Consider the following 56,538-nt stretch of genomic DNA (forward strand, 5'->3'; position numbering starts at 1 on the left):
ACGCCAGCGGCATCCGGGCCTGGAACCAGCCGATCAGCAGCAGCGACAACACCGCGGCCGGCACCAGGCTGCGACGCAGGTTGTCGACCAGCTTGCCGCGCGACAGCATCGACAGCGGATTGCGCTCCCACTGCCTTCCGGCGCGCTGTACCCAGGGCAACAGCCACGGCAGCAGTTGCCAGTCACCGCGGATCCAGCGCTGGCGGCGTTTGACGTCCACGGCGTAGCGCGAGGGGTACTGCTCGTACAGCTGCACATCACTGACCACCCCGGCCCGGGCGTAGCACCCTTCCAGCAGGTCGTGGCTGAGCACGCGGTTGGGAAGGATGCGTGCATCCAGCGCCTGCTCGAAGGCATCCACATCGTAGATGCCCTTGCCCACGTAGGAACCCTCGTTGAAAAGGTCCTGGTAGACGTCGGACACGGCGCGCGTGTACGGGTCGATGCCCGGTTCGCTGCCGAACAGGCGGGCGTACCAGGAACTGGCCTCGCCGCTCATATTGATGCCGACGCGCGGCTGGAGGATGCCGTAGCCCCGGATCACCACGCCGCGCACCAGATCAAACACCGGGTGGTTCAGCGGGTGCGCCAGCGTACCCACCAGCTTGCGGGCCGCGTCGCGCGGCAGGTCGGTGTCGCTGTCCAGGGTGATCACGTAGCGCACGCCTTCCAGCTCGGCGAGGTCGCCGGTGATCTCCATGAAGGCGGCGCGGGTGCCGCCGCGCAGAACCCGGTTCAATGCCGAGAGCTTGCCGCGTTTGCGCTCGTAGCCCATCCACACCCCTTCGCGCGCGTTCCACACGCGCGGGCGATGCATCAGGAAGAACAGGTCGTGGCCGTTGGCGTAGCGCTCGTTGAGCGCGGCGATCTGTTCGCGCGCCGCGTCCAGCAACGCCTGGTCGCCCGGCATCACCTGCTCCGGCGCATCCAGGAAATCCGTGAGCAGCACAAAACGCAGCTGCGGATCGCGATTGGCCAGGAACCGCACCTCCAGTGCTTCGACCAGGTCGGTCACCGCGGCAATGCTGGACAGCATCGTCGGAACGGTCACGACCGTGCGCGCGGAGGCCGGGATGCCGGTGGAGTAATCCATGCGCGGCAAGGTCCGGGGGGTGGCCAGCAAGGTGGCGCCCCAATTCACGCAGGCCACTCCCAGCTCGCTGAAGGCAACCACGCCGAGCAGCCCGATCAGCAGCACCATCTCGTCGCTGATTGCAAAGCGCGCGGCCTCGCCCACCAGACCCTGGGTGAAGAACACCACGATCAGCGCGATCGGCAGCATGTACGCCAGCAGCGGCACCCGCCGCGCGCCCTTGCGGACCGAGGCCTCCAGGGTCGGTCGTGCGCCCAGCGCGTGTTCGAGCGTGGCTCGACCGTCGTCGGCGAGGTAGAAGCCCACGTGGCTTCGGATGTCGCGCGTCTCGGCGGCGCTCGCGCGGGCCAGCTCAAGTGCTTTTTCCGCGACGGCGATCTCCTCCAGCCGGCCGCGCCGCGCGATCTCCTCGGTGAGATGGCGGTAGCGGTCGCGGGTGGCGAAATCCATGCGCGAGTAGGTGGCGGTCGGATCCTGGCGCAGCACCGCATCCACCAGGCTGGCCGACTCGACGAACTCCTGCCAGTCAACCAGAGTCAGGAACCTCAGGCTGCTGATGCTGTTGCCCACCGTCATCTGGTCGGAAGACTGGGTCTGCCCGTCGGCGTGGACGACCTGTTCGACATCCGTGCCGGCATCGGCCAGCCACTGCTCCACCCAGGTCAACGCCAACGCGAGCACGGAGCCCTGGCCTTGCACCTGGCGCACCAGCTCGGCCACAAAGGCCGGCGTCATCGCCGGCTGGCTGCGGGCCATGTCGGCGATCACCAGCACGAGGTCCTTGGGCCGCTTCTCGGCGGCGGTGGTCAGGCGATCGGCCCAGATATCGGCCAGGTCCATGTGCACGCGATCGGTGGCGATGCGCAGACCGACCCGGCGCAGGTTTTCGATCAGGGCCAGCCGCAGCATGATCGGGATGGCCCACAGCTCACCCAGCTTGAGCGGCGCGACCTGCTGGTAGGCCGCGACAAATCGGGCCAGGCTTTCCATCTCCAGCCGACCGTCGCCGTGGGAGATGGCATTCAACGCGATGTCATAGACCCGCGGCAGGCCGGCCGACGGTCCATTGGCCAGCCGCGGCAGTTCGCGGCTGTAGCCGCGCGGCAAATGCCGGCGCGCAATCGCGATCTGTTCCTGCACCAGGTAGATGTTGTCCAGCAACCAGTCGCTGGCCGGGGTGATGCGCCGGTTCGCCTGCGCCGATGCGGTCAGCATCGTGCAGGTGTGGTCGAGCACGCGCTGGTTGTCGCTCAGGCGCTCAAGCAGCGATTCACTATGCGGCTCCCGCGCTGACTGGAGCTGGTGGACACCGGCGAGGTGGCGGCCATGCTCTTCCATGCGCTGGGCGCTGAACAGCGAATCGCGCAGCGGTGGCTCCTCGACGGCCGCCGCCGGTTGGGGGCGACGCGCGAACCTGCGCAGCAGGCGCGACTTCCGGCCAGACGACGGCGTGGATTGCGGCATGCGAACAACTTCCCCGTTATCAAGCGTGGATTACGCGTCAGGGCATGCTCGCAGAGGGCGCACCAAAATTCCGTGAAACGGCGGTCTACCGCCAGCGAGTCGATGCGCCCGCAAGATCCCTGAGGGTCAACCGCACTTGGAGTAGCCGCAATTGAGGCAGGTGGCGCAGCCGTCCATGATCACGATCGCCTTGGTGCTGCACTTGTGGCACATCGCCGCAGAGGGAGGAAAGGCCACCCCGCCATCGCCGGTGACCTCGACATCCTCGCTGCGCGGGGTATCGGTGACCCGCGGTTCGGGAAACAGATGGCCGCTGAGTTCGTCCCGCGGCGGCGGCTCGGCGGCATCGATCTTCTGCGCGACTGGAGTTACCTCAGTTTTTTTTTTGGACTCCATGGCCGCGTACGCCGCACGCTTCTCGGCGATCAGCTCACGCTGGGCGGCGCTCATCTCCGGGTCCTGGATCATCCCGATCGACTTGAGGTGCTCCTCAACGATGCTGCCCAGCTCGGCCACCAGGGACGGCATATAGACGCCACCGGCCTTGAAGTAGCCGCCGCGCGGGTCGAACACCGCCTTCATCTCCTCCACCAGGAAGGTCACGTCGCCGCCCTTGCGGAACACCGCGGACATGATCCGGGTCAACGCCACGATCCACTGGAAGTGGTCCATGTTCTTGGAGTTGATGAAGATCTCGAACGGTCGGCGGTGCTCGTGCTCGCTGCCGGCGTTGAGGATGATGTCGTTGATGGTGACGTACAGGGCGTGCTCGAACAGCGGCGTCTTCAGCTTGTAGGTCGTCCCGATCAGCGTTTCCGGACGCTCGATCTTCTCGTGCATCTGGACCACGTTGCTGTCCAGGTCAGCGGCCTGGGCGGCATCCGGCGCCGCGGTTTCCCGGACCCGGTCCTCGGCGCTGACGACGCTGTAACCCTTGATTTTCTGATCGATCTTCATGGCCATTGGCCAGACTCCTGGTGCGTTGGTTCGCGATGCGGTGCCCCGAGGGGGCTGCGCGGGGATGCGTGCTCAGAACTTGCCGTAATACCCTTCCTTGAGGGCATCAAACAGGTTGGCGGCGGTGTGCATCTCCCCGTCGTACTCGATTTCCTGGTTGCCCTTGGCCTCCACCACGCTGCCGTCTTCCAGCTCGAAGCGATAGGTGGTGTTCTCCAGGTCGGCCTCCTTGACCAGTACGCCCTGGAAGGCGGCCGGGTTGAAGCGGAACGTGGTGCAGCCCTTCAGGCCCTGCGCGTGGGCGTAGGTGTAGATGTCCTTGAAATCCTCATACGGGTAATCGGTCGGCACGTTGGCGGTCTTGGAGATCGAGCTGTCGACCCATTTCTGCGCCGCGGCCTGCACGTCCACGTGCTGCTTGGGGGTGACGTCATCGGCGGCGATGAAGTAGTCCGGCAGGCGGGTCGCCGGATCATCCGAGAACGGCATCGCGCCCGGGTTCACCAAGGTGCGGTAAGCCAGCAGCTCGAACGAGAACACATCGACCTTTTCCTTGGACTTCTTGCCCTCGCGGATCACGTTGCGGCTGTAGTGGTGCGCAAACGACGGCTCGATGCCGTTGGAGGCATTGTTGGCCAGCGACAGCGAGATGGTGCCGGTCGGGGCGATCGAGCTGTGGTGGGTGAAGCGCGCGCCGACCTCGGCCAGCTCGGCGACCAGTTCGGGGGCGACCTCGGCCACGCGCTGCATGTAGCGCGAGTACTTCGCGTGCAGCACCTTGCCGGTGACTTCCTGGCCGACCTTCCAGCCATCGGCGACCATTTCCGGGCGCTTGCGCAGCATCTCGGCGTCGACCGTGAACCGTTCGTCCATGATCGGCGCCGGACCCTTTTCCTTTGCCAACGCCAGGCCCATTTCCCAGCCGGCGACGGCCATCTCGCGGGCGACCTGCTCGGTGAATTCGCAGGACTCCGGCGAGCCGTACTTCATCTGCAGCATGGTCACCGTCGAGCCCAGGCCGAGGAAGCCCATGCCGTGGCGGCGCTTGCGCATGATCTCGTCCCGCTGCTGCTGCAACGGCAGGCCGTTGATCTCCACCACGTTGTCGAGCATGCGGGTGAACACGCGCACCACTTCGCGGTACTCGTCCCAATCGAACGTGGCCTGCTCGGTGAACGCGTTGCGCACGAACTTGGTCAGGTTGATCGAGCCCAGCAGGCAGGCGCCGTAGGCCGGCAGCGGCTGCTCGCCGCAGGGGTTGGTCGCGCGGATGTCCTCGCACCACCAGTTGTTGTTCATCTCGTTGACGCGGTCGATCAGGATGAAACCCGGTTCGGCGAAGTCGTAGGTGGACACCATGATCATGTCCCACAGGTGGCGGGCCTTGATGTGGCTGTAGACCTTGCAGGCGACCAGGCCGTCGTCGCGGACGATGTAGTTGCGGTGGGTCGGCCAGTCGCGCCAGACCACCTGGGCCGGATCGTCGAGGTCGACGTCGCCCTTCTCTTTCATATTGACCGGGAAGACCAGTGGCCAGTCGGCGTCCTCGGCAACCGCGTGCATGAAGCCGTCGGTGATCAGCAGCGACAGGTTGAACTGGCGCAGGCGGCCGTCCTCGCGCTTGGCGCGGATGAAATCCTTCACGTCCGGATGGGACACATCGAAGGTGCCCATCTGGGCGCCACGGCGGCCACCGGCCGACGACACGGTGAAACACATCTTGTCGTAGATATCCATGAAGGACATCGGACCGGAGGTGTACGCGCCGGCGCCGGCAACGAACGCGCCGCGCGGGCGCAGGGTGCTGAACTCGTAGCCGATGCCGCAGCCGGCCTTCAGGGTCAGCCCGGCCTCGTGGACCTTCTCCAGGATGCCGTCCATCGAGTCCTCGATGGTGCCCGAGACGGTGCAGTTGATCGTGCTGGTGGCCGGCTTGTGCTCCAGCGCGCCGGCGTTGGAAGTGATGCGGCCGGCGGGAATGGCGCCGTGGCGCAGCGCCCAGGTGAAGCGCTCATGCCAGTAGGCGCGCAGCTCGTCGGTGGACTCCGAGTCGGCCAGCGCGCGCGCAACGCGGCGATAGGTGGCATCGATATCGGCATCCACCGGGGTGCCGTCCTTGGTCACGAGCCGGTACTTCTTGTCCCAGATATCCAGCGACGCGGGCTGCATGGCGATCTTCATCACCGCCGGGGTGTCGGTGCCGGTCATGTTGGAATTACCGGAAGTTTCCATGCTTGCTGCCTCGAGGCGCACAGTGCTCATGCCTGACCTTTCTCCTGGATGGCCGCTGCGGACTGCGGCCGGAATGCTGATGCGAACCGGGTAACCCGGTATTGGTGGGGTTGCGATGTCGGGGCGGGCAGCATCGTATCCGTCGTCTCGACGATCCGGCCGGCGGGCCTTCCCAGCCCGGTCACACCGCGAATTGACACTCATTGGAAGACGGGCGAAGGCGAGCGATAGACCCAAATGCTGGGTTTATTGCCTGCCGTGACCACAACATGTTGTGTCCATGACAGGCAACAAAGCTACCGCCCCATCCCGGCCAAGTCAACGCTGGCGAAGACCCCATTTTGGGGTTATGGGCGACCTGCAGCGCTAACGTGAAAACCGCTTTCATCGACGATTTACCGGGATTGAACGAGACTTGTTGATTGACCTTGACCCCTGCCACGGACCGCGTATGAGCATGCATCCGACTTCCTCCCGACCTTCCCTGCGCACTCTGGCGATGCTGATGCTCGCGGCCTGTTTTGGTGGGGTGGTCGCCGGCGTGGTCCTGCACGGCCTGCAGACGCCTGCCGTGGCCGCGCCGCTCACCGCGCCGGCGGCATCCGCCATCACACCGATGACGGCATCCCTGCCTTCCGCCGTCGGCGGGCAGCCGCTGCCATCGCTGGCCCCGATGCTCGCCCGGGTCACCCCGGCGGTGGTCAGCGTGCAGGCCAAGCAGCGCGTGCGGCTCAACAATCCATTCGCCAACGACCCGATCTTCCGCCGCATGTTCCCGCACATTCCGCAGGAACGGATCGAGCAGTCGCTGGGATCGGGCGTCATCGTCGATGCCGGCCGCGGTTACGTGCTTACCAATCACCACGTGATCGAGGGCGCCGAGGAAGTGACGGTCACCCTGGCCGATGGGCGCACGCTGGCAGCGGAGTTCGTCGGCTCCGATCCGGACACCGACGTGGCGGTGATGCGGATCCCTGCAGAGGGGCTTCAGCAGGTGACGTTTGCCGATTCGGGCGACCTGCGCGTCGGCGATTTCGTGGTCGCGGTCGGCAATCCCTTCGGTATCGGTCAGACCGTCACCTCAGGCATCGTTTCCGCGGTCGGCCGCACCGGCTTGCGCGGGCTCGGCTACCAGAGCTTCATCCAGACCGATGCCTCGATCAATCCGGGCAACTCGGGCGGCGCGCTGGTCAACCTGGACGGCCAGCTGGTCGGCATCAATACCGCCAGCTTCAACCCGCGCGGCAGCATGGCCGGCAACATCGGGCTGGGCTTCGCGATTCCGGTCAACCTGGCGCGCAACGTGATGGAGCAACTGGTGACCAGCGGCGAGGTCCGCCGGGGCACCTTCGGCCTGGACGCGCAGGACGTGGACGCTCGCCTGGCCAAGGCACTGGGTCTGGATCATCCGCGCGGCGCGCTGGTTACCCGCGTGCATGAGAATTCGGCTGCCGCGGCGGCAGGTGTGAAGTCCGGGGATGTGATCATCGCTGCCGACGGCGAGCGCATCGACAACCGCGACGGGTTGCGCAACTTCGAGGGCCTGCACGCCATCGGCAGCAAGGTGCAGCTGGACATCCGTCGCGACGGCAAGCCGCTGCGCCTGACCGCCACGCTGAAGGAGCAACCACGTGCGCTGGCCGGAGCCAGCCTGGACCCGCGGCTTGCGGGAGCCGGCTTCAGCGAACTGCCGGAGCGCCTGCGCCAGGCTGGCATGTCCGGCGTGCTGGTGGAATCCGTGGTCCAGGGCAGTCGCGCCGCGGCCAGCGGCATGCGCGAGGGTGACGTGGTAACCGCATCCAGCGCCGGCGCGTTCGAGGATCTGGCCGGCTTCCGCACGGGCTTCACACGGCCTCCGGCACAGTTGGTTTTGCAGATCGTTCGCGGCAATCAACGCGGTGTGCTGCAGATGCAATAAATTCCAACACCCCCTCAGGAGCGATATCAATGAATCCGAACGACCCCACCGCCAACAATCCCGGCACCAACCCCACCCAGTCCGTGAAGTCGAACCTGGGCGAGGTGGGCAGCCATCTGAAGCAGGCGGCGCAGCACACCGGCCAGACGTTGAAGGGTGCAGCCAGCGCCGCCGGCGAAGAGCTTCGCACCGGCCAGACCAGCATCAGGTCCGAACTGGCCGAAAGCGCATCAGCCGGCAAGGCCGCCGCCAGTGACGTCGCCGGTGCCGCCCGCGAGCAGGCCGATGAGTTGCTGGAGAAAGGGCGCGACCTGATCGACAGCGCGGCGGACCTCATCCGCGAGCGCCCGATGGCCGCCTTCGGTGCCGCGCTTGCGGCGGGCTGGGTGCTTGCCAAGCTCACCCGCAACAACGACTAAGTCGCGGCGATGGAAAGCCACGGCGAAGACGACCGGCGTCAGGACGACCCACCCGTGGCCGACGAGCTGCGGGAGGCCCTGCGCCAGATCGGCCAGACCGGTCAGGCCAGCCTCTCCGCAGTAGGGGATACGGCCAAGGCATTGCGTGCACTGGTGGCGGCGGATGTGTCGCTGGCACGCAGTGCCTTGGGCCGAACCCTGGCGATGAGTGGGGTGGCGATCATCTGCGGCGCCACCGCATGGCTGTTCCTGATGGGCGCCCTGGTCGTGTTCCTCAACGGTGCGACCGTGCTTACCTGGACTGCCTCGCTGCTCATCCCGGCCGCATTGAGCCTGGTGGCGGCCGGCATCGCCACTTGGGCGGCAGTGCACTACTTCGGGCATACCCGCCTGGACGCTACCCGGCGCCAACTCGCCCGGCTCGGCATCGGCGAGTTGTCTGACGTGATGCCGTCCCCCGATTCGGCCGAGTGCGCGCGTGACGCGGAGTCCGCAAAGGCGGATCAGCAACGTGCCGTGAAGCAGGCGAAACGCGCGGCGACCGAACAGGCAGCTTCGTGAGCGGTCTGCCGGGTTGCCCGGGCCGCGGACGGTCGGCAGGTTTCACTTTCGCGGGGTCTCGGCGGTGCGGATTGCAACACCGAGACGGTGCAGGGGAAGAACGATGAATTTCGAGAAGTTGAAGAACAAGGTCGATCAGGCCGAGAACACACTGGAGGCAAACGAGCGTCGGGTCGGCGCCGACGTGCGTCAGCTGAAGGACTCGTGGAGGGCGTTGTGGTCACCGGGCAGGATCATCGTCGTCGGCCTGGCGAGCGGCTTCCTGATCGGACGCGCCGAGCCGCTGCAGACCGTGGCGCGCAGCGGTGGCCTGCTGCGACTCAGCAGTACCCTGATGACGCTGTTTTCCGGGATCACGGCCGCTTCCGCGGCCGGCGACGCCGAGGCGGCGGTAGAGACGGGGGAGGAAGAAGCCCGGCGAACGGCTGTCGCCAGCGAGCCGCTCGCGGCCGTCGCACCCGGGCTTGCCGCGAGCGCGGATTCGACGCGCCGTCGGCGACGCCAGTTGCCGCCCGACGCCAACGATAGTGCGGCGCAGGATTATCTTGAGCGGCTGGCGTCCGCGGCGCGCCAGGCCGGGGGCAACGGCTGAACATGACGGCAGGGCCTGCGGACCCCGGCTCGTGTCCGACGCAGGCAGACCCGTCCGTGCCGCTCCCGTCGACTTTTCAGGCTGACCCCGAGTCGTTTGCCGGCGAGGAAGATCCACCGCTTTCGCCGGTGCGTCCGCGGGCGTCCCACGCGCTCAATCTCCTCGCAACGCTCGCGGTGGGCTATACGCTCTGGAAGGCGCAGGGGGTAGTCCTGCCCATTCTGCTGGGGATGTTCTTTGCCCTGATCGGCAATCCGATCATCCGCGGCCTGCGACGCCTGCACCTGCCCCGCGTCCTCGGTGCGACGATCGTTCTGCTGGGCGGTCTGGCGGCCACCGTCACGTTGGGTTACCAGCTGGCCCAGCCCGCCGCCGAGTGGACGCGCCAGGTGCCCAAGGAGCTCAGCCGGCTGGCGCCAAAACTGCGCGAGATGACCAAGCCGGTGCACGCCGCCAGCGAAGCGGCGGAAAGCATTGCCCGCGCCACCGAGGCCGGCGATGGCAAGAAAGTCGATGTGGTGCGCACCGAGGTCAACGATCCCTACCGGTCGCTCACCACCACCCCGATGATGCTGACATCCCTGCTGGCGGTCGTCCTGCTGACCTTTTTCTTCATGGTCTACGGCGAAAACCTGCAACGCAACGCGATCTCGCTGTTGCCGAGCCGGCAGCAAAAGCGCGTCACCGTGGAGATCATGCAATCCATCGAGCGCGAGATTTCCCGCTACGTCCTGACCATCAGCATCATCAACGTGCTGCTCGGCCTGGCCCTGGCCGGCTCGTTCTATCTGCTCGGCGTGCCGTTGGCCGAAGCGCTGCTGTGGGGAACCATGGCGGCCGTGCTCAACTTCGCTCCCTACGTCGGGCCGTTGATCGGGATCATCATCATGTTGCTGATGGGGTTCGTGGCCTTCGACGAGGCGTGGATGTCGCTGGTGCCCGCCGGGATCTACCTCGGGCTGCACACGCTGGAGGGACAGATCCTGACCCCGGTCATCCTGGGCCGGCAGATGCAGCTGTCGCCCCTGGTGCTGATCATGGCGCTGATGGCGTTTGGCTCGTTGTGGGGAATCGTCGGCCTGCTGCTGGCGGTGCCCTTGCTGGTCTGCGTGAAAATCTGCCTGTCGCGGATCGAGGGGCTGGAGGGTTGGGCCCGTCTGCTGGAATGATGGGCTGCCGCCTTGCCGCCACCCGCGGCCATCAGGCCCCACCCGCTAGAATGGCTGCGTGAGCTTTCCCGTCCGCGCCATCACCCTCGACCTCGACGACACGATCTGGCCCATCGCGCCGGCCATCGTGGGTGCGGAGGCCGCACTGGAGGCGTGGATGGCGGAAAACGCACCCCGTGCCGCCCGGATGTGGCCCGCCAGCGAGCGCCAGCGGCTTCGTGAGCTGGCCAACAGCGAGCGTCCGCGCCTTGCCCACGACATGACCGCGCAACGCCAGTGGATGATCGAACGCATGCTGGTGCTCGCCGACGAAGACGTGGAACTGGCCGAGTCTGCCTACGACACCTATTTCGCCGCCCGCTGCGATGTCGAGCACTACCCGGACAGCGTGGCTGCCCTGGAGCGCCTGGCAGCGCGGGTCCCGCTGGCCGCCGTCAGCAACGGCAATGCCTGCCTGGACACGATCGGCCTGATGCACCTGTTCCAGTTCCAGCTCGGCGCCCGCGAGCACGGCGCCGCCAAGCCGGAGGCGAGCATCTTCCATGCCGCCTGCGAGCGCCTCGGCGTCCCCCGCGAGCAGGTCCTGCACGTCGGCGACGACCCGTACATGGATGTGATCGGTGCACGCCGGGCGGGTCTGCGCGCCTGCTGGATCAACCGCGCTGACAAGCACGGCGGGTTCCAGGCCTGGCCCGATGCGCGGCCGCACCCCGACCTCGAATTTCCCACACTTTCCGCGCTGGCCGACTGGCTCGACGCAGCGCATTCCAAGGAGTCGATCCGTCCATGAGTCTGCCGCTTGGCTTTACCGCTACCACCACCGATGCCCTGCCCCTGCACATCGTCAGCCCGGACCGGCTGGAGCAGTGGCGCGCGGCGCAACCGCCGGCGCATGGCAAGTGGCTGGACGCGCAGGGGTTCGACGCCAGCGCCGGCTCGGTGGCGCTGCTGTCGGCCGACGACGGCAGCATCGCCGGTGCCGTGATCGGCGTGGCCGACGGCGCCGACGCCTATTGCTACGCACACGCACCGTTCGCACTGCCGCCCGGCACCGTCTGGACGCCCGCCGAAGGGCTGGACGAGGCGGACGCCACCAACCTGGCGCTGGGCTGGGGCCTGGGCAGTTACCGCTACTCCCGCTACCGCAAGCCCAAGCGCGCACCAGCAGAGCTTGCGGCGTCGCCTGCGCAGGAAGTGCGTGATGTCATCGCGGCGTGCCTGCGGGTGCGCGACTGGGTCACCACGCCCACCGAGGACATGGGCCCGCAGCAGCTGGAAGATGCCGCGCGCGGCCTGGCTGAAAGCCATGGCGCCGAGCTTGAAGTGATTGCCGGTGATGCGCTGCTGGAGCAGAACTTCCCCACCATCCACGCCGTAGGCCGCGCCTCGCATCGCGCACCCCGCCTGATCGCCCTGCGCTGGGGCAATCCGGAACATCCGCACCTGGCCCTGGTGGGCAAGGGCGTGTGCTTCGACACCGGCGGGCTGGACATGAAGGCCGCCGATGGGATGCGCAACATGAAGAAGGACATGGGCGGCGCCGCACACGCCTTGGCCCTCGCCGGACTGGTCATGGCGCAGGCCTTGCCGGTTCGGCTGACCCTGCTGATGGCGGCGGTGGAGAATGCGGTCGGCCCGGATTCCTTCCGCCCCGGCGACGTCATCACCACGCGCAAGGGCATCACGGTGGAGGTCGACAACACCGACGCCGAAGGGCGGCTGGTGCTGTGCGATGCGCTGGCCTATGCCTGCGAGCAGAACCCCGACACGATCATCGATTTCGCCACCCTTACCGGCGCCGCCCGTGTTGCCCTGGGGCCCGACCTCCCGGCGCTGTTCGCCAACGATGACACGCTTGCCCGGCAGTGGCTCGACGCTGGCGAGACGACCCGGGATCCGGTCTGGCGCATGCCGCTGTGGCGCCCTTACCTGCGCTATCTGGACAGCAGCATCGCCGACATCGCCAATGCCGGTTCCCGCATGGCCGGCTCGGTGACGGCTGCGCTGTACCTGGAGCGGTTTATCAGCGAGGGCCAGAAGTGGGCCCATCTGGATGTGTACGCCTGGAACGACAAAGACCGCCCCGGGCGTCCCGCCGGTGGCGAGGCGCTGGCGCTGCGCTCGGCTTGGACAATGCTCAAGGAGCGCTACGGGCGCTGAGCCGGCGGCGCGCGCAACGGGCGAAGTCGGCCCGGGTTCGTCACAGTCCGACTGGCGAGCTTGGGGTATGACATGTCAACCCCTGCCGCGAACACTGCCATGACGCCCGACGCTCCCCCTCCTTCCCCGCGACCGATACGGGGTCCGTGGCTGCCATTGGCGGGTATCGCTGCCATCGCACTCGTGGGCGCGGGCGCTTTCGCCTGGGCCGCGGGCTGGATCGGCAGCAGCGGCCGTCTCACCTCGCAGGAATTCGTCGACAGCATCGAGGCGACCGGCGCCAATCATCCCGGCTTCAGACGTGCGCACAGCAAGGGTGTCTGCGTCAGCGGCAGCTTCCAAGGCACCGAGGAGGGCGCCGCACTGTCGAGTGCGCGGGCATTCTCGCAGGCCGCCGTGCCCGTGTTGGGGAGGATGTCGATCGGTGGCGGCGACCCGCATGGCGCCGACGCCGCAGCACGCGTGCGAAGCATGGCTCTGCTGCTCCGCACCGACGACGGCCAGCAGTGGCGGATGGCGATGAACAGCTTTCCGTTCTTCGGCGCGCCAACGACGGCGGCGTTCCTGGAGCAGACCCGCGCCGGCATTCCGGATCCGGCGACCGGCAAGCCCGACCCGGCGAAAATGGCCGCATTCCTTGCCAAGTATCCACAGGCACGCCGCTTCCAGGCGTGGGCCAAATCCGCGCCCTGGTCGGACAGTTGGGCCAACACGGACTACAACGGGGTCCACACCTTCTACTTCGTCAACGCCGCCGGCGAGCGCCAGCCGGTACGCTGGTCGATGCGACCGCACGCGCCCTTCGTCGAGATGGACAAGGCGCAGCGCGAGCAGGCTTCCGCAGACTACCTCGCCGAGGAGCTCGAGCGTCGACTGGCCACCGGACCCCTGCGCTGGGACATGGTTGTGACACTGCCCGAAGCCGGCGATGCGCTGGACGATCCATCGCAACCGTGGCCCGAGGCTCGCCGGGAGATCACGATCGGCACGCTCAGCCTTGAGCAGACGCAGCCGCAGGCCACGGGCCCGTGCCGGGATGTGAACTTCGATCCTCTGATCCTGCCCCCCGGCATTGCCGCGTCGGATGACCCGATCCTGGCCGCCCGCTCGGGCGTGTACGCGCAGTCTTTTTTCCGCCGTGAGCGCGAGATCGCCAGCGGCAAGGCCGGCGATGCCACGGGCCAGGAGGCGTCGCCATGAATCCGCGCCCATCCGTCGCACATTTCAACCTGTTGGCACGCGTGCTGCACTGGAGCATGGCGGTCCTGATCCTCACCATGCTTTTTGTCGGGGTCACCATGGTCGCCTCGCTGAGCCTGCGTCCGATGCTGATCGAGCTGCACCGGCCGATCGGCATTGCGATCCTGCTGCTGGCACTTGTGCGACTGGGCAATCGCCTGGCCCACCGAACACCTCCCTTGCCCACCGACCTGCCCGCCATCCAGAAGACCGCCGCCCTTGTCTCGCACTGGGTGCTGTATGCGCTGATGCTGTCGATGCCGCTGATCGGCTGGGGAATGCTGTCGGCGGGCGGCTATCCCATCGTGATGTTCGGCAACGTCGAGCTTCCTGCCATCCTGCCGCATTCGGCGACGCTGTTCGCTCTGCTCCGCGGTGCACACGGGCTGTTGGCGTACCTGCTGTTTGCCACCGTGCTGCTGCACCTGTCGGCGGCGCTGTACCACGCTTGGGTGCGGCGCGACGGTGTGTTCGCCAGCATGGCGGGCGGTCCGGGTCACGACGAGAGCCGATAAAGCAGCGAATCTTCGGGACGTCCAGGCTTCGCCTGGCTGACATATCTGGCCACCTCGCTGGTTGACAACTCTGCAAACCAGAGTACTTTGTAATCCATCAACCGGAGGAACAAAACCATGCAACAGGCCGATCAGCTCAAACAGGATCTGGATTATGTGGTCGGCGCCGTGCGCCGGCATGACCGTGGCGCCGGCGTCCCGTCGATTTACTTCATGTGGGCGGCGATCATCGCTGTCGGTTGGGCCTTGCCCGACTTCGCGCCGCAACTGGCCGCACCGTTTTGGGTGCTGTTCGGCATCGGCGGCGGGCTGGTCAGCATCTGGCTTGCATCACGGGATACCAAACGCAGCGGCTCGGTGGATCAGGAACTCGGGCGTCGCCACGGCCTGCACTGGCTGGTTACCGGCGCGGCATTCCTGGTGTGCTGGCTGCCGGTGATGCGTGGCGCGCCGATTGAGACCGCGGTGGGCAACTTCATGTTGGTGGCCGCGATTTCCTATGCCTTGGCCGGCGTGCACCTGGAGCGCCCGCTGCTGTGGACCGGCTTGCTCATGCTGGCGGCTTATGTCGTGCTGACGATGTTTGCATGGCCCTACACCTGGACCGCCACCGGTCTGCTGGTCGCCATTGCGCTGGCCTGGGCCGGTTTCAGCAGCCAGCGCTCGCGGTCGCCGGCCCATTCGGAATGAAAGCGCTGGACGGGCTGGACAGCGCGTTCGAACATCGCGCGCGACTGGCGATCGGGGTCTTGCTGGCACGCCACGACGAGATCAGCTTCGCGCGTTTCAAGCAGAGCCTGTCGCTCACCGATGGCAATCTGGGGGCACAGCTGCGAAAGCTCGAGGACGCGGGGTATCTGGCGCTGCGGCGAGACTTCGTCGAACGCAAACCGGTCACCTGGTACCGCCTCACCGATGCGGGACGCGACGCCCTCGACAGCCACCTGGCGGCACTGCAGGCGATGATCGCAACCGCGGCGGGCTAGCCGAGGTACCGTCGCGATACTCCGCCTCGGCCCGGTGAAATGCACTGTGCCGATGCACCTTCCCACTTATCGGCGCAGGTTGGCACTGAACCTGTCGCGCGTCACACTCGGGCGACCACCACTGCAAGGGCGCATATGACCGACTCGGCCGAGCTGCTCAAGTCGCTCAAGATCGACCGCACGGCGCCGCCACCGCCGCGCAAGCGGTGGCCCTGGCTCGCCGCCGCTGCCGTGCTGATGGCAGTGATCGCCGTCGGTGGTTTCTTCCTGCGCGGTCAGGGCGGTATCGAGGTGCGCACCGCGCCCGCGGTGGCGATGTCCAGCGGCAGTGCGGCGGTGCTCGACGCCACCGGCTATGTGGTTGCCCGCCGCATGGCCACCGTGTCGTCCAAGATCACCGGCAAGGTGCGCGAGGTGATGATTGAGGAGGGCCAGCAGGTCGAGGCCGGGGACATCATGGCCACGCTGGACCCGATCGATGCCAATGCCGAGCGGAACCTGGCGCGCGCCCAGCTCGCCGCGGCGCGCAGCCAGATCGACGCGGCCCAGGCCCAGTCCCGCGAGGCCGCTGCCAACGCCGCCCGTCTGCAGCCTCTGGCGCGGCAACAGCTGGTGTCCTCGGCGCAGTACGACCAGGCCGTCGCCGAGCGAGACGCCTTGCGCTCGCAACTGCAGACCGCGCAACGCAACGCGCAGGTCGCCGCCGACCGCCTGGCTATCGCCGACAACGGCGTCGACAACACGGTGGTGCGTGCGCCCTTCACCGGCGTGGTCATTGCCAAGGCGGCCCAACCTGGCGAGATCATCTCGCCACTCTCGGCGGGCGGCGGCTTCACCCGCACCGGCATCGGCACCATCGTCGACATGGACTCCCTGGAGGTCGAGGTCGATGTCGGCGAGGCCTACATCGGCCGGGTGACGCCCAAGATGCCGGTCGAGGCTGTGCTCAACGCCTATCCCGACTGGCGCATTCCCGGTTCGGTGATCGCGATCATCCCGACCGCCGACCGTGGCAAGGCGACGGTCAAGGTGCGTGTCGCGCTGGACGAAAAGGATCCACGGATCGTCCCCGACATGGGTGTTCGGGTCAGCTTCATGGAGCAGGCCAAGACCGGCGAGGAAGCACCGGCGGGAGTGCGCGTGCCAGCGGCGGCAGTGGTCACCCGCGACGGCAAGGACATCGCCTTCGTGCTGGGCAGCGATGACACCGTCGCCCAGCGCGCCGTGGAAGCCGGCATCGCCACCGGTAGCGACCGCCAGGTGCTTTCGGGACTGAAGGCCGGCGAGACCGTGGTATTGGATCCCCCGACGGAGCTCAAGGACGGCGCCAAGGTCCGGCTGGCAAAGGACGCCTCGCCATGACGCCGCTGGTCAGCCTCCGCAACCTGACCAAGACCTACCAGCGCGGGCCGGAGAAGATCGAGGTGCTGCACGGGATCGATCTGGACATTGCCGAGGGCGACTTCGTGGCCCTGATGGGACCGTCCGGCTCGGGCAAGACCACCCTGCTGAACCTGATTGGCGGCCTGGACACCCCGACCGGTGGCGAGATCTCGATCGAAGGCGAGCGCATCGACCGCATGAGCGCCGGCCAGCTGGCCAACTGGCGCAGCCGGCATGTCGGCTTCGTGTTCCAGTTCTACAACCTGATGCCGATGCTGACCGCGCAGAAGAACGTCGAGCTGCCGCTGCTGCTGACACCGCTCAAGGCGGCGCAGCGCAAGCGCAATGCCGGCATCGCCCTGCAGCTGGTGGGCCTGGCCGATCGCACCTCGCACAAGCCCAACGAACTGTCCGGCGGCCAGCAGCAGCGCGTCGCGATTGCGCGGGCCATCGTGTCCGACCCGACCTTCCTGATCTGCGACGAACCCACCGGCGACCTGGACCGGCATTCCGCCGAGGAGATCCTGACCCTGCTGCAGTCGCTCAACCGCGACCACGGCAAGACCATCATCATGGTCACCCACGATCCAAAGGCAGCCGAATACGCCACCCACACCGTCCACCTCGACAAGGGCGAGCTGGTCGACGCGCCCGAGCTGGCGCGCTGAGGCGGCGATGAAATACCTCTGGCTGGTCTGGGCCCAACTGCGGCGCAGCAAGACCCGCACCCTGCTGACGCTGCTGTCGGTGGTCGCCGCCTTCCTGCTGTTCGGGATGCTCGATTCGGTCCGCGTGGCGTTCAATTCCGGCGGCAGCGTGGACGGTGCGAACCGGCTGGTGGTGGCCTCGCGCCTGTCGATCACCCAGACCCTGCCGATCCGGCTGCTGAACCAGATCGAGGGCGTTCCGGGCGTGCGCAAGGCGACCTACGCGATGTGGTTCGGCGGCATCTACCAGGACCCGAAGAACTTCTTCCCCAACTTCTCGGTGGGCGACAACTACTTTGATGTCTACGCGGATTTCGACATCCCGGCGGACCAGCTGAAAGCCTGGCAGGACAACCAGACGGGTGCGGTGGTGGGCGAGGCGCTGGCGCAAAAGTTCAACTGGAAGATCGGCGACACCATTCCGCTGCAGGCGACGATCTTCCCCCGCAGCGGCAGCAACGATTGGCCGCTGCAGCTCGAGGCCATCTACCGCTCGCGCGACCGCGACAACGTCGGCGCCGAGCAGCAACTGCTGATGCACTGGAAGTACTTCGACGAGGCCAACGACTACATCAAGAACCAGGTCAGCTTCTTCACCGTGCAACTGGCCGACCCCGACCAGGCCTCGCGCGTCGCACAGGCCATCGACGCGCTGTCGGCCAACTCCGACCACGAGACCAAGAGCCAGACCGAGTCCGCGTTCCAGCAGTCCTTTGCCAAGCAGTTCGCCGACATCGGCCTGATCGTCACCGCCATCATGGGCGCGGTGTTCTTCACCCTGCTGCTGCTCACCGGCAACACCATGGCCCAGGCCGTGCGCGAGCGGGTGCCGGAGCTGGCGACCCTGAAGACGCTGGGCTTCCGCGACTCCACCATGCTCGGGCTGGTGATGGCCGAGTCGGTACTGCTGGTGGCGATCGGCGGGCTGAGCGGGCTGAGCCTGGCGGCACTGGCGATGCCGGGCATCTCCGCCGCCAGCGGTGGGATGATCGGCCTGCCGCAGGTGCCGGCGCAGACCTGGCTGGTCGGGATCGGATTGATGGTCGCCATCGGCGTGGTGGTGGGTCTGCTGCCGGCGCTGCGCGCCAAGCGCCTGAAGATCGTCGATGCGCTGGCGGGCCGATGACGATGCGGACTGACGATCGCTCCGCCGACCGATGCGCAAGCAATCCGGGGCACGCGCCATGAACAAGCACCGGTTGTGGAACCTGCTCACCATCGTGCTGCTGGTGGTCGGACTGGCGGCGTGGATCGTGTTGCCGTGGTGGGGCCTGCTCGCCCTGGCGGTCGCGCTGGCCGCGTGGGTGAGCCTGACCCGCAACGGTCGCCTGTCCCTTGCCGCCACGCGGATCGGCATTGCCAGCCTGCCGCAGCGTTGGGGCGCCTGCTCGGTGATCATCGTCGGCATCGCCGGTGTGGTCGGCGTGCTGGTGGCGATGCTGGCGATGGGCGAAGGCTTCAAGGCGACCCTGCAGGCCACCGGCAGCGACGACACGGCGATCATCCTGCGCGGCGGTTCCCAGGCGGAAACCAACTCGGTGATCCTGCGCGACCAGGTACCACTCGTCTCCAGCCTGCCCGGCATCGCCCGCGACGGGCAGGGCAAACCGCTGCTGACCGCCGAACTCTCGCAGGTGGTCGCGCTGAAGGCGCGCTCCGACGGCAGCGACTCCAACGCGCAGCTGCGCGGCGTCGGCGAGGAAGCCTGGCAGGTGCGCCCGGGTGTGCGCCTGGTGGAAGGCCGCAAGTTCCAGCCGGGGCTACAGGAGCTGGTGGTCGGTCAGGGCGCGCAGTCGCAGTTCCTAGGGCTGGAAGTGGGCAGCACGCTGGAATTCGCCAACCAGCAGTGGACGGTGGTGGGCAAGTTCGCCTCCGGGGACGCCTACGACTCGGAGCTGTGGGGCGATGCCCAGACGATCGCCTCGACCTACCGTCGCAATGCCTACCAATCCATCACTGTGCGTACCGACGGCACCGACGGGTTCCAGCGCCTCAAGGCGGCAATGGATGCCGACCCGCGACTGAAGCTCGATGTGGAGACCACGCGCAGCTATTACCGCAAGCAATCCGGCCAGCTCAGCACCCTGATCAATGTCCTGGGCACGGTGATTGGCGCGATCATGGCGGTGGGCGCGGTGTTCGGCGCACTCAATACGATGTACGCCGCGGTGGCGGGACGTGCGCGGGAGATCGCAACGATGCGCGCGATCGGATTCCGCAGCCTGCCGGTCGTGCTCGCGGTCATGCTGGAAACGATGCTGCTGGCACTGCTGGGCGGCGTTCTGGGCGGGTTGATCGCCTGGGCGATCTTCAATGGCTACACGGTGTCCACGCTGGGCAACAACTTCAGCCAGGTGGTGTTCCAGTTCAAGGTCTCGCCGCAGTTGCTGTGGACCGGTTTGAAATGGGCGCTGGGCATCGGTCTGGTTGGCGGTCTGTTTCCGGCTCTCCGCGCGGCGCGGTTGCCGGTGACGGTCGCGTTGCGTGATGCCTGAAACAACGCGGGCACCCTCGGGTGCCCGCTAAGTGGGAAGTTGAGCCTCAGTCAGCCCAGTGCCCGGCGCGGGTCGAGACGGGCAATACCAGCGCCGAGAGCTTGCGGTCGTTGGCGAGCAGGTGGATCGCATCGGCGAGGATGGCCGCGGACTCCTGCAGCAACGGATCCGGACGATCCTCGGCGGCCTTCTCGCGTGCCGCGTCCTGGACGATGTCGCGCTCGTTGGCGGTCAGTCCGTCGTCGGCGGAGATCAACGCCAGCGGGTCCAGCGCCAGCCCCAACTCCTCGCGGGTTTCCTGACGCTTCTTGCGGCGCGCCTCGCTGGCATCGCGCTCGCGGCGGCGCTCGGCTTCGTTGAGCGAGATCGTGGTCTTCGCCGACTCCTCACGGAACCTCGCCACGTCCTCACGCCACCACTGGAACTCCAGATTGTTGGCGACCCGGGCCGCGTGCAGCTTGTCCAGGGTTCCCAGGATGTGGCTGAAGTCGCCGTAAACCTTGTGCGGCACCGCGGCGATACGGGTCCATGGCAGGGCGTTGTCGTAGGTGCTCTCGCCGTACTCGCTCGCGTCCACGGAGGCCGGGAACTGGATATCGGGCACCACGCCCTTGTTCTGGGTCGAGCTGCCGCCGGGCAGGAAGAACTGGGCGACGGTCAACTTGACCTGGCCGAAGCGCTCCTCCTCGCCACCCGGCCAGCGATCCAGATCGACCAGGTTCTGCACCGTGCCCTTGCCGAAGGTGTTCTCGCCGATGACAAGTCCGCGGCCGTAGTCCTGGATCGCACCGGCGAAGATCTCCGACGCCGACGCCGAACCGCGGTTGACCAGCACTGCCAGCGGCCCATCCCAGGCCACGCCCGGATCGTCATCGCCGTTGACCGTGACCCGACCACCGGACTCGCGCACCTGCACCACCGGGCCCTGGTCGATGAACAGGCCGGTCAGTTCAATCGCCTCGTTCAGCGAGCCACCGCCGTTGTTGCGCAGGTCCAGCACGACGCCGTCGACGCCCTGCTTCTTCATGTCCACCAACAGCTTGGCGACGTCGCGGGTGGCCGAGGCGTAATCGCCGTTGTTGAGGCGGCGGCCCTCGAAGTCCTGGTAGAAGCCGGGCAGCTCGATCACACCCACGTGCTTGGCCGGTGCATCGCCAATGCCGGGAATCTCCAGCACCTTGGACTTGGCGGCCTGGTCTTCCAGGCGCACCTTGTCGCGGGTGATCACCACCCGCACCGGCTCGCTGTCCAGCCCCGCGCTGGCGGGCACCACGTCCAGGCGAACCTTGGAATCCTTGGGCCCGCGGATCTTCTCCACCACGTTGTCGATGCGCCAACCAATCACGTCTTCCATGGTGCCGCTGGTGCCCTGCCCCACCGCCACGACGCGGTCGCCGGGGGCGAGCACGCCGGACTTGTCGGCCGGCCCACCCGGCACGATCTCGCGGATCGCGACGATGTCGTCCTGCTTCTGCAGCACCGCGCCAATGCCTTCCAGCGACAGCGACATGGACAGGTTGAAGTTTTCCGCCGAACGCGGGGTGAAGTAGCTGGTGTGCGGGTCGATCGCGTTGGTGTAGCTGTTGAGGAAGGTCTGGAACACGTCCTGGCCCTCCAGCTGGGCGACGTTGTCGGCCAGGTTGGAGTAGCGCTTGTCCAGCGTCTTGGCGATGTCCTTGGACTCTTTTCCGGCAAGCTTCAGGCGCAGCCAGTCGTTGCGGACCGACTGCTTCCACAGCTCGTCCAGTTCGGCCGTATCGGCCGCCCACGGGGCTTTCTTGCGGTCGTAGTGGAATTGCTCATCGCCGCTGAAATCGAAAATGTCCTGCTTGAGCAGTTCGCGGGCGTAGCGGATGCGCTCGTTCACGCGATCGCGGTACAGCGCGAAGATGGCATAGCCCGGCTCCAGCTTGCCGCTCTTGATCGCGTCATCCAGACGGGTCTTGTAGCGGTCGAAGTCGTCGATGTCCGCGCGGGTAAAAAACTGCTTGCCGCCGTCCAGCGCTTCCAGATAGCGCTTGTAGATGTCGACCGAGAGCGCGTCGTCCAGCGGCCGCGGCCGGTAGGCATAACGGCTGTCGGAAAGCAGGCCATACACCAGCTTGGCCGCGGTGGCCTGGTCGGCCGTGGGGCCACTGGGCAGGACCGCGGGCTTGCTGCTGGTAGTGCGCGATACGGTGGCCGGTGTCTCCACAGAGGTTGGCGAGACCACGGGTGCATTGTCGGCACGCGCCAGCAGCGCCAACGGGGCGGTCAACAGCAGGGCAAGCAGGGGGGTCTTGGCGATCATGGAATTGAGGCTGGAGGCCGACAGTGAAGGGGGTGCAACGGACTGGCGCAGTACGGGAAATTCAGATTGCTGGCAGCTTTGACTCCCTGACAGTGCCGAAAGTTGCCGGCGCTGTCACGCCGTTAAGGCAAGGTCAGCGAAACCCTGGCGACAGCTGATGCCGCCGAAGTCTAGACAGGCTGGTGCGAAGATCGTGTACGCATACAGCAACGCGGCGGATGCACCATCCGCGCTGCGCACCACCGCATCCCGGGACGACGGGCAGGTGCGTCCGCTCAGGCGGAAACGGCCAGACCAGCCTCCGCAGCACTGCGGTCGGCGTGGTAGGAGGAGCGCACCAGCGGACCGGACGCGACGTGGGTAAAGCCCAGAGCCAGCCCGAACGTCTCGAAGTGCTTGTACTCCTCCGGGGTCCAGTAACGCATCACCGGATGGTGGTGGGCGCTGGGCTGCAGGTACTGGCCAATGGTGATCATGTCCACATCGTGGGCGCGCAGGTCGCGCAGGGTCTGCTCGACCTGTTCGCGCTCCTCGCCAAGCCCCAGCATGATCCCCGACTTGGTCACCACGTCGGAATGCTGGGCCTTGAACTTCTGCAACAGGGTCAGGGACCACTGGTAGTCGGCGCCCGGGCGGACGTTGCGATACAGCTCGGGCACCGTTTCCAGGTTGTGGTTGAACACGTCCGGCGGGTTGGCCGCGAGGATCTCCAGCGCGCGCTCCATACGGCCCTTGCCACGGAAGTCCGGGGTCAGGATCTCGATCCGGGTACCCGGGCTCTGCGCGCGGATCGCGGCGATGCACTCCACGAAATGGCCAGCGCCGCCGTCACGCAAGTCGTCGCGGTCCACCGAGGTCACCACCACGTACTTCAGGCCCATGTCGGCGACAGTGCGAGCCAGATTGGACGGCTCGGACGCATCGGGTGGCTTGGGGCGGCCGTGGGCCACATCGCAGAAACTGCAGCGGCGGGTGCAGACCTCGCCCAAAATCATGAACGTCGCGGTGCCGTGGCCGAAGCACTCGTGAATGTTGGGGCAACTGGCTTCTTCGCAGACCGTGACCAGCCGGTTCGCGCGCAACTTTTCCTTGAGCTTGGCCACCGCGTTGCCGGACGGGATGCGTACCCGGATCCAGGATGGCTTGCGCAGCACCGGTGCGTCGGCAAACTGCACCGGCGAGCGGCCGATCTTGTCGCCGGCCAGTTGTTTCACGCCCGGTTGCAGGGGCGCGGGGGCGTCGCCACCGACAATCGCGAGGGGGATGGACTTGCTGACGCTATCGCTCATGGACAATCCGGAACGTGGATGCGGGGCGCCGGTCAGAGCGTGGGCAGGGACGGCGGCGGGGCCTCGTCGACCTTCAGGCCAAACTGCGCGGCGAGGTGTTCGACCAGCGCCGGCTTGACTGCCTGCAGCCCCGAGGGACCGCCCAAGTCTACCATCGAGGTCACCCGCATACCGGCGTAACCACAGGGGTTGATGCGCGTGTACGGGGACAGGTCCATGTCGATGTTGAAGGCCAGGCCATGGAACGTGCAGCCACGGCGGACGCGGATGCCGAGCGCGGCAATCTTCGCTCCTGCGACGTAGACGCCGGGCGCACCGTCGCGGCGCGTGGCCTCGATGTTCCAATCGCCCAGGGTGTCGATGACCGCCTGCTCGACCCGCGACACGTACTCGCGCACGCCGATCCTGACCCGGCGCAGGTCCAGCAGCGGATACAGCACCAGCTGGCCGGGGCCGTGGTAGGTCACCTGACCGCCGCGGTCGACCTGGATCACGGGAATGTCGCCGGGCGCGAGGACGTGTTCGGTCCGCCCGGCCTGGCCCAGGGTGAACACCGGATCATGCTCGACCAGCCACAGCTCATCGGCCGTGTCCGCGGAGCGGCGATCGGTGAAGTCCTGCATTGCGCGCCAGACCGGCTCATACGGCTGCCTACCCAGGTCGCGCAGAAGGGCGTTCGGCAACGGTCGCGCGGCGGCGCCCGCCTGCGGTGTTGCGGGTGCGTCCGGTGCGAGCCCGGGGTCAGGCTCGGAGATGCTCGCAGTGGGTGCTACAGCGTCCACTTCACTTCCGGATGGTCGCGCAGCAACTGGTGGGCAAAGTCGTACTGCTCCCGGCTGTCGGCACGGAAGGTCAGGCGCACCGACACGTAGCGGCGGTTGCTGGAGTGCTTCCAGTCGATCCGCTCGGTCAGCACATCGATGCCGCCATCGATGAGTCGCTGCGGCAGCTCCGTCTCCAGCCCGGCGTCGGCGGCGCCCATCGCGCTGAGCTCGAACTCACCGGGAAACTGGAAGCCGTGTTCGGGATTGTCGGATGTCAGTTCCATGCTTCAACTCGATCAGCGGGCCGCTGGATCAGCGGATCAGGTCGATTTCCACCACATCAGCAGCTCGTGCCACAACCGCTTGAAGAAGCCTGCGCGCTCGACCGCCTGCAGTGCAACCAACGGACGCTCGGCGACGACCTCGCTATCGAGCATCACTTTCACGGTGCCGATGGCCTGGCCTTTCTCGATCGGGGCGACCAACGTGGCCGGCACGTCGATGGTCGGCTTCAGTTGCTCGTAACGGCCGCGTGGCACGGTGACCAGCAGCGGCTCGGCGAGACCCAGCTCCAGCGTGTCCACGGCGCCCTTCCACAGCTTGTGGGTCGCCACCTCGGTGTTGCCGTCGTACAGCTTGTGGGTCTCGTAGAAGCGGAAACCCCAGTTGAGCAGCGCCTGGCTGTCACTGGCGCGCTGCTTTTCCGAGGTGGAGCCGAGCACGACCGACACCAGCCGCTGCTCGTCACGCTTGGCCGAGGCCATCAGGCAGTAGCCGGCGCCGGAGGTGTGCCCGGTCTTGATCCCGTCCACGGTGCTGTCGCGCCACAGCAGCACGTTGCGGTTTGGCTGGGTGATCGGTCCGACCGTGAATTCCTTGATCTTGTTGTAGGAGTAGGTCTCGGGGAAGTCGCGCGAGAGGGCGATGCCGAGCAGGGCCAGGTCGTGCGCCGAGGACAGGTGCCCCTCGTCGGGCAGACCGGTCGCGTTGGCGAAGTGGGAATTCTTCATGCCCAGGCGCTTGGCGTACTGGTTCATCAATGCGGCAAAGGCGGATTCGCTGCCGGCGACGTGCTCGGCCAAGGCGATCGCGGCATCGTTGCCGGACTGGACCACCATGCCTTTTTCCATCTCCAGCAGCGGTGCGGTCTGGTTGACCTGGAAGCCGGAGTAGCTGCCGTCCGTACCCGCCCCGCCCTTGCGCCAGGCGTTCTCGGTCATCATCACCTGGTCGGTCTGCTTGATCTTGCCACCGGCCATTTCGGCGGCGATGACGTAGCTGGTCATCACCTTGGTGATGCTGGCCGGCTCCAACGGCTGGTCGATGTTCTCGCCGGCCAGGACATTGCCGCTGGCCGCATCCATCAGGATCCATGCGGTGCCCACGATGGCCGGCGGCGGCGGTACGGGCAGCGCCTCGCTGGCCGGCGCCTGTTCGGCAGCCTGCGCATGGGGAGTCGGTTGCGGGGTGGGCTGTGGGGCCGGGGTCTGGGCGAAGGCGACGCCGAAAGCGAATGTGGTGAGCGCGGCGATGCCGAGTGCGCGGTAGGCGGCGGGGGACTTCATTGTTGAACTGCTCCGGGTCGGCACGGGGCCGACGGGTATCGATGTCGGGAAGGAAGCGAAACTATTCTTTGACGCGTTGCGGCGTGCCGAAGCCGAGGCCGGCGATGCGGCTGGCCAGGCCGTTGGCGGCCGTTGCTTCCAGCGGACCGACCCGCACGCGCCATACCTGGCGTCCGTTGGCCATGCCGTCGTGCAGGTTGGCCGCGGCAATGCCGGCGCCGCGCAAGGTGGCCAATGCGCGGTCGGCATTGTCGCGCGCGGTGAAGCTGCCGACCTGCAGCACCACGCCTTCGCCAACCTCGCTGGCCTGGATGACTCCGGCGGTGGCGGCGGCTGCAGGAGCAGGTGGTCGAACGGTGGCTGCCGTGGGCGCCACAGTGGTTGCAACGGCAGTCGTGGCTTTGGCCGCACTCGCCGCTGCCGGGGCCTTTACCGCCTCCGGAGCGTCCCTGACCACGCGGCCGCCAACGATGCTGATGTGGCGCTCGGCCAGCCACGCATCGAAATCATCGGCGGTCATCGCCCGGCCGTCGCGGCTCATCTGGAAACGCCAGTCTTCCACCCCGTCCTTGGCCGCGACGGGGAGGGCCGGGGCAACGGCCACCGGCGCAGCGTTGGTGGGCGCAGCGGCCGGCAGCTTGGCGACGAGCGAATCCAGCGAGGTGGTGGGCACGCGCGTAGTGGCAGCTGGCTTGGCGCGGGTGCGGGCGGCCGTCGCCGTCGCAGCAGCCGGGCCAACCGGCTTCGACGTGGCTGCGAATTCGGTTGGCGGCGACTCGCCCGGCTGCAGGGCACGCACCTCGACCCGGCCGGTCCCGGCCGGGTGGACGCCCAGCTTCACCGCTGCGGCGTAGCTCAGGTCCACCACCCGTCCGTCATGGAACGGGCCACGGTCGTTGACACGGACCACCACCGAGCGGCCGTTGTCCAGATTGGTGATCCGGGCAAAGCTGGGCAGCGGCAGCGACTTGTGGGCGGCCGTAAACGCGTACATGTCGTAGACCTCCATGTTGGAGGTGCGCCGGCCGTGGAACTTGTTGCCGTAATAGGAGGCCGTGCCGCGCTCGACGAAACCCTTGGTGTCGTCCAGGACCTGGTAGCTCTTTCCCAGCACCGAATAGGTCGGGCGGTTGCCGTAGGCCGATCGCGGTTCGGCGACGACCTCCGGCTCGGGGATCAGCGACACGTCGATGTCGATGTCCGGGGCGGAGTCCTTGATGTGCGGCGCGTAAAGACCACCTGCGGTGTAGTGGCCGCGCTTGGACAGGTCCTCCTGCGCCGGCGGATACGGAGACTTGCCCCGCGCGGTGTGGCCCGGTGCCTTGGCCGTGCCGGCCTTCTCAGCGGGAGGATCGGACTTCTTGCCGGGGCCGCTGGCGCAGGCGGCCAGGCCGAGGACAAGGGTGGCCGCCAGCAGCCGTTTCATGCGCCCGGACGGCCACTGGCCGGAACAGCCGCGAGAGGATTCTCGCGCCCCGCGATCGCCTCGGAGAGCTGGTACACCGCCATCGCGTAATGCTTGGAGATGTTGTAGCGGGTGATGGCGTAGAAGTTCTGGTAGCCCAGCCAGTACTCCGGCCCGTTCACGCCGTCCAGGTTGAGCAGGGTGGCGTTGCCGGCGCCCGGCGGGGCGGTTCTGGGCTTGTAGCCGCGGGCAGCGAGCTGCTCCAGGGTGTAGCGCGGCTCCAGCCCCTCCGGCTCGAACGCGGCGGCGCCCTTGGCCCGCACCGCCCGCGAGACGATCGGCTCGCCCCGCTTCCAGCCGCCCTTCTTGACGAAGTAATTGGCCACCGAGGCGAACACGTCATCCAGGTTGTTGAACAGGTCCACCTTGCCGTCGCCATCGCCGTCCACGGCGTAGTCGCGGTAGCTGGACGGCATGAACTGGCCCCAACCCATCGCCCCGGCATAGCTGCCCTTCAGCGTGGTCACGTCGAAGCCGTTTTCCTTGCCCATGGCGAACAGCTGCGCGAGCTCGTCGCGGAAGAACTGCTCGCGGTTGTTCTCGCGTTCAATCCGACCCGGCTCGTTGGTCCGCGGATAGGCAAACGCCAGCGTGTAGAGGGCATCCACCACCGGATAACTGCCGGTGTTGCCGCCGTAGCTGGTTTCCACACCGATGATGGCGACGATGATCTCGGCCGGGACCCCATACTGCGCTTCGACCTTGTCCAGTGCGGCGCGGTGCTTGGCCAGGAACGCCTTGCCTGCGCTGATTCGTTGCTGGGTGATGAAAATCGGCCGGTAGTCTTTCCACGGCTTGGCTTCGGCAGGGCGCGACATCGCGTTGATGATGCCCTCGCGCATCTGCGCCTTCGCCATCACGGAAGTGATGTAGGCGGCATCGATGTCGTACTTGGCCGACGTGGTCCGGATGAACTCGGGCACCGCGACCGAAAGCGCCCGCGCATTGGACACCACCGGCTGGCTTGGCTGCTTCGGCGGCGTGCTCTCGTCGGGCACCAGGATCGTCGGTGCAGCGGACGGCTTTTCAGTGGGCTGGACCGGCGTGGCGCAGGCGACCAGGGCGAACGGGAGCGCACATAACAGGGCGCGGCTGGAAAGGGTTCGGCTCATTGGGATGAGGTTATCACTTGTTCGCAAATGCCTGAACCGCTGGCGGGGCATCACCCCTGCCCAGTCAGCGTGCGTTGTCGATGCGTCCCGATCGCTGATTTCAATGCCCGTGGACCGGCCGGTGGGCCCGTACCGCCATCACCACGCCCATACCCGCCAGCAGCGACACCGCCGAAGTACCGCCGTAACTGAGCAGCGGCATCGGCACGCCGACCACCGGCAACATTCCGGCGACCATGCCGCCGTTGACCACCACGTAGACGAAGAATGCCAGCCCCAGCGCGCCGGTCAGCAGACGCGAATACCCGTCGCGCGCCTGCGACGAGATCCACAGGCAGCGTCCCACCACGAAGAGGTACAGGCCCAGGGTCACCGCCACACCGATCCAGCCAAACTCCTCGCTGAGGACGGCGAAGATGAAGTCGGTGGTGTGCTCGGGAATGTAGTTCAGGTGCGACTGGCTGCCATCGCCCCAGCCCTTGCCGGTCAGGCCGCCGCCACCGATGGCGATCTTGGACTGGATGATGTTCCAGCCCGCGCCCAACGGGTCGCGCTCGGGATCCAGGAACATCAGGATGCGGTCCTTCTGATACGGCCTGAACATCCAGAACCAGGCCGCCGGCGCGGCCACCGCGATGCCTCCCGCCGCGGCAGCGAACCACCACCACGACAGCCCGGCCAGATAGAGCACGAACGCACCGCTGATGCCGACCAGCAGGGCAGTGCCCAGGTCGGGTTGCAGCAGGACCAGCCCGGTCGGCAGCCCGATCAGGACCATCGCCACCACGGTGGCGCGGAAGGATGGCGGCAACGGCCCTCGGTTGAGCTGCCAGGCGACCATCATCGGCAGGCTCAGCTTGAGCACTTCGGCCGGCTGGAAGTAGAACACCCCCAGATTGATCCAGTGCCCGCCGTGCCGGCCCTGGCCAATGAACAGGACGATCAGCAGGGGCACGATCGTCGCGGCGTAGGCCAGCGGCGTCCAATTGCGCAACTGCAGCGGCGATACGCGCGACAGCAGCCACATCGCCCCCAAGCCGATGACGAAGCGCGATCCCTGGGCCATGACCAGCGCCTCCGATTTGCCACCGGCGCTGTACAACACGGCCAGGCCGATGCTCATCAATGCCAGCAGGGCGGCGAGCAACGGCAGGTCCAGGGTGCGGGTGAAACGCGCGCCCATGTCCAGCAGCCAGCGCAGGATGGTCCTCATCGTGCCGGGTCCGCGCCGGCTTCTCCGCCATTCACTGTGGCTCCTGCATCCACTTCGGCATCCACCGCGTCCTGCGCCATCTCCACCGCCGCCTCCAGTGGATCGGTCACCACGTCCTCGGTGGGCTCCATGCCTTCGGGCATCTTGCCCAGCAACCAGGCATCGAAGATCGTGCGGGCGATGGGCGCGGCCGCACTGCCGCCGTAACCGCCGTGCTCCACGACCACGGCAACGGCGATCTGCGGATCCTCGGCCGGGGCATAGCCGGTGAACAGCGCAGTGTGGCGAAGGTGGTAGGGCAGCGTGTGCGGGTTGAGGCTGACGTTCCCCTTGCGGCTGGAGCGTTGCGCGGTGCCGGTCTTACCGGCCATCGTGTAGGACGCGCCGACCGCAAGGCGACGGGCGGTGCCGCCTGGACCGTTGATCGTGGCGATCATCCCCTCCTGCACCGCGCGCAGATTGGCCGGGTTGTCGGTGATGCGGTGGCTGGGCGTGGGCGGCAGGTCCTGCCACGGCGATTCGTAGCCATCGCGGCGCGACTGCAGCAGGCGCAGCTCGTGCAGATCGCCGCCGTTGGCGACGGCCGCCGTGGATCGCGCGATCTGCAGTGCGGTGGCGATCCAATAGCCCTGGCCGATGCCGGAAATCACGGTCTCGCCGGGGTACCAGGACTCCTTGCTGATGGTGCGCTTGTACTCGCGCGACGGCACCACGCCGGCGTTCTCGCCCAGCAGGTCGATGCCGGTCTTCTCGCCGAACCCGTAGTGGTGCATGTACTCCGAGAGCCGGTCGATGCCCATGTCCAGGGCGAGCTTGTAGTAGTAGGTATTGACCGAGCGCGAGATCGAATCGCGCAGATCGGTCCAGCCGTGACCGCCGCCGGAGGCATCGCGGTAGCCGCGGGCCTGTCCCGGGATGCGGAACTCGCCGGTCGAGAGGATGCGGTCGGATGGCGTGCGCAGTCCGCTGTCGAGCCCGGCCAATGCCATCACCGGCTTGATGGTCGATCCCGGGGGCCCGCCACCGAGCACATTGCGATTGAACAGCGGGCGCGAGGGGTTGTTGATCAGGCCGTCGTAGTCGGCATGGGAAATACCGTTGACGAACAGGTTGGTGTCATACGACGGCAGGCTGACCATGGCCAGCACCTGACCGGTTTTCGTGTCCACCGCGATGGCCGAGCCGTCGGCATCGCCGAACGCGGCCACCATCGCCCGCTGCAGGTCCAGATCCACCGACAGACGCAGATCCGCGCCGGGCACTGCCGGCACCCGGCCGACGATCCGCATCGGCCGGCCATCGACGTTGGTCTCGACCTTCTCGTAGCCCAGCTTGCCGCGCAGCGCTTCCTCGTAGGAACGCTCCAACCCGGTCTTGCCGGTGTGGCTGAACACGCTGCCGGCCTCGCCCATCTCGGCCAGGTCGGCCTCGTCGATGCGGCCCACGTAGCCGATCACGTGGGCGAACAGCTCGCCGTGCACGTAGCGCCGCTGCAGGTAGGAGACCACCTCGACGCCGGGATACTTCCAGCGGTCCACGGCGAGCCGCGCCAGTTCGTCGGGTTTCACCCGCAGCTTGAGGATGATGGGCTTGTAGCCGCGGGTGACCTTGCGCGCGGCGAGGAAGTCCTCGATCTCCTGTTCGGACAGGTCGATGATGCCGGCCAACCCGGGCAGCCAGTCTTCCGGGTCACCGGCCTCGCGCGGGGTGACCTCCAGGCGGAACGCGGGCACGTTGTCGGCCAGGATGCGGCCCTTGCGGTCGTAGATCAGGCCCCGACCGGGCACCACCGGGCGCAGCTTGATCCGGTTCTGCTCGGCGCGCGTGGCGTACTCGTCGTGATGCCACACCTGCAGGCGGTAGTAGCCCAGCGCCAGTCCCGACAGGACCAGGGTGACGCCGATGAAGGCGATGAGCACGCGGGTACGGAAGTGGCGTACTTCTGCCGCGGCGTCCTTGAGCACGCGCCGCGGGTGGCGCCGGATCGGCCGCATCACTCAGCTCCTGCGCCAGCTGCCCAGACGCAATGCGTCCAGCAGCAGGAATACCGGCGGCCACAGTGCCATCCCGGTCAGCGGTGCCAGCCAGAACATCACCGGCAACGAGGGGATGCCCAGGGCGACATGCACCGCGGCGACCACGATGCGGTCATTCAGCAGCAGCCCGCCGATCGCCAGGGCCTGCTGCCACAGCGGAAAGAAGCGCAGGCGTGCGCGAAAGCGCTGGATGATGAAGGTCATCACCACAAGCCGCAGGGCCTGCTCGCCGAGCAGGCCGCCGAAGGTGATGTCGGCCAGCACACCGGCCAGGAAGGCGAATCCCAGGCCCACGCGCTCGGGATCTTCGATCACCCAGTACGCGACCACCAGAGCCAGCCAGTACGGGCGCAGCGGCTGCAGCAACAGCGGCAACGGCAGGAGTCCCAACAGCAGTGCGACGACAATGCTGGCCGGCAGCAGCCACGGCTGGTAGCGACGGGTCATCGTCGATCACCGGAGGCTGTCGGCGCGTCCGCCGGTTCGGCCGGCACAACCGGTGCACCGTCCGCGTCCGCGGGAGCATCGGCGGCGGCGGTTTCCGCGGCTGTCGGTAGATCGTCCGGACCGCTGCGCAGGAGGAGCACGTCCCGACCGCGATCCAGCTGCGCTGCCGGCATCACCTCGCCGATCAGGAACGCGCGACTGTCATCGGGCTGCAGCGACACGATCGTGCCCACCGGGAAGCCGGCGACAAACCGCCCGCCCAGCCCGGAGGTCAGCAGGCGGTCACCCACCTTGACGTCGCTGGACAGCGGAATGCTGTGCAAGCGAAGCATGTCGCTGCGTCCCTCGCCATAGGCGACCAGGCGCACGCCGTTGCGCTCGATCGCCACTGGCACGGCGTGCGCGGCATCGGTGACCAACAGCACGGTGGCCACCGCCGGCTGGACGTCGATGATCTGGCCGAGCAGGCCCCCGGCATCGATCACGCTCTGGCCCACGCGCACCGACTCGTTGCTGCCGGCGCCCAGCACCAGACGTTGCCGCGAGGGGTCCAGGTCGATGTCCAGGATCGGCGCCAGTTGGACGTCCAGCTGGTTGTTGTGGGCGGCATCAAGCAGCCCGCGCAGGCGCGCATTGTCAGAGGCGAGTGTCTGCAGGCGGGCTATGCGCGCGCTGTTGACCAGCAGCTCGTTGCGCAGGCGGCGATTGTCCTCGGTCAACTGGCGCATGGTGCCGGCGTCGTCGTACAACCGGGTGATTGCCCGGCCCGGCCATCCGGCGGCGATCCACAGCGGCTGCACCAGCACGGTGGCGTGGCCGCGGGCCTGGTTCAGCCAGCCGCCGCGGTGGTCCAACACGATCAACACCACCGCCAACGCCAGGTAGGCCGACAGCCACAGCGTTGCGGACACGTCGCCGGGACGGTTCGGAGTTGAGGGGCTGGCGTAGGAGCGCAATGGAAGGGAAACCGGCTGATCTGGCGTGGCGGGCCGTCATGGTGGCACAGGCCGCCGGCCCACCCGCCGCGGCATGCTCCGGTGTCGCGGCAATCGGGCGCCGCACGCAGCCGCGCCGGTCACCGCATCGCCATTACTCGGGTGCGAAGAACTCGTTGCCGTGCATATCCAGCAAGTCCAGCGCGCGACCGCCGCCACGGGCTACGCAGGTCAGCGGGTCCTCGGCGACCTGCACGTGGACGCCGGTCTCCTCGCTCACCAGCCGGTCGAAGTCCGCGAGCAACGCGCCGCCGCCAGTCAGTACGATGCCGCGCTCGGCGACGTCCGCACCCAGCTCCGGCGGGGTCTGCTCCAGGGCCAGCTTGATCGCGGTGACGATGCCTGCCAGCGGCTCGTGCAGCGCCTCAAGGACTTCGTTGGCGGTGATGGTGATCATCTTGGGCACGCCCTCGGCGAGGTTGCGTCCGGTGATCTCCATGCTGGTGTTTTCTTCCTGCTGGTATGCGCAGCCCAGCGTCTCCTTGATGCGCTCGGCCGTGGCCTCGCCGATCAGGGTGCCGTAGGTGCGCCGGACGTAGGCGATGATCGCCTCGTCAAAACGGTCGCCGCCGATGCGCACTGACGCGGCATAGACGATGCCGTTGAGCGCGATCACCGCGACTTCGGTGGTGCCACCGCCGATATCGACCACCATCGAGCCGCGCGCCTCGGCCACCGGCATACCGGCACCGATCGCCGCCGCCATCGGCTCCTCGATCAAATAGACCTCACGGGCACCGGCCTCCTCGGCCGATTCCTTGATCGCGCGGCGCTCGACCTGGGTCGAGCCGCACGGCACGCACACCAGCACCCGCGGGCTGGGCCGCAGGAAGCGCGACTTGTGCGCCTTGCGGATGAAATGCTTGAGCATTTCCTCCGTGTAGGTGAAGTCGGCGATGACGCCGTCCTTCATCGGCCGGATCGTGGTGATGTGACCGGGCGTCCGGCCCAGCATCAGCTTGGCTTCCATGCCGACCGCGGCGACGGTGCGGTTGCCGCCAACCACGCGGTCCTGGCGCACTGCAACCACCGATGGTTCGTTGAGCACGATTCCCTGGCCGCGGACGTAAATCAACGTGTTCGCCGTGCCCAGATCGATGGACAGGTCGTTGGAAAACATGCCGCGAAACTTCTTGAACATCGTCGATTGGGCCGTGGGAGGGGTGCCGGAAGCGGTCGACAAGACTAGCAACCGCCCCCTTGCCGGGCAAGGAGAAATGGCGTATCCCGTCATAAATGGGCGTTTCTGGTCGCCTCTCCCCGCGCGGGGATCCCGGGCCCGGCGAAAGACGCGCGAGCAGGGCCCGGCTGGCCGCGACCCCGGCCAGCGGATATTCTATGCGGCGCGCGCCAAACGGTGACCTGCGCCCCACCCATCCGTCAAACCACGCTCCTGCCAGGACCACGCCGGCGGAGCTCCCCCGGAGTGCGATTACCGATGTCAGCCCTGATCTGCGGCTCGCTGGCCTACGACACCATCATGGTGTTCCCCGACCAGTTCAAGAACCACATCCTGCCGGACAAGGTGCACATCCTGAACGTCTCCTTCCTGGTGCCGCGGATGCGGCGCGAGTTTGGCGGCTGCGCGGGCAACATCGCCTACAACCTCAAGCTGCTGGGCGGCGACCCGATCCCCATGGCGACCGTCGGCCAGGATTTCGGCCCGTATCGCGAGTGGTTCGAGCAGCAGCAGATCCGCCTGGACCACGTGAAGGTGATCGACGAGCTGTTCACCCCGCAGGCGTTCATCACCACCGACCACGACAACAACCAGATCACCGCCTTCCATCCCGGCGCGATGATGCGCTCCTACGAGAACCACGTGCGCGATGTCCCCGGCGTCACCATCGGAATCGTCAGCCCGGACGGCTACGAGGGCATGATCCAGAACGCCAACGAGTTCGCCGAGGCCGGCATTCCGTTCATCTTCGATCCCGGCCAGGCGATGCCGCTGTTCAACGGCGAGGAGCTGCGCGCCTTCATCGAGCAAGCTGACTACGTCACCGTCAACGACTACGAGTCCAACCTGCTGCAGGAGCGCACCGGCTGGGACGAGGCGACGATCGCCAGCAAGGTCAAGGCGTACATCGCGACCCGCGGGCCCAAGGGGGTCATGATCCACGCCGACGGCGAGGTGCATGATGTGGCTCCCGCGCACGAGAGCCGCATCACCGACCCGACCGGCTGCGGCGATGCGTTCCGCGCCGGGCTGATCTTCGGCATCCAGAAGGGCTACGACTGGCCGACCATCGGCCGCATCGGCAACCTGATGGGGGCGCTCAAGGTCGAGCACCCCGGCACCCAGAACCAGCGCTTCGATTACGACGAGTTCGCCGAACAGTTCCTGCAGCAGTTCGGGTACGCGTTGTAAGCAACTGCCGGGCACGGCTTTGAAACCCCTCGCCTTTACTTTCGCCCTGCTTTTTTTGGGGGGAGTTACATCGGCCAGTGCCTGTTTTGGAGCGGATTATTCGATCAGCGAGAAGCGCGCTGCCTTCGTCGCCGCGTCCAAGTTTCAAGACGACGAATGCGAGCAAACCCTTGCCGAGTTCGTAGCTGACCTCACACAGGACGCCCTCACGTGGAGATCGTTGAGAAAGCACGCCGGGACCGATGATTTCACCCGATCAAGCTTCGACGAGAGAGGGGCTTACACGGCCGGCGGGAGACTGCGAGACGCACCATCGATCCGCTTCGACATCAGCGTGACTGCATTGCAGCCGCCAGATGTCGGAAACGGACTGATCCAGACGGTTCGTTTAGCCGTTCCAACACAGGGTAGTGGGGCCACCTGCATCCGGATGAACGAGCTGATCCGCGCGCTGGGTTGGGACACGGCGCCTCAACCACCGATACCGCTTCACAACGGCGGGTCACAGTACGGTCGCATCGGAGTAGTCAATGGCACGGAGGTGAGGATAGGTTCCTACGGACACCACTACCCCTGCGTCGACACGATCGCGTTGTTTCAGATGCCCCAAGCAGATCCGGTGGACCGTGAGGTTCCACCGTTCTGATTCTAGTTCCAGCCGGGCATGCGCTCCGGATCCAGGCCGCCGACTTCGAATGACGCGGTGCGTTTGCCGCCGGCCTTCACCGGGAATTCGATGCTGAGCACGCCGGCCTGTTTGGCCAGCTTCCACAGCGTCTTCTCGTCCTCGACGAACATGGCGATCGCATCGTCGGTGTCGGGGCGGCTGCCGGCCATGGAGCGCGGCTTCTCCTCGTCGACGGTGACCGCGAGCTTGCAGCCCTTGTAGCAATCGAAGTCGCCGGCCTCCAGGACGAGGTAGCTGCTGCGGCCCCACTCGGGGTGGTCGCGGAAAATCAAGCGCACCGGCCGCGCGGCCTTGCCGTCGGTCTCGACGTTTTCACGCGCGTAGATCGCTGCCGACAGCTGCTCCTTCTTGCCGACCGGCTGGGTCTGATAGGACCACAGCCCGGTCAGCCGCCGGGCCTCACGGACCTGGTGCGCCTTGGCAGCGGCGTTTTCGTGCCGTTCGCCGATGCGTGCGGCGGCCTCGCTGTTGGGGTACTGGTCGATCAGCACGTCACCGTGAGCCTTGGCCAGATCCCATTTTTCCGCGTCGTACTGCGCGTTGAAGTCCGCCTCCATCGCATCGGCCTTGCGCTCCATCTCTGCAGCGTGCTCGGCGCGGACGACCTCCGGATCCGGCGCCGGCTCGCAACCGCCAAGCAACATCGCGCACATCACGGCAACGAACAGCAGTGATCTCGCCCGCGTCAATTGCGGACCGGATTGCGGTCGATGGTCGGCGGGCTCGAAGGGCTTACAGGTCATTGCGGGGTTCTCTTGAGTGCAGGACTCAAGCGTGCCTGATTTTCAGTGGTTCTTCTCGCATCCGATGGGGCTAGCAGTGCCGCCGACGTATGGCCGCATGGTGCCGATAGGTGCTTTGCCCGGGATTTTCGCGGGAGGGCCGGGGGTGAACGCCCTTGGCTGCGAATGTCCCCCGGCACCGATGGAGCCGGTGCCTCCTCCTTTATTTCGCACCAAGGGCGTTCACCCCCGTCGACCAGCATGACGGTGGTTGTAGAAGCTCAGGAACGCCAGTTTCAGCGTGATCTGTATGCCTTCTGGGCGAAGTAAAGGAGGAGGCAGCCGCCGCAGGCGGAGGCCGGGGGACATTCGCCTGGAAGGCGTACAGATCGCGCCTTCCGCACCAGCCCAGATGAGCGCGGATACGAAAGCCGGAAGCCGGATACAACGCGACCGCCCGGAGGCGGCCGCGAGGAAGACGTCCAATCAACTGAGCGATCAGTCGACCGGCTTGGTCACCGACTTGTCGCCCTTGGCCTCGGCGATCACGGCGTCCACCGAACCGGTGGTGATCGGGTGGTAGCCGGGACGTGCCTGGGCGAGGACCTTCTCGGCCATTGCCAGGCCTTCGGGCGTTTTAACCAGCTCGGCGTAGGTCGGCATGATCAGCTTGCGGCGGCCGACGCGCTCCAGGAAAGCAGCAATTGCGTCGTTGGCTTCCGGGTAGCCGCTACGCACGGTCAGCGGGTACCAGCGCATCGCGATCTCGCCGTTCGGGGTGCCGGTGAACTTGTAGGCGGCGTCCAGCGCGGCCAGCTGCTCGTGGCTCAACGTCTCCGGCATACCTTCCAGGAAGTGCAGCCATTCCTGCGTGCTCCACTTGGCGGTGGCATCGCCGGCCGGCAAGGTGCCGTCGTCCAGCCAGGCCTTGCAGACCGTGTCGACCGCGTCGAACTGCGGCGACTTGGTCACCGGCGCGGACTCGGGGATGCCCTGGCCGTAGATCCACTCGTCCAGCTCGGCCTCGGTGACCTTGCCGGGATGCTTGGCCAGCAGGTTGTCCTTGGCGTACTGGATGAAGGTCGTGGTCGGGATCGACTGGAACGCGAAATGATCAAAGTAGCCGCGCAGGAATGGGTCGAAGTCCTCGCGGCCGAAGCGGTGCTCCAGGAACATCATGAACCAGGCGCCCTTGTCGTAGGCCACCTCGGTCAGGGTGTCGCCGGCCTTGACGTGGATGTCGGGACGGATCGCCAGCGCCTGCGCCTGCGGCTCCATGTCGCCGATGGTCTTGCGCAGCTCGTTCTGGGCAATCGCCGCTTCCATCTTGGCGAAGTCCTTGCCGTACAGCGACTCGATGATGCGGTTCTCGACGTAGCTGGTAATGCCCTCGTTCATCCACTGGTCTTTCGGGCTGGAGAAGGTCACCAGGTTGCCGGCCCAGCTGTGCGCCAGCTCGTGGGCGATCAGCGATACCAGCGACTTGTCGCCGACGATCACGGTCGGGGTGGCGAAGGTCAGGCGCGGGTTTTCCATACCGCCGTACGGGAAGGACGGCGGCAGCACGAGGATGTCGTAGCGGCCCCAGCGGTACGGGCCGTACATGGCCTCGGTGGCCTCGATCATCTTCTCGGTGTCGGCGAACTCGGCAGTGGCTTTGGCGACCATGGCCGGTTCCGCCCAGACGCCGCTGCGGTCGGAGATCGGCTTGAACACCAGGTCGCCGGCGGCGATCGCCAGCAGGTAGGACGGGATCGCCTGCGGCATGGCGAAGGTGTAGTCGCCGTCACGCTCGGCCTTGGGGTCGTTGTCGGCGCTCATCAGCACCATCACGTCCTTGGGGCTGGTGACGTGCGCGGTGTAGGTGAAGCGCACCCGCGGCGTGTCCTGCAGCGGCACCCAGGAACGGGCGTGGATCTGCTGCGACTGGCTGAACATGAAGGGCTGCTTGCCGCCCTCGGTCATCGCCGGGGTCAGCCACTGCAGGCCGGATGCCTCCGGCGAGGTGCGGTAGGTCACGCGGACGCGCTGGTTGCGGTCCGGCACCTGGATGGTCAGCTTGCTGCCCAGGCGCTTGTCGGCGTCGGCCAGCTCGTACTTGAGGTCGGTCCACTTCTCGTCGCTGCGCTCGCCTACCACCTTCTCGATGGTCAGGTCGCGGGTGTCGAGCACCAGTTCGTTGGCGTCATCGGCGACCCAGTCCAGGTCGTAGGTGGCACTGCCGCTGATTTCCTTCGCATCGAAATCGACGTCCAGCGCCAGCGCGAGGTCCTTGATGCGGACCTTGTCGGGCTCGGCATAGGACAGCGAGTCGTATTCGGCCGGCGCAGCGGTGGCCACATTGGCATCGGGTTTGGCGGCGGTATCGGCGGCCGGCGCGTTATCGCGCGAGCAGCCGCCCAGTACCACGGCAGCGGCGAAGCACAGGGTCAGGATCGAGGAACGCATGGGCAGGCCCGGGGTTGCAGGACAATCCCCGAGTGTAGCTGCGCCCGCGCGGGGCGCGAAGTAACTTCCGTCCTACACCTTGTAGCCGGTGTGGATGGCAACGATGCCAGCGGACAGGTTGCGGTAGCTGCAGCGGGCGAAACCCGCGGTTTCCATCATCGCCCTCAGCTCGTCCTGCGGCGGGTGCTTGCGGATGCTCTCGGCCAGGTACTGGTAGCTGTCGGCGTCCTTGGCGAACAGCTGGCCCAGGCGCGGCAGGATCTTGAAGGAGTGGAAGTCGTAGATCGGCTTGAACCACTCCGGCTTGACCTCTGAGAACTCCAGCACCCGTGCCTGACCGCCGACCTTCAGCACGCGGTGCATCTCGGCCAGCGCGGCGTCCTTGTCGGTCACGTTGCGCAGGCCGAACGCGATGGTGACCAGATCGAAGCTGGCATCCGGGAACGGCAGCTTTTCGGCATTCATCTGCACGTATTCAAAACCGGCGACCTTGCCCTTGTCGGTCATCCGGTCGCGGCCGACCCGCAGCATCGCGCCGTTGATGTCGCCCAGCACGATCGAACCGGTATCGCCCACGCGGTCCTTGAGCAGCAACGCGATATCGCCGGTGCCGCCGGCCAGATCCAGCACCCGGTCACCTCGCTTGACCTGTGCGGTGGCAACGAAAAAGCGCTTCCAGATGCGGTGGATGCCCATCGACATCAGGTCGTTCATCAGGTCGTAACTGCCGGCGACCGAGGAGAACACTTCCCCGACCAGCTTCTGCTTGTCCGCGGTGGGGACATCGCGGAACCCGAAATGGGTCGTGCCGGCGGGTTTGGCATCCGGTGCCGGGCCAGCGGTGGAGGCGTCGGGCGTGGTGGTGTCGGGGGCGGTATCAGGGCTTGGATCGTTCATGGGCCGATTATCGCACCGCCCCGCCGGCGCTGCGCTCACGCGCTCGACATCGCGCACGCCCGCGGCGACGATCACTCCAATCACCGCCACCGGCCAACCGATGATCAACACGCCCGACTACCCCGCCCTGCTCGCCACCGCCGTCGCCGAAGCCCGCCAGGGGCTGGCCGAAGGCGGCATCCCGATCGGCGCCGCGCTGTACCACGCCGATGGGCGCCTACTGGGCTGCGGCCACAACCGCCGCGTGCAGGACGGCGACCCGTCCAGCCACGGCGAAACCGACGCCTTCCGCAAGGCCGGCCGCCAGCGCAGCTATCGCGAAACCATCATGGTCACCACGCTGGCCCCGTGCTGGTACTGCAGCGGCCTGATCCGGCAGTTCAATATCGGCACCGTGGTGGTGGGTGAGTCGGAAACGTTTCGTGGGGGGATCGACTGGTTGGGCGAGAACGGCACGACCGTGATCGATCTGGCGGACAAGGAGTGCATGGAGATGATGCAGGGGTATATTGCCGCTAATCCCGAGGTCTGGAACGAGGATATTGGGGAGTGATGGACGTTTGCTACCCGAAACAGACGGCGCTTTGCCTGTAACGGATTGATTGCATTGAGGGGGCTCTCGGAAATTTCGCCGGGTAGCTGGAAATAGACACAAGGAATAGGCACCCGGTTGGTGTCTAATAGGTGTTAGCGGACTATGGCTACAAAACCACTCGACAGACTTATGTTTGCCCAAGGGGGACTCTGCTACTTCTGCAGTGCGCGACTGTCAAAGGCTGACGCGAGTGTTGAGCACCTCGTGCCAACCGCCCGCGCGGGAAGCAACAGCGACGACAATTGCGTAGCGTGCTGCAAGGCTATAAATTCTTTACTTGGCAGCATGTCGCTAAAGGAAAAGATTAAGGTAGTTCTGAATCAAAAAGGAACATTCGTCTGTCCAAATCGACAAGATCCAATAGCGCAGTCGCTGCCAACGGCTTCGCAAGTAAAAGCGCAACCCGTTGTAATTTCAATGACTCCACCGCCTGTTGCTAAAAAGACTTCAGCCACCGCGCCAGTTGTCAAGAAAGCGATATCTCACCAGGTTTCGGAAGAAACGGCGACGGCCGTGCTCAAGACCATCAAGAACCTCGGGCCCGCGCGCCCACGGCGAATTAAGACCCTCATGTCAACGATGAAGTCGTTTCACAAAATTAAGCTTAGCGATAAGCAAATTGCAACGCTAATTGAACAGTTCCGGAAGGCCGGTAAAGTCATAGTTAATGGAGTACAGGTCAGCTACAAGTTATAACGGGTTACCCTCTAGCTGGTCACTCAAGCCGAACCCGCGAAGTCCAATTTTCAGGCAGACTGCTGGTTCGATTTTCCGAAGCCACCGCTCACACGTTGCGGGTCGACTTAATTCCGATGCTAGCACTCATGGCGAGAGATCTTGAGGCACTTCTGAGACAGATCGACGACGAACGAGCTCGGCACCTCGTCCTTGGGAAAGCAACGTTCGAAGCTGACGGCGGCAAGCTCTTTTCTCTAGACTTCTGGGCTGGAGCAGCAATCAATCGCTCTCTGAGTAATTGCTTCGCTTTCACTCAAATGGTTCGTACCGAGAACTACTTGGCGGCAGCATCACTTGTCAGACTTCAACTCGACACGTTTTTGCGGTTCTTCGCTTCATACCTCGTGAATGATCCTCACGAGTTCACAACGTCAGTTCTCGCAGGCACCGAAGTAAGAAAACTGAAAGATCGTTCTGGCAAACCAATGACAGATCGACATCTCGTTGATGCTGTTGCCGCTGAATTCCCGTGGGTACCCAGCGTTTACAAGCAGACCTCCGGTTTCATTCACCTTTCGGACAAACACGTATTCGGCACCATCCAATCGGTAGATGATGATGGAGTGCTCTCGATGCACATAGGTTCAGATCCGCGCCGCTTCCCTGACGAGCTTGGGGTTGAGATGGCTGAAGGCTTTATCGCAGCCACCGATGCGCTGTGCCAGTACTTACAGGGGTGGGCGTACACGAAGGAAAATCCGCAGCTAGTTGAGTCAGCTCGGACGCACCTAGGTGAGTCCTAACTGGTCATTCAAGCTGAACCCACGAAGCCCCATTTCCAGACAGAGTCGTGGTTCGGCCTCCATCAGCGTCCGCCCCACGCGTTGCGGGTCGGCTTAATTCCGGTGCGACGCCCCCTATGAAAGGATTCCCGACATGGATCGTCATCACACTCACGGCGATCTTGCTCTTCGGCGGCCTCGAGATAGCAGAGTTATTTGCACCGGATACGGATGAACTTCGAATCAGCGAGCTTTCAGCAGCACCACCAGAATTATTTCTAGGTGTTGGCATACCTGTCGTGATCCTTGAGGCACTCTTCTGGACGGTGTGTTTCGTTGAGTTGGCCGCCAAGTACGGAAGGTCCGCCCTGCTGGGCGCCGCTTTGGGAGTTCTGGGGTACGGGGTTTTGTTTCACTGGTCTGAAGGACTTGTCTCGATCTTGGCGTCTAGCTGGATCGCCTTGGTTCTAAACGGCAGCTACGTTCTCCTGCTTCAGCGCTCTCGAACAGTGGCAATCCTCTCCACAGTTGCGCTTAAAATTGTTTTCCTCTTTTCTGTAGCGTTTACTATCTACGGGTAGAAGTGAATTCACCGACCAAGTGCCGCACGCGCCTAACTGGCCGTTCAAACCGAACTCCCGAAGTCCCATTTCCAAGCAGAGTCTTGGTTCGATTTCCATCAGCGTCCGTCCCACCGTTGCGGGTCGGCTTAATTCCGGTGTGAGGCGGCAGGAGCAAGCATGGCCACGGACCGAGACTTCGTCGAGTACGTAACGGAACAAGTCGGCTTAGGTGATCGCCTGACTTCTAAGAGGATGTTTGGTGAGTACGCTCTCTATCTAGACGGAAAAGTCGTCGCCTTTGCGTGCGACAACAGTCTCTTCATTAAGCCATCGGCTGCGGCCACCACGATCGCACCACGCTTGCCGCAACGTCCGCCGTATCCAGGCGCAAAGGACTATCCCGTTGCCGACGAGCTGCTGGACGACACTGATGCGCTCCGCCTACTCATTACAGACACAGCTGCGCTCATGCCATTGCCGAAGCCTCCCAAGCCTCGGAAAACAACAGCCAGCAGGATGCGCGCCAAGCCTCCGTTCTAACAATTCGTCCAAGCCGAAGCGGTAGCTCCTTCGGCTCAGTGGAAGTGCGCCTCAGCGAGCTTCCCGGTGTGCTCGAGCAAAGCGTAGCCACTCCTAGCTTCGCCTGCGATGGTGAGAACGTCACTCGTGAAGCATCTTGCCCCTTCAATGCCCCACAGACACTCAACGATGCTGCTTTTTTCATCAACGATGAGGATCTACGCCTCAGGCGCGCAGTTTTCTGGCTGTTTCGTCAGGGTTCGCGGCTCACGTGCGGGGCTTTTTTCTTCGAGCGTGAGCCTCAAACTTCGATGGACGGCGCTTTTCACGCCACCGATGACCCCCGGTAGCTCAGCAACGAGGATTTTTTGCTCAACGTCGGCGCCGGTCCGGGAGTACGGCTACAGCGTCGGCTGTCTGGAGGGCATCAGTCCGTTTGATCTGCCCGGCGTGGAGACCGAAGATGGTGTCCACCACCCGGCAGATCGACTTGACTAGCGAAATCCCGCTCCCGACCACCCCCGCCCTCGACGCCCGTCGCCGACCGATTACCCGTGAAGACCTGATCGAGGCCGCGTTGGCGATCCTGGGACCGAACCGGAGCGTCTCCACGCTGGGTTTGCGCGAGGTGGCGCGCGAGGCGCAGATCGCGCCCAACAGTTTCTACCGCCACTTTCGCGATATCGACGAACTGGCCGTCGTGCTTATCGAGCGGGCAGGCACGTCGTTGCGGGCCATCATCGGGCGGGCGCGCAATCGCGCCGACACCAATGGCGGCGTGGTTCGCAGTTCGGTCGAGGCGTTTTTTGAGCAATTACGCGCGGACGACAAGCTTTTGCACCTTCTTTTGCGCGAAGGCCTGGTGGGCTCGGATGCCTACAAGCAGGCGGTGGACCGGCAGCTGCGGTTCTTCGAGGAGGAACTGCGCCTGGACCTCATCCGCCTGTCCAAGCTCAACCGCGTCCCAATGCATGAGCCGGCGCTGGTCGCCCGGGGGATCACGCGGCTGGTGTTTGCCGTTGGCGGCAGCGCGATGGACCTGCCGCCGGAGCGCTATCCGGAGCAGATCAATGAGCTCACCACGATGGTGCGGATGATCGTCAACGGCGCGCAGGGCACCAACCTGGCGGCCAAGTAGCGCCTACCGCAACAGCTCGGCGCGCTCGCGGCGAAGGCTGCGGATGCGGCGCAGCATCTGCCAGGTACGGGCAGCCAGGTACGGCAGGTACAGGACCGCGGAAAAAATCAATCCGCCTTGCAACTTCTGCAGATGGATGTTCGGAATCAGCACCCACGCAAACGCCACTATCGCCAGTGCGATGGGCACGCCGGCCCAGTGCGACGCCAGGATGAAACGGGCGCGGCCAAGCTCGGCATCGATCAGCCCCACTAGGCCGCCGTCGGGCGAGCCAAACAGGCGATAGCGCCGGCGCAGCAGAAGATAGAGCGCCTGGCATACCACCAGCAGGACCGCCGCGACCACCAGCCAGGGGCGAAGGCCGGGATCGTCCGTCCAGGCCCATCCGATGAAGCCAAGGGCAACCACCAGCGAGCCCAGCTCGCCCATCAAGCCGAGGCGGGTTCGGCGCGTGTGGCGATGCAGCCGTTGCTGCAGGATTGCCGGATCGCCGACGTCCATCGAATCCCATTGCGCCGCCAGCGCATCCCATTCCTGATTGCTCATTTCGCGGCCTCCAGAAGCGTGCGCAGATGCTGTCGCGCCCGCGACAGGCGTTGATCGACGGTGTTGCCGGGCATCCCGAGGATGTCGGCGATCTCCCGATTGCTGAAGCCCTCCAGCACCAGCAGCACACACTCGCGCTGGCCGACCGGCAGGCCGCGCACCGCCTGCAGCAACTGCTGCCGGCGCTGCCATTGGCCCGCGTGCTCGTCCGGGCGCGGGTCGTGACTCTCAAAGCTGTCGTCGATGGCGTCACTGTCGAAGCGGTTGGAGCGCTTGCGCACGTGATCCAGTGCGGCGAACTGCGCGGTGCGCGCGACGAACGCCTTCAGCGGACCCTCGCCGCGAAACGCGGGAAGCGCCTTCCAGATCGCGACCGACATTTCCTGGGCGAGGTCATCGCGCGCCGCGGTGGTTCGTGTGTAGCCCGAGGCGATGCGGAACAGCATCGGGCCGTGCTCGCGCAGGACCGCGTCGATGTCGGTCACCGGCCGGGCGTGGCTCACGTTGCCGGGTCCGGCCCGAGTGCTGCTGTTTGCGAGCTCCATGCGCGCCTCGTTTTCATCCACATAGCCTTGTTAGACGTGGACGTCTCGGAAAACCTGACACGTGCGCCTTGCGAGCGCAGCTGCGACAGCGTGATCAACCACGACGTTGGGGGTAGTTCCCAAGAAAAAAGCCCGCCGGGTGGCGGGCTTTCGGTCCAGCGGTTAAAGGATATAGCGGCTCAAATCCGGATCCTTCACCAGCTCGCCCAGGTTGGCGTCGACGTAGTTGCGGTCGATGGTGATCGCCTGGCCGTCGCGGTCGGGCGCCTCGTAGCTGAGCGTATCCAGCAACCGTTCCAGCACCGTATGCAGACGGCGGGCGCCGATGTTTTCCTGGCGCTCGTTGACCAGCGCGGCGATCTCGGCGATGCGCTCGATGGCATCGTCGGCGAAGGTCAGGCTGACGCCTTCGGTCTTCATCAGCTCGACATACTGCAGCGTCAGCGCGGCCTTGGGTTCGGTCAGGATGCGGATGAAGTCGCCCTTGGTCAGCGCGGACAGTTCCACGCGGATCGGGAACCGGCCCTGCAGCTCCGGGATCAGATCCGATGGCTTGGCCATGTGGAACGCGCCCGATGCGATGAACAGGATGTGGTCGGTCTTCACCGAGCCGTACTTGGTGCTGACCGTCGAGCCCTCCACCAGCGGCAGCAGGTCGCGCTGCACGCCTTCGCGGCTGACATCGCCCCCGCCGACGTTCTCGCCGCGCTTGGCGACCTTGTCGATCTCGTCGATAAACACGATGCCGTGCTGCTCGCAGGCCTCAATCGCCGCCTCGCGGACTTCCTCTTCGTTGACCAGCTTGCCCGCCTCTTCCTCGATCAACAGCGGGCGCGCGGTCTTGATGGCGATGGTCTTCTTGTGGGTCTTGTTGCTGCCCAGCTGGGAGAACATCTGCCGCAATTGCTGGCCCATCTCCTCCATGCCCGGTGGGGCCATGATGTCGACGCCGACGTTGACCGCGGTCTCGATGTCGATCTCGCGCTCGTCAAGCTCACCGGCACGCAACTGGCGGCGCAGCTTGATGCGGGTTTCCGACTCCTGCGCGGACGGCTCGGCCGCGGCGGCGTGCGGATCGAACCCGATGCCGCCGCCCAGCCCCGTGGTGCGCTTGGGCAGCAGTGCATCCAGGATGCGGTCCTCGGCGCGCTCCTCGGCCTCGGTGCGGACCTTCTGTTTGGCCTGCTCGCGATACAGCTTGACCGCGGTATCGGCCAGGTCGCGGATGATCTGCTCCACGTCCTTGCCAACGTAGCCGACCTCGGTGAAGCGGGTCGCCTCGACCTTCACGAACGGCGCGTTGGCCAGGGTCGCCAGGCGCCGCGCGATCTCGGTCTTGCCGACACCGGTCGGGCCGATCATCAGGATGTTCTTGGGCATGACCTCATTGCGCAGATCGTCATCGAGCAGGCTGCGGCGCCAGCGGTTGCGCAGCGCGATGGCCACCGCGCGCTTGGCGTCCTGCTGGCCGATGATGTGGGTGTCGAGCGACTGCACGATCTCGCGCGGAGTCATCGTGGCGCTGGTGTGGTTGAACTTCATGCTTACAGTTCCTCAACGACGACGTTGCGGTTGGTGTAGATGCACACGTCACCCGCGATGCCGATCGCTTCGGTGGCGATGGTGCGGGCGTCCAGATCGGTGTGGGCGTACAGCGCGCGGGCGGCGGACAAGGCGTACATGCCGCCCGAGCCGATGGCGATGATGCCGTCGTCGGGCTCGATGACGTCGCCGGTACCGCTGATGATCAGCGAAGTTTCCTTGTCGGCCACCGCGAGCAGCGCCTCGAGCTTTCCGTAGCGGCGCTCGGTGCGCCAGTCCTTGGCCATCTCGACGGCGGCACGGGTCAGCTGGCCGTGTTTCTCCAGCTTGGCTTCGAAGACTTCAAACAGGGTGAACGCGTCGGCGGCGGCGCCAGCGAACCCGGCGATGACCTGCCCGTCGCGGCCGAGGCGGCGGATCTTGCGGGCGTTGGACTTCATCACCGTGTTGCCCAAGGTGACCTGGCCGTCACCGGCTATGGCGACGCGGCCGTTGCGGCGCACCGAGACGATGGTGGTGGCGTGGAAGACTGTGGGGTTCTGGCTGGGGTCCATGTGGGCCTCCGTGGTCGAACCCCTTTGATGGGGGTCGCGCGGCGCTGTTCAAGCGCTGGGGGCTGAATGGGTGGTTGCGCATGGGATACGCGGGGGCGGCTGCCGGGTACCGTTTCCAGTCGCTCCACGAAATTCGCTTTGTGGAAACGGCACTCGACAGCCGCTCGCAGGAACGGAGGCGTCTTGGTGGAAAAACCCCCGGCTACCACCGCCTTTGCCCCACGCCTCCGGAAGTCTGGTGGGCGGGGCGGGGGACCCGGTTCAACCAAGCGAATATCGTGGAGCGACTTGAACCGGGTCCCGCACCCCGCCCCCTCGTGCTTTAAACCGACCCCCCGTCAATCCTTCGAAGACGGTTTCCGTTTGGCGCGAGGGTGAGCCGCGTCGTACACCGTCGCCAGGTGCTGGAAGTCGAGGTGAGTGTAGATCTGCGTGGTGGCGATGTCGGCGTGGCCGAGCAGCTCCTGTACCCCGCGCAGGTCGCCGGAGGACTCCAGGATGTGGCTGGCGAAACTGTGCCGCAGCATGTGCGGGTGCACGGCTTTCGACAGGCCCTGCCGCTGGGCCAATTGACGCAAGCGGTACTGCACGGCGCGCGGGGTGATCGGGCCGTTGCGGCCGGGGAACACGGGACTGTCGTTGGCCGCGCCGGTCGAGGCGCGCCACTCGGCCAAGGCGACGCGGGCGTAGGACCCCAGCGGCACGCTGCGCTGGCGGCTGCCCTTGCCCAGCACGGTCACCAGGCCGTCTTCCAGATCCAGGTCGCGCCAATGCAGGGCGCACAGCTCCGACAGACGCAGGCCGGAGGAATAGAACAGCTCCAGCAGCGCGCGGTCGCGCAGGCCCAGCGGCGCGTCGGTGGGGACTTCTACCAGCACCTTGACCTCGTCGGCATCGAGGACCTGCGGCAGCTTGCGCGGCGCTCGCGGGGCGCGGATCGTGGCGGCCGGGCTGGCGCTGATGCGGCCGTGGCGCAGCAGCCACGCATAGAAGCTGCGGCAGGCGGACAACCGGCGTTGCAGACTCTTGGGCGCCAGCCCGCGGCGGTGCTCGGCGGCGATGAAGCTGCGCAGCGAGTCGGCCTCCAGCCCGACCAGATCGCGTGCCTGCGCGGCCGCCCACTGCGACAGCGTCGTCAGGTCGCGGCGATAGGCATCCAACGTATGGGCGGAGACTGCGCGCTCGACCTGCAGGTGGTCGAGGAACGCGGCGACCGTGGGATCGAGCGGCGAGGCCGACCCGGGCGCGGTCGTCCCGGGATCAGCGGGCATACCTCGCCAGCGCCGTTTCCAACGCCTCGCCCATCATCTGCAGAAACAGCGTGCCCATGCCGGGGAAAAACCGGTTGGGATCGCGGCTGCCCACGGCCACCAGGCCCAGCGCGGGCAGCGGGAGCAATGCGGTGGACTGCACCTGGTCGGCGCTGTCGCCGTAGAGCAGCGCGTGCTTCTCCGGCTGCAGGCGACCGCACAGCGGCTCGCCGTCGGCAAGGCAATCCTGGAACGGTTGCAGGCGCGCATCGTCGCGTTTGACCACCTGCAGCCAGTCGCTCTCGTCGAGCCCGTCAATCGCCTCAAAAAGGACGATTTTCACCAGATCGCCGTTGAAATCCTCCGCAAGCGTCGCGGCCATCGCGCGCACGGTGTCGGCGGCAGTGTCCTGGCGCATCAAGGCGAGTGCCAGCTGGTGCGTCCGCACCGCCAGCCGCTCGTTCTCCTCGGCGTTGGCAAACAGATCGCGCAAGCGCTTGGACAGTTCGCGGTTCTTGTCGCGCAGCACCTCCAGCTGGTAGCTGGCCAGGGAGGCAGCCGAGCCTTCCTCGCGCGGGACCACCAGGCTGATGGCCAGGTCGGGAAACTGCTGCAGGAACGTGGGATGGCGGCGCAGCCAGGCGGCCACATCGTGCACACCCAGGGTTTCGGTGGTCTCGCTCATGCGTTCCATTCTCCTTCAAATACGAATGCGGCTGCGCCGGTCATCGCAACCGGCTGGTCGTCGGCGGGCCAGGCAATCTGCAGCTCGCCTCCGGGCAACGACACGCGCACGTCGCGATCGACCAGCCCGCGCCGGGCGAGGATGGCAACGGCCGCGCACGCGCCACTGCCACAGGCCAGGGTTTCACCGACGCCGCGCTCGTACACGCGCAAGCGGATGTGGTCGCGGCCAAGGATCTGGGCGAAACCGACATTGACCGATTCGGGAAACGCCGAGTGGCCTTGCAGCCCGGGGCCGACCATGTCCAGCTCGGCGGTATCGATATCCTCTACCTCGATCAGCGCGTGGGGATTGCCCATCGATACCGCGCCCACCGGCAGGATGCTGCCGCGCACCGGCAGCACGTAGGGATCGCGGGGGGCGTCGAAGCCGACCATCGGAATTTTTGCCGGCTCGAACTGCGGCACACCCATGTCGACGCGGTAGCGGCCATCCTCGAGGCGCTGCACCGTGTGCGCGCCAACCGGACTGTCGAGCTGGAACTCGCCGGCCGCCGGCGCGCTGCCCTCGCGCACCAGCCAGGCGGCGACGCAACGGGCGCCGTTGCCGCATTGTTGCGAGGTCGATCCATCCGCGTTCCAGATGCGGTAGCTGGCGATGGCGGCCGGGGTGCGCGGCGCTTCGATGGTCAGTATCTGGTCGCATCCCACGCCGTGGTGGCGATGGGCGATGGCGCGGCACAAGCCCGGGTCTGGCGCGTCCCGGTCACCGCGCAGGTCCAGCACGACAAAGTCGTTGCCGGCGCCGTGCATCTTGCTGAAAGGCAGGGCGGAGGTGGACCCGGTCCGTGCGCCTTCAGTCATTCCCGTCGTCGTCACCGCCCACCTCGGGAATCGGGTCGGCACCGAGTTCTTCGATCGTGTCCTCGGTCGTGGCGTCATCCTCGACCGGTTCAGTGGCGTCCACAGCCTGATCGTCGCTATCGATCGGGGTATCGGCCGGGACGGCGTCGGGCATGACCAACGGGCCGCTGTTGCCGCAACCGGCAACGGCCAGCGGCAGGGCAAGTACGAGGGCGAGCAGGCAAATCGGAAGTCGTGCGTTCATCGCCGCAGTGTAACGGCGCCAGCGGGCAAGGCGATACCGTTCAGCGCTCCGGCTCGGGTCGCAGCCATAGCCAGCACGCGATAACGGCCATCGTGGCCGTGGCGATGGCGGCGATCCACAGGTGCGGAGCGGTCAGGAAGGCGATCGCGGCGGCCAGCAGCATGGAGGCGCTGGCGAGCCACTTGGCCCGCCGCGAGACCGCGCCGTGACGCTGCCAGTCACGGATCATCGGACCGAACACGCGATGGGTCAGCAGGCGCTGGTGCAGGTGTTTGGACCCGCGCGCCGCCGCGTACGCTGCCAGCAGCACGAAGGGTACCGTCGGCAGCAGCGGCAGGACCACGCCGGCCGCAGCCAGCGCCAGACTCAGGTAGGCCAGCAGCAACCAGGCCCAGCGCACCGGGCCGTGTGGATCGCGGCCGATCGGCATGGCGGCTAGCGGGAAGCGGCAGTCTCTACCGCCAGCTGGTCGAGCATGAACGCGTACATCTCGGCCAGCTCGCGATAGCGTCGGAAGCGACCGGACTTGCCGCCGTGGCCGGCGTCCATGTTGGTCCGGAACAGCACCGGCGCGCTGCTGGTGTCCAGATCACGCAGTCGAGCGACGTACTTGGCCGGCTCCCAGTACTGGACCTGCGAATCCCACAGGCCGGTGCCGATGAACATCGCCGGGTAATCCTGCGCGACCAGGTTGTCGTACGGCGAGTAGGCCAACATCACGTCGTAGTAGGCCTTGTCCTCCGGGTTGCCCCACTGGTCGTACTCGTTGGTGGTCAACGGAATGCTGGCGTCCAGCATGGTGGTGACCACGTCCACGAAGGGCACCTGGGACAGGATCACCCGGTAGTCCTGCGGGGCCTGGTTGGAGATCGCGCCCATCAGCAGGCCACCGGCGCTGCCGCCGTAGGCCGCGACGCGGTCCTTGGCCGCATAGCCTTCATCGACCAGGAAGCGGGTCACATCGATGAAGTCGTTGAAGGTGTTCTGCTTGTGCTTCAGCTTGCCGGCGTCGTACCACTTGCGGCCCATCTCCTGGCCGCCGCGGACGTGGGCGATGGCGTAGACCATGCCGCGATCGAGCAGGCTGACCACCGGCAGGTTGAACGCCGGGTCCATCGAGTAGCCGTAGCTGCCGTAGGCGTACTGCAGCAGCGCGGCGGTGCCGTCCTTTTGGAAGCCGTTGCGGTAGACCACCGAGACCGGGATCTTGGCGCCGTCGCGCGCGGTCGCCCATAGGCGCTCGGTGGTGTAGAGCGCGGGGTCGTAGCCGATCACCGGCTGCTGCTTGAGCTGGCGGCGCTCGCCGGTGCGTGTGTTGAGCTCGTAGGTGGTGTCCGGCGTGGTCAGCGAGGTGTAGCTGTAGCGCAGCCAGTCGGTGTCCGGCTCGGCGTTGGTCGCCAGCCCCATCGAGTAGGCACTCTCGTCGGCCTTGACGTATTCGGAGGCCGCATCGGTCTGGCCGACTTCGCCGCGAATCAGCCGCAGGCGCTCCAGCCCACCGGAGCGCTCGGCCACGGCGGTGAAGCCGTCAAACAGCTCGAAGCCGTCGATGTACACGTCCTCGTCGACCCCGATCCACTCCTGCCACTGCTCACGTGAGGTCGCGTTGCTGGGGGCCGTCATCAGCTTGAAGTTGTCGGCCGGCTTGCCGTCCGCGCCGGAAGCGTTGGTGCGGATCACCCAGCGACCGTCGTGGTGGTCGGCGCTGTACTCGACATCGCGCTCGCGCGGGGCCAGTACGGTGAACTCGCGCGGATCGGCAGCCAGTGCGCAGCGGCTTTCGCTCGATACGGTGCTTTCCACGCCGATGCAGATGTACTTGTCATCGCGGGTGCGGCCAATGCCCATGTAGAAGCTGTCGTCGTGCTCCTCGTAGACCAACACGTCATCGGCGACCGGGGTGCCGAGCACGTGCTTCTTGACCCGCACCGTGAGCAGCGTTTCCGGGTCGTTCTCGACGTAGAACACGGTGCGGTTGTCATCGGCCCAGACGACATTGGCCGACACGCCGGGGATGGCATCGTCAAGGAGCTCGCCGGTGTCCAGGTCCTTGAAACGGATCACGTACTGACGCCGACCGATGTCGTCATCGGCCCAGGCCAGCAGGCGGTTGTCCTGGCTGACCGCGAAGTCGCCGACGCTGAAGTACTCCTTGCCGGCGGCCATCGCGTTGACGTCCAGCAGGACCTGCTCGTCGGCCTCCATGGAACCCTTGCGACGGGCGTGGATCGGGTAGTCCTGGCCGGTCTCGAAACGGGTGTAGTACCACCAACCACGCTCGCGATACGGCACCGAGCTGTCGTCCTGCTTGATGCGCCCGACGATCTCCTCGTACAGCGTGTCCTCCAGGCCCTTCAGCGGCGCCATCACGGTATCGACGTAGGCGTTCTCCGCTTCCAGATAGGCCAGCATCGCCGGGTCCTTGCGGGTGTCGTCGCGCAGCCAGTAGTACTCGTCCTGGCGGGTTGCACCGTGCGGGGCGGTGACCAGATGCGGGCGCTTCTCCACGTCGGGAGCGGCGGCGGTGACGGTGGATGACTGTGGGGGAACGCTGGAAGGCATGGAAAGACTCTGGGCGGAAGCAGGAGTGGCAGCCGCAATCAGGACCGAGGTCATTACGGCGGCGGCAAGCAGAAGTGGCTTCATCGGATCGGATCCGGGCGGGTGGCTGATTCAGTCGGCCGACTTGTCGTCGGCGAGCTGATTCCACAGGAAGGTGTAGGCCAGCGCGCTCATGTGCGCGGCCTGCTGGTTGTTGGCCGCGCCGCCGTGGCCGCCCTCGATGTTCTCGTAGTAGCGCACGTCCTTACCGGCCTCCAGCATCTTCGCCATCATCTTGCGGGCGTGGCCCGGGTGGACGCGGTCATCGCGGGTGGAGGTGGTGAACAGGGTCGGCGGGTAGTCCTTGTCCGCGTCAAACAGGTGGTAGGGCGAGAAGGTCTGGATGAACTCCCACTCTTCGGGCTTGTCCGGATCGCCGTACTCGGCCATCCATGACGCCCCGGCGAGGAGCTTGTGATAGCGCTGCATGTCCAGCAACGGCACCTGGATGACCACCGCACCAAACAGCTCCGGGTACTGGGTCAGCATGTTGCCGGTGAGCAGGCCGCCATTGCTGCCGCCCTGGATGCCCAGGTGTTTGGCCGAGGTGACCTTGCGTGCGACGAGGTCCTTCGCCACCGCGGCGAAATCCTCGTACGCCTTGTGCCGGTTGGCCTTCAGCGCGGCCTGGTGCCAGCGCGGGCCGTACTCGCCGCCGCCGCGGATGTTGGCCACCGCGTAGGCGCCGCCCTTCTCCAGCCAGCCCTTGCCGACCGCACCGGAATACCCGGGCGTCAGCGAGATCTCGAAGCCACCGTAGCCGTACAGCAGGGTCGGCGTGCTGCCGTCCAGCGGCATGCCCTTGGGATGGACGAGGAAATACGGCACGCGGGTGCCGTCCTTGCTGGTGGCGAAGTGCTGCTCGACCACCTCGTTGGAGGCGTCGAAGAAGATCGGCATGGTCTTCAGCACTTCGGGCGCCTGGCCGATGGTTGCCAGCGACAGCGACTGCGGGTTGAGGTAGTCGGACGCCATCACCCACAGGTCGTCGTTGCCGTCGGCATCCACCGCCGCCACGCTGACCGTGCCTTCGGGCTGCTCGACGAAAGCGCTGCGCTTCCATGTGCCGGACGCGTCGGCAGGCGGTGTCAGCACGCTGAGCCGGTTCTTCACGTCTTCCAGCACGTTCAGCACGAGATGGTTGGCGGTCCAGGTCGAGCTGGCCAGCGAGGTCGTCTCAGTCGGCTCGAACAGGCTGGTGAAGTCGCGTTTGCCGTCCATGAACGCATCGAAGTCGATCGCGATCAGGCTCCCCGCCGGCCAGGTCTTGCCGCCGGCTTGGTAGGGCTCGCGCAACTCCAGGACCATCCAGTCCTTGTGCACGGATTTCATCGCCGAGTTGGGCGCATCCACCTTAGTCAGCTTGCCGTCGGCACCGCGCAGGTAGAGCTCGTCGTTGTAAAACGCCAGGGTGCGGGTGACGAAGTCGCGCTCGTAACCGGGGGTGTGGTCACGGCCGGCGGCGATGTACATGTCGTCGGGCTTGCCCTCATAGACCAGCTTCGCGCTCTCAAGCGGCGTACCGCGCTGCCACTGTTTGACGATGCGCGGGTAGCCCGACTCGGTCATCGAGCCGGGGCCGAAATCGGTGAACACGTAGACGCTGTCCCGATCGATCCAGCCGAGGCCGCCCTTGGCCTCGTCACGGAAGAAGCCATCCTCCACCCAGCCCATGGTGCCCAGATCAAACTCCCGTGTGACGTCGGCATCGGCGCCGCCGCGCGACAGCGCGACCAGGCAGCGCTGGTACTCGGGCTTGAGGCAGTCGGCGCCGTGCCAGACCCAGTTCTCGCCCTCGGCCTTGTTCAGCGCGTCCAGGTCGATCACGGTCTCCCACTGCGGCTTGTCCTTGCGGAACTCGGCCAGCGACGTGCGACGCCACAGGCCGCGCTGGTGCTGCGCGTCCTTCCAGAAGTTGTAGTAGTACTCGCCGATTTTCTCGACGTACGGAATCTTGGCGTCCGAATCGAGGATCGCCAGAATCTGCGATTCCAGCTGCTTGAAGGCCGGGGTGGCGGCGAGCTCAGCCTCGGTCGCGGCATTACGGGCCTTGACCCACTCCAGCGCCTTGGGCGCTTCGACTTCTTCCAGCCATTGATACGGGTCGGACACGGGGGCCTCCTGGGCGTGGGCGCTGCCCATGGCCACTGCGAGGCCGGCGACGAGAAAGGCGGCCCGACGGGCCTTCAGCAGCTGCGACATGGGCGCTCCGGTGTGCAAAGTTGGGACAGGGCGAGATAACCACCGAAAGTTAGCACAGCGCCGCTTTTACGAAGGCCCCTGCCCGGCCTACGCGGCCTCGGCGATGCCGCGGCGCCTGCCACCGCGTGCGGGGCGCAGCAGGAGCGTGGCCGAGCTGGGCCGGCCGCCGATGGGCCGTGCCTGCATGCAGGCACGCGCTCCGCGGCGTAGTGGCGGGGCGGCATCCTGCCGACGATCGAGCCAGTGGAGCACGGCCAGCGCGCTCAAGGGCATGCCCAACAGCCACAGTGGCAGCCAGCCGATCAGCTCGTGCGACCCGCGCGCGGCGGGCAGCACGATCAGCAGCGTCACGCCCACCGCCAGGCCATGGCACAGGGCCGCATGCAGACGTGGTGCCAGGCGATTGGCAGGCAAGGGACGGTTGGCGGAACGGGACATGGCAGAGCTCCTCGGTGGCGATGCGCCGAGGATTGCGCTGGACCATCTCAGGGACTGCGACCGCGCCCCGCACCTGGCGCGGGCTCAGACCGGATCGCGGTCGTAGTTGCTGATCGCCAGGCTCAGCAGCGCCCGCGCCTGCTCACGCAGTGAAGGCGGCGCGGTGATCTCGGCGTCGCTGCCGTAGTGCAGCACGTCCATCAGCAGCTCGCGGCCGGAGCTGAAGGGGATTTTCAGCTCGTAGCGCCCGTCCGGCAGGAACCGGCCTTCCTGCTGGGAGTGCCAGTGCTCGTCGGCCACCCAGCGCGCCGCCTTGGCACTGAACACGATCGTCGCCCAGCCCTTGGGGGTGCCCGAGAAAATGCCGTAGCTGGAGGCCAGCTGGCGGTCGAGCTCCTCATTGGGCACGTCGCGGGCGACCTCGTCCAGCTGGCGCGCGACACTGATCCGGTCCACGGCGAAGCTGCGCAACGCGTCGCGGTCGTGGTCGAAGGCGTCCAGGTACCAGTTGTCGCGGTAATGGGTCAGCCGCTGCGGCGAGACCGTGCGCCGGGTCAGCTGATCGGTCGAGCGCGCGCGGTAGTCGAACGCCAGCTGGCGC

General features: G+C 66.2%; 53 protein-coding genes and 2 pseudogenes (2 of these 55 running past the window's edge). 24 read left to right on the forward strand and 31 right to left on the reverse strand.

Features of this window, described 5'->3' with window-relative positions; all coding sequences use genetic code 11:
- From KZ491_RS08395 to KZ491_RS08405, 3 genes are all read right to left on the reverse strand, one after another.
- Positions 1-2,557, reverse strand: partial view of a GH36-type glycosyl hydrolase domain-containing protein gene (locus KZ491_RS08395; RefSeq protein WP_222565359.1) — the start only. The gene continues 6,125 nt to the left of window position 1, outside the view; 2,557 of the gene's 8,682 nt are visible here — the first part of the coding sequence; the start codon lies at positions 2,555-2,557; its stop codon lies beyond the left edge, outside the window.
- 126 nt (positions 2,558-2,683) lie between these two features.
- Complete coding sequence (locus tag KZ491_RS08400; RefSeq protein WP_222565360.1) at positions 2,684-3,520, reverse strand: TSCPD domain-containing protein; 837 nt, start codon at positions 3,518-3,520, stop codon at positions 2,684-2,686.
- A 66-nt stretch (positions 3,521-3,586) separates the two neighbouring features.
- Positions 3,587-5,722, reverse strand: a complete 2,136-nt coding sequence (locus KZ491_RS08405; protein WP_246606723.1) for an adenosylcobalamin-dependent ribonucleoside-diphosphate reductase — start codon at positions 5,720-5,722, stop codon at positions 3,587-3,589.
- 481 nt (positions 5,723-6,203) lie between these two features.
- On the opposite strand from KZ491_RS08405, the gene KZ491_RS08410 reads away from it, so the two are divergent.
- The 15 genes from KZ491_RS08410 (at position 6,204) to KZ491_RS08480 (ending at position 19,890) form a co-directional block, all read left to right on the forward strand.
- Complete coding sequence (locus tag KZ491_RS08410; RefSeq protein WP_222565551.1) at positions 6,204-7,664, forward strand: Do family serine endopeptidase; 1,461 nt, start codon at positions 6,204-6,206, stop codon at positions 7,662-7,664.
- Between the two features lie 29 nt (positions 7,665-7,693).
- A complete protein-coding gene (locus KZ491_RS08415) occupies positions 7,694-8,083 on the forward strand; it encodes a hypothetical protein (protein WP_222565362.1) in 390 nt (129 codons plus the stop codon).
- A 9-nt stretch (positions 8,084-8,092) separates the two neighbouring features.
- Positions 8,093-8,644, forward strand: coding sequence for a phage holin family protein (locus tag KZ491_RS08420; protein WP_222565363.1), 552 nt, complete (start codon positions 8,093-8,095; stop codon positions 8,642-8,644).
- A gap of 103 nt (positions 8,645-8,747) precedes the next feature.
- Positions 8,748-9,236, forward strand: a complete 489-nt coding sequence (locus KZ491_RS08425; RefSeq protein ID WP_222565364.1) for a hypothetical protein — start codon at positions 8,748-8,750, stop codon at positions 9,234-9,236.
- Positions 9,237-9,238: 2 nt separating this feature from the next.
- The gene (locus KZ491_RS08430; RefSeq protein ID WP_222565365.1) at positions 9,239-10,405 is read left to right on the forward strand and encodes an AI-2E family transporter; all 1,167 of its coding nucleotides are present in this window, start codon (positions 9,239-9,241) and stop codon (positions 10,403-10,405) included.
- Positions 10,406-10,463: 58 nt separating this feature from the next.
- A complete protein-coding gene (locus KZ491_RS08435) occupies positions 10,464-11,195 on the forward strand; it encodes an HAD family hydrolase (RefSeq protein WP_222565366.1) in 732 nt (243 codons plus the stop codon).
- Positions 11,192-12,565 carry a leucyl aminopeptidase family protein gene (locus KZ491_RS08440; RefSeq protein ID WP_222565367.1) on the forward strand — a complete coding sequence of 458 codons (1,374 nt, stop codon included), beginning with the start codon at positions 11,192-11,194 and terminating at the stop codon, positions 12,563-12,565. Before KZ491_RS08435 ends, KZ491_RS08440 begins: the two co-directional genes overlap by 4 nt.
- A gap of 99 nt (positions 12,566-12,664) precedes the next feature.
- On the forward strand, positions 12,665-13,765 hold the full coding sequence (locus KZ491_RS08445) for a catalase family peroxidase (protein WP_222565552.1): 1,101 nt from the start codon (positions 12,665-12,667) through the stop codon (positions 13,763-13,765).
- Positions 13,762-14,319 (forward strand): cytochrome b, encoded by a 558-nt coding sequence (locus KZ491_RS08450; protein ID WP_222565368.1) that lies wholly within the window; start codon positions 13,762-13,764, stop codon positions 14,317-14,319. Before KZ491_RS08445 ends, KZ491_RS08450 begins: the two co-directional genes overlap by 4 nt.
- Before the next feature lie 117 nt (positions 14,320-14,436).
- Positions 14,437-15,009 carry a hypothetical protein gene (locus KZ491_RS08455; protein ID WP_222565369.1) on the forward strand — a complete coding sequence of 191 codons (573 nt, stop codon included), beginning with the start codon at positions 14,437-14,439 and terminating at the stop codon, positions 15,007-15,009.
- Positions 15,006-15,305, forward strand: coding sequence for a winged helix-turn-helix domain-containing protein (locus tag KZ491_RS08460; protein ID WP_222565370.1), 300 nt, complete (start codon positions 15,006-15,008; stop codon positions 15,303-15,305). Before KZ491_RS08455 ends, KZ491_RS08460 begins: the two co-directional genes overlap by 4 nt.
- A 135-nt stretch (positions 15,306-15,440) precedes the next feature.
- Positions 15,441-16,667: an efflux RND transporter periplasmic adaptor subunit gene (locus KZ491_RS08465; protein WP_222565371.1), complete on the forward strand. Its 1,227-nt coding sequence runs from the start codon at positions 15,441-15,443 to the stop codon at positions 16,665-16,667.
- Positions 16,664-17,356, forward strand: coding sequence for an ABC transporter ATP-binding protein (locus tag KZ491_RS08470; protein WP_222565372.1), 693 nt, complete (start codon positions 16,664-16,666; stop codon positions 17,354-17,356). The genes KZ491_RS08465 and KZ491_RS08470 overlap by 4 nt, the downstream gene beginning before the upstream one ends.
- A gap of 7 nt (positions 17,357-17,363) precedes the next feature.
- Positions 17,364-18,521 carry an ABC transporter permease gene (locus KZ491_RS08475; protein ID WP_222565373.1) on the forward strand — a complete coding sequence of 386 codons (1,158 nt, stop codon included), beginning with the start codon at positions 17,364-17,366 and terminating at the stop codon, positions 18,519-18,521.
- Between the two features lie 58 nt (positions 18,522-18,579).
- On the forward strand, positions 18,580-19,890 hold the full coding sequence (locus KZ491_RS08480) for an ABC transporter permease (protein WP_222565374.1): 1,311 nt from the start codon (positions 18,580-18,582) through the stop codon (positions 19,888-19,890).
- A gap of 46 nt (positions 19,891-19,936) precedes the next feature.
- Here the strand turns inward: KZ491_RS08480 and KZ491_RS08485 are convergent, their stop codons facing one another.
- The 12 genes and pseudogenes from KZ491_RS08485 to KZ491_RS08540 form a co-directional block, all read right to left on the reverse strand.
- Positions 19,937-22,180 (reverse strand): carboxy terminal-processing peptidase, encoded by a 2,244-nt coding sequence (locus KZ491_RS08485; RefSeq protein WP_222565375.1) that lies wholly within the window; start codon positions 22,178-22,180, stop codon positions 19,937-19,939.
- A 275-nt stretch (positions 22,181-22,455) separates the two neighbouring features.
- A complete protein-coding gene (lipA, locus tag KZ491_RS08490) occupies positions 22,456-23,469 on the reverse strand; it encodes a lipoyl synthase (protein ID WP_222565376.1) in 1,014 nt (337 codons plus the stop codon).
- 32 nt (positions 23,470-23,501) lie between these two features.
- Positions 23,502-24,224 (reverse strand): lipoyl(octanoyl) transferase LipB, encoded by a 723-nt coding sequence (gene lipB, locus KZ491_RS08495; protein ID WP_425493130.1) that lies wholly within the window; start codon positions 24,222-24,224, stop codon positions 23,502-23,504.
- 14 nt (positions 24,225-24,238) lie between these two features.
- Complete coding sequence (locus tag KZ491_RS08500; protein ID WP_222565378.1) at positions 24,239-24,517, reverse strand: DUF493 family protein; 279 nt, start codon at positions 24,515-24,517, stop codon at positions 24,239-24,241.
- Between the two features lie 36 nt (positions 24,518-24,553).
- Positions 24,554-25,798, reverse strand: a complete 1,245-nt coding sequence (locus tag KZ491_RS08505) for a D-alanyl-D-alanine carboxypeptidase family protein (RefSeq protein WP_222565379.1) — start codon at positions 25,796-25,798, stop codon at positions 24,554-24,556.
- 61 nt (positions 25,799-25,859) lie between these two features.
- The gene (locus KZ491_RS08510) at positions 25,860-27,224 is read right to left on the reverse strand and encodes a septal ring lytic transglycosylase RlpA family protein (RefSeq protein ID WP_222565380.1); all 1,365 of its coding nucleotides are present in this window, start codon (positions 27,222-27,224) and stop codon (positions 25,860-25,862) included.
- Positions 27,221-28,375, reverse strand: a complete 1,155-nt coding sequence (gene mltB, locus KZ491_RS08515; RefSeq protein WP_222565381.1) for a lytic murein transglycosylase B — start codon at positions 28,373-28,375, stop codon at positions 27,221-27,223. Before mltB ends, KZ491_RS08510 begins: the two co-directional genes overlap by 4 nt.
- A 100-nt stretch (positions 28,376-28,475) precedes the next feature.
- On the reverse strand, positions 28,476-29,588 hold the full coding sequence (gene rodA / locus KZ491_RS08520; RefSeq protein WP_222565382.1) for a rod shape-determining protein RodA: 1,113 nt from the start codon (positions 29,586-29,588) through the stop codon (positions 28,476-28,478).
- Positions 29,585-31,582, reverse strand: a complete 1,998-nt coding sequence (gene mrdA, locus KZ491_RS08525; RefSeq protein WP_222565383.1) for a penicillin-binding protein 2 — start codon at positions 31,580-31,582, stop codon at positions 29,585-29,587. The genes rodA and mrdA overlap by 4 nt, the downstream gene beginning before the upstream one ends.
- Before the next feature lie 3 nt (positions 31,583-31,585).
- On the reverse strand, positions 31,586-32,071 hold the full coding sequence (gene mreD / locus KZ491_RS08530; protein WP_222565384.1) for a rod shape-determining protein MreD: 486 nt from the start codon (positions 32,069-32,071) through the stop codon (positions 31,586-31,588).
- Positions 32,072-32,190: 119 nt separating this feature from the next.
- Positions 32,191-33,027 (reverse strand): annotated as a pseudogene (gene mreC / locus KZ491_RS08535) (rod shape-determining protein MreC); the annotation flags it as partial.
- Positions 33,028-33,160: 133 nt separating this feature from the next.
- Positions 33,161-34,207, reverse strand: coding sequence for a rod shape-determining protein (locus KZ491_RS08540; protein WP_043957283.1), 1,047 nt, complete (start codon positions 34,205-34,207; stop codon positions 33,161-33,163).
- A gap of 297 nt (positions 34,208-34,504) precedes the next feature.
- Between KZ491_RS08540 and KZ491_RS08545 the strand changes: the two genes are divergently transcribed.
- Complete coding sequence (locus KZ491_RS08545) at positions 34,505-35,437, forward strand: carbohydrate kinase family protein (protein WP_222565386.1); 933 nt, start codon at positions 34,505-34,507, stop codon at positions 35,435-35,437.
- A 19-nt stretch (positions 35,438-35,456) separates the two neighbouring features.
- The gene (locus KZ491_RS08550) at positions 35,457-36,083 is read left to right on the forward strand and encodes a hypothetical protein (protein WP_222565387.1); all 627 of its coding nucleotides are present in this window, start codon (positions 35,457-35,459) and stop codon (positions 36,081-36,083) included.
- A gap of 2 nt (positions 36,084-36,085) precedes the next feature.
- Here KZ491_RS08550 and KZ491_RS08555 read toward each other — a convergent pair whose 3' ends face one another.
- The 3 genes from KZ491_RS08555 to ubiE all read right to left on the reverse strand — a co-directional run bounded on the left by KZ491_RS08555 (position 36,086) and on the right by ubiE (position 40,192).
- Positions 36,086-36,868 (reverse strand): hypothetical protein, encoded by a 783-nt coding sequence (locus KZ491_RS08555; RefSeq protein ID WP_246606632.1) that lies wholly within the window; start codon positions 36,866-36,868, stop codon positions 36,086-36,088.
- Positions 36,869-37,345: 477 nt separating this feature from the next.
- Complete coding sequence (locus tag KZ491_RS08560; RefSeq protein WP_222565388.1) at positions 37,346-39,295, reverse strand: M1 family metallopeptidase; 1,950 nt, start codon at positions 39,293-39,295, stop codon at positions 37,346-37,348.
- 72 nt (positions 39,296-39,367) lie between these two features.
- A complete protein-coding gene (ubiE, locus tag KZ491_RS08565) occupies positions 39,368-40,192 on the reverse strand; it encodes a bifunctional demethylmenaquinone methyltransferase/2-methoxy-6-polyprenyl-1,4-benzoquinol methylase UbiE (protein WP_222565389.1) in 825 nt (274 codons plus the stop codon).
- 100 nt (positions 40,193-40,292) lie between these two features.
- Between ubiE and KZ491_RS08570 the strand changes: the two genes are divergently transcribed.
- From KZ491_RS08570 to fabR, 7 genes and pseudogenes are all read left to right on the forward strand, one after another.
- A complete protein-coding gene (locus tag KZ491_RS08570) occupies positions 40,293-40,745 on the forward strand; it encodes a nucleoside deaminase (RefSeq protein ID WP_222565554.1) in 453 nt (150 codons plus the stop codon).
- 171 nt (positions 40,746-40,916) lie between these two features.
- The gene (locus KZ491_RS12970) at positions 40,917-41,483 is read left to right on the forward strand and encodes an HNH endonuclease (protein WP_425493131.1); all 567 of its coding nucleotides are present in this window, start codon (positions 40,917-40,919) and stop codon (positions 41,481-41,483) included.
- A gap of 116 nt (positions 41,484-41,599) precedes the next feature.
- Positions 41,600-42,268, forward strand: a complete 669-nt coding sequence (locus KZ491_RS08580; protein WP_222565391.1) for a hypothetical protein — start codon at positions 41,600-41,602, stop codon at positions 42,266-42,268.
- A gap of 116 nt (positions 42,269-42,384) precedes the next feature.
- Positions 42,385-42,828 (forward strand): hypothetical protein, encoded by a 444-nt coding sequence (locus tag KZ491_RS08585; protein ID WP_222565392.1) that lies wholly within the window; start codon positions 42,385-42,387, stop codon positions 42,826-42,828.
- 159 nt (positions 42,829-42,987) lie between these two features.
- Entirely contained in the window at positions 42,988-43,350 is a 363-nt protein-coding gene (locus tag KZ491_RS08590) for a TfoX/Sxy family protein (protein ID WP_222565393.1), read from the forward strand.
- Positions 43,351-43,722: 372 nt separating this feature from the next.
- Positions 43,723-43,827, forward strand: a pseudogene (locus tag KZ491_RS12755) (GFA family protein); the annotation flags it as partial.
- A complete protein-coding gene (fabR, locus tag KZ491_RS08595; RefSeq protein WP_222565394.1) occupies positions 43,793-44,467 on the forward strand; it encodes an HTH-type transcriptional repressor FabR in 675 nt (224 codons plus the stop codon). The pseudogene KZ491_RS12755 and the gene fabR, both read left to right, overlap by 35 nt.
- Positions 44,468-44,470: 3 nt before the next feature.
- On the opposite strand, the gene KZ491_RS08600 is transcribed toward fabR, so the two are convergent.
- The 13 genes from KZ491_RS08600 to KZ491_RS08660 form a co-directional block, all read right to left on the reverse strand.
- Entirely contained in the window at positions 44,471-45,013 is a 543-nt protein-coding gene (locus KZ491_RS08600; RefSeq protein ID WP_222565395.1) for a hypothetical protein, read from the reverse strand.
- The gene (locus tag KZ491_RS08605) at positions 45,010-45,516 is read right to left on the reverse strand and encodes an RNA polymerase sigma factor (RefSeq protein ID WP_343225580.1); all 507 of its coding nucleotides are present in this window, start codon (positions 45,514-45,516) and stop codon (positions 45,010-45,012) included. The genes KZ491_RS08600 and KZ491_RS08605 overlap by 4 nt, the downstream gene beginning before the upstream one ends.
- A gap of 204 nt (positions 45,517-45,720) precedes the next feature.
- Positions 45,721-47,100: an ATP-dependent protease ATPase subunit HslU gene (hslU, locus tag KZ491_RS08610; RefSeq protein WP_246606633.1), complete on the reverse strand. Its 1,380-nt coding sequence runs from the start codon at positions 47,098-47,100 to the stop codon at positions 45,721-45,723.
- A gap of 2 nt (positions 47,101-47,102) precedes the next feature.
- Positions 47,103-47,654 (reverse strand): ATP-dependent protease subunit HslV, encoded by a 552-nt coding sequence (gene hslV / locus KZ491_RS08615; protein ID WP_222565397.1) that lies wholly within the window; start codon positions 47,652-47,654, stop codon positions 47,103-47,105.
- Positions 47,655-47,992: 338 nt separating this feature from the next.
- A complete protein-coding gene (xerC, locus tag KZ491_RS08620) occupies positions 47,993-48,925 on the reverse strand; it encodes a tyrosine recombinase XerC (protein WP_222565398.1) in 933 nt (310 codons plus the stop codon).
- On the reverse strand, positions 48,915-49,589 hold the full coding sequence (locus KZ491_RS08625; RefSeq protein WP_222565399.1) for a DUF484 family protein: 675 nt from the start codon (positions 49,587-49,589) through the stop codon (positions 48,915-48,917). Before KZ491_RS08625 ends, xerC begins: the two co-directional genes overlap by 11 nt.
- Positions 49,586-50,452: a diaminopimelate epimerase gene (gene dapF / locus KZ491_RS08630; protein ID WP_222565400.1), complete on the reverse strand. Its 867-nt coding sequence runs from the start codon at positions 50,450-50,452 to the stop codon at positions 49,586-49,588. The genes KZ491_RS08625 and dapF overlap by 4 nt, the downstream gene beginning before the upstream one ends.
- Positions 50,445-50,696, reverse strand: coding sequence for an LPS translocon maturation chaperone LptM (gene lptM, locus KZ491_RS08635; RefSeq protein ID WP_222565401.1), 252 nt, complete (start codon positions 50,694-50,696; stop codon positions 50,445-50,447). Before lptM ends, dapF begins: the two co-directional genes overlap by 8 nt.
- A gap of 40 nt (positions 50,697-50,736) precedes the next feature.
- Complete coding sequence (locus KZ491_RS08640) at positions 50,737-51,126, reverse strand: YbaN family protein (protein WP_222565402.1); 390 nt, start codon at positions 51,124-51,126, stop codon at positions 50,737-50,739.
- Between the two features lie 5 nt (positions 51,127-51,131).
- A complete protein-coding gene (locus tag KZ491_RS08645) occupies positions 51,132-53,258 on the reverse strand; it encodes a S9 family peptidase (protein ID WP_425493132.1) in 2,127 nt (708 codons plus the stop codon).
- A gap of 111 nt (positions 53,259-53,369) precedes the next feature.
- Positions 53,370-55,499 carry a prolyl oligopeptidase family serine peptidase gene (locus KZ491_RS08650; RefSeq protein WP_222565404.1) on the reverse strand — a complete coding sequence of 710 codons (2,130 nt, stop codon included), beginning with the start codon at positions 55,497-55,499 and terminating at the stop codon, positions 53,370-53,372.
- Between the two features lie 87 nt (positions 55,500-55,586).
- Positions 55,587-55,937, reverse strand: a complete 351-nt coding sequence (locus tag KZ491_RS08655; RefSeq protein ID WP_222565573.1) for a hypothetical protein — start codon at positions 55,935-55,937, stop codon at positions 55,587-55,589.
- Between the two features lie 84 nt (positions 55,938-56,021).
- On the reverse strand, positions 56,022-56,538 hold the 3' portion of the coding sequence (locus KZ491_RS08660; protein ID WP_222565405.1) for a helix-turn-helix transcriptional regulator. The gene runs 461 nt beyond the window's last position; 517 of the gene's 978 nt are visible here — the last part of the coding sequence; its start codon lies off the right edge, out of view — the gene reads right to left on this strand; it ends in the stop codon at positions 56,022-56,024.

The organism is Novilysobacter antarcticus (genome assembly GCF_019802285.1).
Classification (GTDB): Bacteria; Pseudomonadota; Gammaproteobacteria; order Xanthomonadales; family Xanthomonadaceae; genus Novilysobacter; species Novilysobacter antarcticus.

Bases quoted from the DNA above. Each gene is read 5' to 3' on its own strand.
- KZ491_RS08400 (WP_222565360.1), bottom strand. From the start codon at position 3,520: ATGGCCATGAAGATCGATCAGAAAATCAAGGGTTACAGCGTCGTCAGC.
- KZ491_RS08405 (WP_246606723.1), bottom strand. From the start codon at position 5,722: ATGACCGGCACCGACACCCCGGCGGTGATGAAGATCGCCATGCAGCCC.
- KZ491_RS08410 (WP_222565551.1), top strand. From the start codon at position 6,204: ATGCATCCGACTTCCTCCCGACCTTCCCTGCGCACTCTGGCGATGCTG.
- KZ491_RS08415 (WP_222565362.1), top strand. From the start codon at position 7,694: ATGAATCCGAACGACCCCACCGCCAACAATCCCGGCACCAACCCCACC.
- KZ491_RS08420 (WP_222565363.1), top strand. From the start codon at position 8,093: ATGGAAAGCCACGGCGAAGACGACCGGCGTCAGGACGACCCACCCGTG.
- KZ491_RS08425 (WP_222565364.1), top strand. From the start codon at position 8,748: ATGAATTTCGAGAAGTTGAAGAACAAGGTCGATCAGGCCGAGAACACA.
- KZ491_RS08430 (WP_222565365.1), top strand. From the start codon at position 9,239: ATGACGGCAGGGCCTGCGGACCCCGGCTCGTGTCCGACGCAGGCAGAC.
- KZ491_RS08440 (WP_222565367.1), top strand. From the start codon at position 11,192: ATGAGTCTGCCGCTTGGCTTTACCGCTACCACCACCGATGCCCTGCCC.
- KZ491_RS08445 (WP_222565552.1), top strand. From the start codon at position 12,665: ATGACGCCCGACGCTCCCCCTCCTTCCCCGCGACCGATACGGGGTCCG.
- KZ491_RS08450 (WP_222565368.1), top strand. From the start codon at position 13,762: ATGAATCCGCGCCCATCCGTCGCACATTTCAACCTGTTGGCACGCGTG.
- KZ491_RS08455 (WP_222565369.1), top strand. From the start codon at position 14,437: ATGCAACAGGCCGATCAGCTCAAACAGGATCTGGATTATGTGGTCGGC.
- KZ491_RS08460 (WP_222565370.1), top strand. From the start codon at position 15,006: ATGAAAGCGCTGGACGGGCTGGACAGCGCGTTCGAACATCGCGCGCGA.
- KZ491_RS08465 (WP_222565371.1), top strand. From the start codon at position 15,441: ATGACCGACTCGGCCGAGCTGCTCAAGTCGCTCAAGATCGACCGCACG.
- KZ491_RS08470 (WP_222565372.1), top strand. From the start codon at position 16,664: ATGACGCCGCTGGTCAGCCTCCGCAACCTGACCAAGACCTACCAGCGC.
- KZ491_RS08475 (WP_222565373.1), top strand. From the start codon at position 17,364: ATGAAATACCTCTGGCTGGTCTGGGCCCAACTGCGGCGCAGCAAGACC.
- KZ491_RS08480 (WP_222565374.1), top strand. From the start codon at position 18,580: ATGAACAAGCACCGGTTGTGGAACCTGCTCACCATCGTGCTGCTGGTG.
- KZ491_RS08485 (WP_222565375.1), bottom strand. From the start codon at position 22,180: ATGATCGCCAAGACCCCCCTGCTTGCCCTGCTGTTGACCGCCCCGTTG.
- lipA (WP_222565376.1), bottom strand. From the start codon at position 23,469: ATGAGCGATAGCGTCAGCAAGTCCATCCCCCTCGCGATTGTCGGTGGC.
- KZ491_RS08500 (WP_222565378.1), bottom strand. From the start codon at position 24,517: ATGGAACTGACATCCGACAATCCCGAACACGGCTTCCAGTTTCCCGGT.
- KZ491_RS08505 (WP_222565379.1), bottom strand. From the start codon at position 25,798: ATGAAGTCCCCCGCCGCCTACCGCGCACTCGGCATCGCCGCGCTCACC.
- KZ491_RS08510 (WP_222565380.1), bottom strand. From the start codon at position 27,224: ATGAAACGGCTGCTGGCGGCCACCCTTGTCCTCGGCCTGGCCGCCTGC.
- mltB (WP_222565381.1), bottom strand. From the start codon at position 28,375: ATGAGCCGAACCCTTTCCAGCCGCGCCCTGTTATGTGCGCTCCCGTTC.
- rodA (WP_222565382.1), bottom strand. From the start codon at position 29,588: ATGAGGACCATCCTGCGCTGGCTGCTGGACATGGGCGCGCGTTTCACC.
- mrdA (WP_222565383.1), bottom strand. From the start codon at position 31,582: ATGCGGCCGATCCGGCGCCACCCGCGGCGCGTGCTCAAGGACGCCGCG.
- mreD (WP_222565384.1), bottom strand. From the start codon at position 32,071: ATGACCCGTCGCTACCAGCCGTGGCTGCTGCCGGCCAGCATTGTCGTC.
- KZ491_RS08540 (WP_043957283.1), bottom strand. From the start codon at position 34,207: ATGTTCAAGAAGTTTCGCGGCATGTTTTCCAACGACCTGTCCATCGAT.
- KZ491_RS08545 (WP_222565386.1), top strand. From the start codon at position 34,505: ATGTCAGCCCTGATCTGCGGCTCGCTGGCCTACGACACCATCATGGTG.
- KZ491_RS08555 (WP_246606632.1), bottom strand. From the start codon at position 36,868: ATGACCTGTAAGCCCTTCGAGCCCGCCGACCATCGACCGCAATCCGGT.
- KZ491_RS08560 (WP_222565388.1), bottom strand. From the start codon at position 39,295: ATGCGTTCCTCGATCCTGACCCTGTGCTTCGCCGCTGCCGTGGTACTG.
- ubiE (WP_222565389.1), bottom strand. From the start codon at position 40,192: ATGAACGATCCAAGCCCTGATACCGCCCCCGACACCACCACGCCCGAC.
- KZ491_RS08570 (WP_222565554.1), top strand. From the start codon at position 40,293: ATGATCAACACGCCCGACTACCCCGCCCTGCTCGCCACCGCCGTCGCC.
- KZ491_RS12970 (WP_425493131.1), top strand. From the start codon at position 40,917: ATGTTTGCCCAAGGGGGACTCTGCTACTTCTGCAGTGCGCGACTGTCA.
- KZ491_RS08580 (WP_222565391.1), top strand. From the start codon at position 41,600: ATGCTAGCACTCATGGCGAGAGATCTTGAGGCACTTCTGAGACAGATC.
- KZ491_RS08585 (WP_222565392.1), top strand. From the start codon at position 42,385: ATGAAAGGATTCCCGACATGGATCGTCATCACACTCACGGCGATCTTG.
- KZ491_RS08590 (WP_222565393.1), top strand. From the start codon at position 42,988: ATGGCCACGGACCGAGACTTCGTCGAGTACGTAACGGAACAAGTCGGC.
- fabR (WP_222565394.1), top strand. From the start codon at position 43,793: ATGGTGTCCACCACCCGGCAGATCGACTTGACTAGCGAAATCCCGCTC.
- KZ491_RS08600 (WP_222565395.1), bottom strand. From the start codon at position 45,013: ATGAGCAATCAGGAATGGGATGCGCTGGCGGCGCAATGGGATTCGATG.
- hslU (WP_246606633.1), bottom strand. From the start codon at position 47,100: ATGAAGTTCAACCACACCAGCGCCACGATGACTCCGCGCGAGATCGTG.
- hslV (WP_222565397.1), bottom strand. From the start codon at position 47,654: ATGGACCCCAGCCAGAACCCCACAGTCTTCCACGCCACCACCATCGTC.
- xerC (WP_222565398.1), bottom strand. From the start codon at position 48,925: ATGCCCGCTGATCCCGGGACGACCGCGCCCGGGTCGGCCTCGCCGCTC.
- KZ491_RS08625 (WP_222565399.1), bottom strand. From the start codon at position 49,589: ATGAGCGAGACCACCGAAACCCTGGGTGTGCACGATGTGGCCGCCTGG.
- dapF (WP_222565400.1), bottom strand. From the start codon at position 50,452: ATGACTGAAGGCGCACGGACCGGGTCCACCTCCGCCCTGCCTTTCAGC.
- lptM (WP_222565401.1), bottom strand. From the start codon at position 50,696: ATGAACGCACGACTTCCGATTTGCCTGCTCGCCCTCGTACTTGCCCTG.
- KZ491_RS08640 (WP_222565402.1), bottom strand. From the start codon at position 51,126: ATGCCGATCGGCCGCGATCCACACGGCCCGGTGCGCTGGGCCTGGTTG.
- KZ491_RS08645 (WP_425493132.1), bottom strand. From the start codon at position 53,258: ATGCCTTCCAGCGTTCCCCCACAGTCATCCACCGTCACCGCCGCCGCT.
- KZ491_RS08650 (WP_222565404.1), bottom strand. From the start codon at position 55,499: ATGTCGCAGCTGCTGAAGGCCCGTCGGGCCGCCTTTCTCGTCGCCGGC.
- KZ491_RS08655 (WP_222565573.1), bottom strand. From the start codon at position 55,937: ATGTCCCGTTCCGCCAACCGTCCCTTGCCTGCCAATCGCCTGGCACCA.